Genomic DNA, 56204 nt, shown 5'->3' on the forward strand with positions numbered 1-56204 from the left:
ATCACCGGGATCTCCTCCAGCCGCTTGTCGGCCTTCACCGCCTGCAGCAGGGCGAAACCGTCCATCCGGGGCATCTCGACGTCGCTGATGATCAGGCCAACCTCCATCCCTTCGGAAAGGCGCTCCAGGGCCTCGCGCCCGTCCACGCACAGCGTCACCCGATAACCATGGGCTTCGAGGATGCTCTTTTCCAGCGTGCGGGTGGTGATGCTGTCATCGACGACCAGGATATGCGCCCGGGCAGGGGTAACCTCTTCCGCCGGGCGTGCCGGGGGCGGCAGGACGCTGCCGGGCAGCGGCATCAGGCCGGAGATGTTCAGCACCAGCGCCGGCCCGCCATCGTCCATCAGCACGGTGCCGAGATAGCGGCCGCTGTCGAGCCCGGTCTCCTCCGCCGCCGTCACCACCGTCTCGCGCGTCGCGACGAAGCGGTCGACCGCCAGCGCCAGCCGCCGGTCGGCCGCGCGGACGACCACCAGGGCCAGCGAGCGTTCGGCGGTGGGCACCACCGGCGCCTCCATCCCCAGCAGGGCGGCCAGCGAGGTGACGGGCGTCTCCTCCTCGCCGATGCGGATCATCGGCGTGCCGACGCCGGAGAACAGCGATTCGGCCGTGGCATTGCGCAGCCGGACCACGTCGGCGGATGGAATCGCCAGGATCTGGTCCTGCACGGCGACGAAGACCAGACGCTGGCTGAGCAGGCTCAGCGGCACCTCGATGGTGACGACAGTGCCGCCCTCCGGCCGGTCGGCGATGGTCAGGTTGCCCTGCAGCCGCTCCACCTCCCGCCGGGCGATGGCCAGCCCCATGCCGCGCCCCGCCAGTTCGGTGGTGCGCGACGCGGTGGAGAATCCTGGGTGGAACAGGAACTCGGTCAACCGCTCCAGCGGCATCTCCTCACCGGACGACAGCTCGTCGGCGTCGATCAGGCCGCGTTCGGCCGCCTTGCGCAGGATCGCCGCGCGGTCCAGCCCGCGGCCGTCGTCCTCGATGCGCAGGTGCAGGCGGGCCCCCTCCACCGACGCGGCGATGGTGACGCGCGCCGCCGGCCGCTTGCCCAGCGCCAGCCGTTCCGCCGGCGTTTCGATGCCGTGGCTGATGGCGTTGCGGGCGATGTGGAGGATGGGGTCCTTCAGCCGCTGCAGGACGTTGCGGTCGGCCTCCACCTCCAGGCCGCGGACGTCGACCTCGACCTCCTTGCCCTCGGCCCGGCTGATGTCGCGGACCATGCGGCCGAGGCCGCTCAGCTGGTTTTCCGCCGGCAGCATGCGCAGGCGCCGCATGTCCTGCTGGAAGCCGCCGCCCCAGCGCCGCATCGACCACAAGAGCCGGTCATGGCTGCGGTGCGCGCTGTCGAGCGCGCCGCCGAGCGCGCGGAAGCGCCGTTCGAAAGCCATCAGGGCGGGCAGCGCGCCGCGGCCGTCCAGCGTTTCGGCTCCATCCTCCGGCCGGGCCTCCGGCCGGGCGCCGCGACCGAGCTGCACGCGCAGATGCCGCCATGCGCGGTCGAGCGCCCGCCATTCCTGCCGCATCGCGCGGAGCTGCTCGCCGAGCCCGGCCTGCGCCTCCACCTCCGGCAACAGGGCCGAGGCGGTTTCCGACAAACGCTCCAGCCCCTGGGCGGCGATGCGGACCAGGGCGGCGGAATCGGCGTCGACGGTGCGCTCGCGCTGGCGTGGAGGCCGGCTCCCGGCTGTGCGGACGGGAGATGCCGGAGCGGGAGCCGGGGCCGGAGAGCGGCCATGGCCGCCGGCGGCCAGCGCGTCGAGGTCGGCGAGCACGCCGGCCGTCTCCACCTCCCCGCCGCCCTGGAGCGACCAGGCGACCAGATCCTCGATGGCGTCGAGCGCGCGGCGGAACACGCCGACATTGGCGGCGTCGAGCGGGATCTCACCCTTCTGCACGGCGATGAAGGCGGCTTCCAGCCGGTGGGAAATCGCCTCCACCTCCGGCAGGTCGACGGCGCGGGCGGCGCCCTTCAGGCTGTGGGCGCGCCGGTGGATGTCGACGAGATCGGGCGCGTCGCCCGTCGCCTCCGCATCGCGGAGCGCGTTACGGATCGCGGCGAGGTGGTCCTTGTGCTCCAGGTCGAAGGCGGCGAGCAGGCGCTGGCGGATGTCCATCAGGGGCTCCGGGCGGGAGCGGAATCCCCTCTCCCCCCCGCGTCAGCGCAAACTTCGTTTGCGCTGACGCGGCAGGCGGACCATAGGTCCGCCGAAAGCGGGGAGAGGGTTAGGGTGAGGGGGACACACGGCGAGGATTGGCAAGGATCGCGCAGCATCGGCTCCCCAACGACACCACGCAATGCATCCCCCTCACCCCGACCCTCTCCCCGGGGGGGAGAGGGGGAATAGTGGCTTCGGCGGCGCATCGTCACACCCGATAATTCCGCACCGCCTCGACCAGGCCCTGGCCGAGGTTGTTCAGGTTGGCGGCGGCGCCTTCCAGCTGGCGGGTGCCGGCGGCGGTCTGGCTGCTGGCCTCGCGGATGTTCTGCAGCGCCTGGATCACCTGCTCCAGGCCGATCTGCTGCTGGTTGGTGCCGGCGACGATCTGCTGGAAGGCGAGAACGCTCTCCTGGATGTTCTCCGCCATGGTGCGGATGGTCGACTGGGTGGCGTCGGTCTGGCGCTTGCCGGCGGCGACGCGCTTCACCGCCTCCTCCGTCAGCATGACCGAGGCGTTGATGCCGTGCTGGATCTCCGACAGGTTGGAGCGGACCTGGGCGGTCGCCTCCTTCGACTGGTCGGCGAGGCTCTTGATCTCGCCCGCCACGATGGAGAAGGTGCGGCCATGCTCGCCGGCCGCCGCCGCCTCGATGGCGGCGTTCAGCGCCAGCAGGTGGCAGCGCTCGGCGATGTCGTTGACCGTCACGATGATCTCGCCGATCGCCTGGGTGCGCTCGGACAGCATGACGATGTTCTCGGCCACCGCCTCCGCCTGTTCGCGGATGGCGTCCATCGCCTGGATGGTGTCGTCCACCGCCTTCATGCCGGAATGGCTGGAGGCCGCCACCGTCTGGGCGCCGTGCGAGACGTCCTGGGCGCGGCGGTTGATCTGGGCGCCGGATTCGGTGATCTCCGACAGGGTCGCCGTGGTCTGCTCCACCGCCGCCAGCTGTTCGGCGACGCTGGCCGACTGCTGCTGGGTCGAAGCGCGGATCTGGGCGGTGGCGGCGTGGACGCTCTCCGCCGTCTCGCGGGTGGTGCGGGCCATCGACTTCAGCCGGCCGGCCATCTCGTTCAGATGCTGGCCGAGGATGGCCAGCTCGTCCTTGCCGGCAATGGCGATCTCCTGCGTCAGGTCGCCGTGGCCCACCCTGGTGACGAAGTCGATGGCGCGGCCGAGCCGCCGGGTGATCGAGCTGCCGATCAGGTAGGCGACCGCCACCGCGATCAGGAAGACGACGACCAGCGCGATGATCGAGGACTGGATGGCGGTGTTGTAGATCGACCGGATGTCGGCGCGGCCGGCCTTGGTCAGGTGGTCGATGGCGGTCTGGGCCTGGTCGATCCGCGCCTCCATGTTCTTGCGCAGTTCGTCCACCCGCTGGCGGCGCAGCAGCGCCTCGGCGATCTGGTTGCGTTCAAGCATGGTGTAGATCGTCCGCGCCTCGTCGCCGACCATGGCGATGGCGCGGGCCATCTCGTTCACCGCGGTGTCCAGCTCGACCCAGCCTCGGCGGCGGCTGTCGGTCACGCCGGTGGAGGCACGCTCCGCCACCATCGCCCGCAGCTGGCCCAGCCGGTCGCGCAACTGGGCGCCGACCTCGTCGTAATGGCGGCGCAGCGGCGCCAGCAGGGCCGGGATCTCGGCGACCCGCCCTTCGGCATTGGCGATGGACACGGCGTTCAGCGCCGTCTCGCGCGTGCTGCGCAGCTCCGCCTGCATGTTGCCGACATCCGTCACCATGTCGGCGGCCTCGTTGTCATAGGTCGACACCGCCATGATGACGTCAAGCGCGTCGGAAAAGCGCGACATCTGATAGAGCGCCAGCAGCGCCGTCAGAACACAGACGACGCCGAATCCCAGGACCAGCTTGTGCGCGACTTTCATGTTCATTCTTGGACTCCAGCCCCGGACGGCTCTTCAGGTGGATCGGTCGATTTCAGGTCTTCACGAGGTCGAGCAACGCCGCCATGTCCAGGATCGCCATGCGGTCGGCGGCGATGGCCCTGACCAGCGGGCCGGCCTCCGTCGGGGCGGCGGTGCGGGGCGGCACGATGTCGGACACCCGCTCCACCTCCCGCACCCGCAGTGCCGCCGGGCGGCCCGCCCCGGTGCGCAGCACGACGGCGTAGCCGGACGGATCGGTCTCGGCCCCGGTCCTGGAAAGAGCGGCGGACAGGCCGGCGGACGGGCCATTGCACAGCCGGTCGAGGTCGAACAGCCGCATCACCCGGCCGGCGACGGCGATCACCCCCAGCACGGCGGGCGGCGCCCCCGGCACGCGGGCCAGCCGCGGCATCGGCACGATATGGCCGAGATGGCGCAGTTCCAGCCCATAGAGCGTTTCGGCCCCGCGGGCGACCAGCATCGGGACGCCGGCGCTCTCCTCCCCATGGAGTTGCGGGATTTCGGCCAGCTCCTCGGCCCGGCGGGCCAGCACCGCGTCGGCCCATGGGCCGTGGCCGGCGAAGGTCGCCTCCATGTCGGCGGTGCGGCGGGCCAGCTTCCCGTGCACCTCGTCCCAGTCGATGGCGGCCTGGGCGGCCGCACGGGCGGCGGCGCGGTCGGGAGAGGCGCTTTCCAGAGCGGCGATGAGCGGTGCGGCACCCGCCGCCCCGGTCACCATCCCCGCCGCCAATCCTGCGCCGGCCCCGGCAAGCGTGTCGTCCATCACCCCTCCTCACCGGTCAGCCAGAGGTCCAGCATGCCGCGCAATTCCTGTACGGTCAGGCCGCCGCCCTCCGTCACCGCTTCGTCGTCGGGACGGTTCTCCAGCGCCTCACGCGCATTGCGGAAATGGCGCTGCGCCGGGACCAGCCGGCCGCGCCGCCAATAGGCCAGCGCCAGATGATAGTCGGCCAGAACGAAGCGCGGGTCGAGATACAGCGCGCGCTTGAAGGCCGCCACCGGGTCGCCGACGCCCAGTTCCTCCTCCACCAGACCCAGCTGGTAATGGGCGCCGGGGTCCAGCCGGTTCGCCTCCACCCGGGCCAGACAGCCTTCCAGAACGGTCGAACGCTCGTTGGTCTCGGCGGCGTCCGGCGGGGTGGGTGCGGCGGGAGGCGTCGCCGCCGGCGCGGCCCTGCGCGAGCGCGGGCCGCGGCGAAGGGCGGGATCGGGCGCGGCTTCCGGCGCCGGTCCGGTCGCGCGGCGTGACTTGAGCACGGGGGCCGGCGCCGCCGCTGCCGGACCGTGGGACGGGCGGCGATCCGCCGCGGCCGGGGCCGCCGGTTCGGCCTGCTTGCGGTAGAGGGTGGCGCCGGGAACCGAGACCGGTATGAACAGCTCGTTCATCTGCGGACCGGCCTCGGCATGGCCGACCACCAGCCAGCCGCCGTCGGCCAGCGCCTTGTGCAGGTTGCCCAGCAGCCGGTGCCGCGTCGCTTCGTCGAAATAGATCATGACGTTGCGACACAGGATGATGTCGAAATGCCCGATCCCGTGCGGATAGGAGGGGATCGCCCCATCCACGAGGTTGAAGGGCATGAAGCTGGTCCATTGCCGGTATTTCGGCTTGACCGACCACAGCTTGTCCTGGCGGTCGAAACAGGCCTCCAGCGTATCCGGCGACAGGCCGCGCACCGCCCAGTCGCCATAGGCGCCGCGCCGCGCCTGTTCCAGGAAGGCGCCGTTGATGTCGGTGCCGACGATGTGGACCTGCCAGCCTTCCAGCTGGGCGGCGAAATGCTGCTTCAGCAGGATTTCGAGCGTGTAGGCCTCCGGCCCGATGGAGCAGCCGGCACTCCAGATCCGCAGCAGGCGGCTCGACTGGTTGCGGCGCAGGCATTCGGGGATGGCGACGGCGCGCAGCGCATCGAACTGCTCGATGTAGCGGAAGAAGAAGGTCTCCCCCACCGCCAGCTCGTTGATGAGGCCCTGATATTCGGCGCCGGTCGGACCTTCCGCCTCCAACGCGGCGAGATAACCGCCGACCGTGGTGACGCGGCCGAAGGGCAGCCGGCGGTTGATCCGCTCGGCGAAGGCTGCATCCTTGTCGGCGTAATAGGCGAGCCCGGTGGCGTCGATCACCATCGACTTCAGGCGCAGGAAATTCGGATCGCGGCGGATCGCCTCGATCCCGGCGGCGACGGCGTTCGGCATCATGCTGCACCGTCCGCGGAAGAGGCCGCGTCCTGAGAGTGCCGCCACTGGGCCAACCGTCGTTCCGCCACGGCACGGAAGGCGTCGAGCAGCCGGCCTTCCGCCTCGCTGAGCAGCCGGTCGGGGTCGAGCAGGGTCACGGTGCCGCCGCGGCCGGTCACCCGGTCCGGAAAGGCGCCGACGGCACAGCCGTTGAAGGTCAGCGCCGGATCGGAGGGCGTGCGCTCGGCGGGATCGACCACGGTGTCGCCATGGACCCGGTCGGCCAGCAGCGCCGCCGGCCGCCCCTGCCAGGTGACGAGAAACAGCGGCGAATAGAGGTTCGGCTCGGCGCCCTCACCGGCCAGATCCAGCAGCACGTCCAGGCGCAGGACCGGCACCACCTCCCCCTGATAGCGGAAAACGCCCTCCACCGGCAGCGGCGCCGTCGGCAGCCGGTCGAGACGCGGCAACGGCAAAAAACGCCGCACGGACCCGACCGGCAGCGCCAGCGCCCGGCCGGCAACCGAAAACACGACGCAACGGAATGGCGACGGGGTGGAGGAAGTTTGCGCTGGGTTTGGTGACATCCGTCCGTCGATGGTCTGGAATCCGACCGGGAACATGCCCCATCACGACCGGAATGCGAATTACGCCAATGGTTTACGCCGTAGGGCCTATGCCCCGGCCGCGGCCGTCCCTGCCCTTTGCCGGATGGATCGGGCGGGCTACTCTCTTGCGGCAAGGATAATCCGGGACCAGGGAGAATCGATACGATGGCCGGCCGCTATTTCGAGGATTTCCGCATCGGTGACGTGATCGAATCGGAAGGGGCGACCCTGACCGACAGCCAGATCATGGATTTCGCCCTGCGCTTCGACCCGCAGCCCTTCCACATGGACGCGGCGGCGGCGGCCGACGGGCCGTTCCAGGGGCTGATCGCCAGCGGTTTCCACACCCTGTCGCTGACCTTCCGGCTGATCCGCGACACCGGCATCATCACCGGCACCAGCCTGGGCGGGTCCGGCATGGACGAGCTGCGCTGGCTGCGGCCGGTGCGGCCCGGCGACACCATCCGCGCCCGGGTGGAGGTGGTGGAGACCATCCCGTCGCGCCGCGGCGGGCGCGGCACGGTGCGGCTGGCCTATACCACGGTGAACCAGCGCGGCGAGCCGGTGATGACCTGCATCATGAACCACATCATCGCCGGACGGGGCGGCCCGCAGACCGTCGAGGTCTGAATGACGCGCCTCCCCCACCACGCCTTCGCCGCCTTCAGGCCCGCGCGGCCAGGGTGCGGATCGCCAGCGCGGCGGCAGAGGCACGGTTTTCCACCCCCAGCTTGGCGAAGACCTGTTCCAGATGCTTGTTCACCGTGCGCGGACTGATGCCCAGGATCTCGCCGATGTCGCGGTTGGGCTTGCCGTTGGCGATCCACAGCAGCACCTCCGCCTCGCGGGCGGTCAGGCCGAGGGCGTCGCGCAGGATCGCCTCCTGCCGTCCGGCGGTCGGCTCGCTGAGGCGGAACAGGTACTCGTCGGGGTTGGCCGGGCTGAGATAGGTGAATTCCAGCCGCCGCACCCCCTCGCCGTCCGGCAGGTCCAGCGTGAAGGTCTCCGCCGAGGCGCCGGGGGATGAGGTCCGGCGCAGCCGGACCAGACCGGCGGCCAGGGAGGATGCCGCTTCGGGGCGCACGCCGTCGGGGCCGGGCAGCAGGCCGCCGAGCAGCCGCTCCGCCTGCGGGGTGCACCACAGCAGCCTGCCCTCCCCGTCGGTCGCCAGCAGGAAGCGGCCGGTGGCGTCGAGCGCGGCGCGGGCGCCGTAGGCGACGCGGGCGTTGGTCAGATGGACGCGGATGCGGGCGATCAGCTCGTCCACCACGATCGGCTTGGTGACGTAGTCGACGCCGCCGGCCTCCAGCCCCTTCACCACATGTTCGGTGTCGCTGAGGCCGGTCATGAAGATGACGGGGATGTGCGACAGGTGGGGGATCTGCTTCAGCCGCCGACAGGTCTCGAAGCCGTCGAGGCCGGGCATCACCGCATCCATCAGGATCAGGTCCGGGGTGATCTGGCCGACCAGATCGAGAGCGCTTTCGCCGTCGACGGCGACCAGCACGGTCAGGTCGGCCTGTTCGATGGCCTCCGTCAGGAATCCCAGCGTGTCGGGGGTGTCGTCCACCACCAGGATCATGTCGCGGCGCTTCATCCCGTCACGGCCCCGTCTTCTTCCAGATCATCTTCCGCCCGATCGTCTTGGTCCTGTGCGGCGTCGCGCTGCGCCGCCGCCTCTTCCACCGCACGCATATAGCCTTTCAGGTCGAAGGCGCGCACCAGCGTTCGCAGCCGCTCGACGAAAGGCAGGGCGGCGGCATCCTCCGCCTCGATCTCGCGCAGCTTGGCCTCGATCCCGCGAATATAGCCGATCCGGCCGAGCTGGCGCAGGTCGTCGAGATGACGCAGCGCCGACTCCGGCGGGTGATTGGACGGCGTTTGATTGGATGGCGTTTGATTGGATGGCTCGGGGGTTTGATCGGCCGGCGCGGGCGGCGGGGCAAGCGGTTCCGCCGGCTTTTCCACCGCATGAATCCACTCCAGCCCGGTCAGCGCCTGCAAGCGGTCGAGCACTGCGTGGATCTCGATGGGCTTGGCGACGAAGGCGTCATGCGGCGCCCGGCCGTCGCCCGGTCCCTGTGCCTCGTAGGCGTTGGCCGACACCATGATGATGCGGATACGGTCGGCAAACTGGCGGCGCAGCTCCTCCGCCACGTCCCAGCCGCTCTCGCCGGGCATCGAGATGTCGAGCATGGCGACGTCGGGCTTGCACTGCGCCGCCAGCTCCAGGCAGGAGGCGGCGTCCGACGCGGTGAACAGCACGAATCCCAGCGGACGCAGGATGTCGGTCATCAGCGCCAGATGGTCGCGGTCGTCGTCGGCCAGCAGGATGGTGATCTGCGGCCCGGCATAGCCGGTGATGGCGCGGCGCTCCACCTGCTCGCCCGGCCGCAGCATGGCTTCCGACAGCAGCAGGCGGACGGTGAAGACGCTGCCCCGCCCGGCTTCGCTGCGCACCGCGATGTCGCCGCCCATGATCCGGGTCAGCACCCGCGTGATGGTCAGGCCGAGCCCGGTACCGGCCACCGCCCGCACCGCCGCGCCCCGCCCGCGCTCGAAAGGTTCGAAGACGCGGTCGAGATCCTCCGCGCGGATGCCGATGCCGCTGTCGGCGATCTCGAACTCGGCGATCTGGCTTCGGTAGCGGACGGTCAGGGCGACATGGCCGCTCTCGGTGTATTTCACCGCGTTCGACAGCAGGTTGATGAGGATCTGGCGCAGGATCTTGCTGTCGGTGTGGACCCAGACCGGCAGGTGCGGCACGCGGGCATAGCGGAACTCCAGCCCCTTGGCCGATGCCTGGATGCGGAACATGTCTGCCAGCTGGTCGAGGAAGTCGATCAGCTGCACCTTGTCGCGGCTGAGCCGGCGCAGGCCCGATTCGATCTTGGAGATGTCGAGCAGCCCGTCGATCAGGTTGGACAGATGCTCGGCGCTGCGGCGGATGACGCGGACGGCGTCCTGCGGGCGCTGGGTGCTGTTGCTCTCCAGAAGCTGGGCATAGCCGGAGATGGCGTTCAGCGGCGCGCGGATTTCGTGGCTGACGCCGATGATGTAGCGGCTCTTGGCGGCGTTGGCGGCCTCCGCCACCTCCTTGGCCTTCTGGAGCGCGGCGTCGGTGCGTTCGTGGGCGGCGATCTCGTCCATCAGCATGGCGGTCTGGCGGCCGGTCTCCTCCTCCGCCTTGCGGCGGCTTTCATGGGCCAGCACCAGCAGCCAGGCGGCGACGCCGGACAGGATGAACAGGCAGACGAAGACGGTAACCAGCGCGGTGTGGATCGCCGCCCGCTCCGCCGCGTCGGCATTGGCGTACTGGAAGTCGATGACCAGCAGCACCCCGCCCAGCACCAGCGAGAACAGCGTCATCACCCCGATGAAGTGGCCGGTGCGGGTGTGGACCCCGGCGGCCATGCGCTTGGGCAGGATCCGCTGCAGGCTGCGGGCGATCTGGTCGGCGAAGCGGCTGTCGGTCTTGCAAAGATCGTGGCAGCGCGCCTCCAGCGTGCAGCAGAGCGAGCAGATCGGCGCGTCGTATGCCGGGCAGAAGGCCATGTCCGGCCGCTCGAACTGGTTCTCGCAGATCGAGCAGCGGACGGTGGCTCCCTCGCCGGGCAGGGGATCGGCCTTGCGGGCGATGTAATAGCGGCCTCCCGTCCTCCAGGCGATCAGCGGGGCGGCGGCGAAGGCGACGACCAGCCCGATGAAGGGGGCCAGCGCCTGGGCCACCGGACCCAGCAGCCCGAAGAAGGCGGTGGTGGAGCACAGCACCGACAGGCCCATGGCGCCGGTGCCGACCGGGTTGATGTCGTAGAGGTGGGCGCGCTTGAACTCGATCCCCGGCGGGCTGAAGCCGAGAGGCTTGTTGACGGCCAGATCGGCGGCGACCGCCCCCAGCCACCCCACCGCGACGTTGGCATAGAGGCCGAGGATGCTCTCGATCACGCCGAGGATGCCGATTTCCATCAGCAGCAGGGCCAGCAGCACGTTGAACACCAGCCAGACGACGCGGCCGGGGTGGCTGCGGGTCAGGCGGGAGAAGAAGTTCGACCAGGCGATGGAGCCGGCATAGGCGTTGGTGACGTTGATCTTCATCTGGCAGACCACGACGAAGATGCCGGTCAGCGCCAGCGCCGCGACGGGGGAGCCGAACACGTCGAGGAAGGCCATGTGGTACATGCTGTTTGGCTGCACCGCGTCCTCCACCGCCAGTCCGTGCTTGATGGCGAGGAAGGCCAGCAGCGACCCCGCCGCCAGCTTCAGGCTGCCGATCACCACCCAGCCCGGCCCGCCGGCCAGCAGCGCCGTCCACCAGCGCAATTTGCCGATGCGGGACTGCGCGGGCAGGAAGCGCAGATAGTCCACCTGCTCGCCGATCTGCGGCAGCAGCGACAGCAGGACCGAGGCGGCCATGCCGAAGGGCAACAGAGACAGCCCGCCGTCGGGGGCGTAGACGCCGGGCAGCGAGGTCCATTGCGCCAGCGTTTCGCGGTCGAGCAGGAAGAAATAGGCCAGCGGCACGCATTGCAGCAGGATCCACACCGGCTGCGTCGCCCATTGCATGCGGCTGATGAAGCGGATGCCGTAGACGGCGATGGGGATCACCGCCAGCGAACTGATGACATGGGCGAGCGAGGCGGGAATGCCCAGCACCATGGTCAGCCCGGCCGACATGATGCTGGCCTCGATCGAGAACAGGATGAAGGTGAAGGAGGCGTAGACCAGCGAGGTGATGGTGGATCCGAGATAGCCGAAGCCGGCGCCGCGGGCCAGCAGGTCGATGTCCACCCCGGCCTTCGCCGCATGGTAGGTGATCGGCAGCCCGACCAGGATGCTGAGCAGCGCCACCGCCAGGATGGCGGCCATGGCATTCTCGAAGCCGTAGGTCAGGGTGACGGCGGCGCCCAGCGCCTCGCAGGCCAGGAAGGAGATGGCGCCGAGCGCGGTGTTGGCGACCCGCCACGCGCTCCACCGCCGCGCCCGTTCCGCCGTGTAGCGGAGCGCGTAGTCCTCCAGCGTCTGGTCGGCGGCGAGCTGGTTGTATTGCCGGCGTTCACGGACGATCCGTTGCCTCGCGCTCATGCCCGTCCGCCGTTCCCGCCCGTCGTCTGTGGTGGTCCGCATCGTCGGGAGTTTCCCGGTGCTTGGCAAGGTGCAAGCGCGTTGACAGCGCCCGACCCGGCCTCTAGCTGTCGAACCCCACGACCCGGACAATCTCTGAAAGCCCAAGCATGACCGTCGAGCTTGTCGTTTGCGAAACCTGCCGCCGGCCGGAGGATCCGCCCGAAGCCGTCCGGCCGGGGGCCGAACTGGTGGCGCTGATGGTGCGGGCGCTGGCCGACAGTCCCGATCTGGCGGCACAGGTGCGGCTGCGGCCGATGCGCTGCCTGATGAGCTGCCGGCGCCCCTGCGCCGTCGCCGTGCGCTCCGCCTCCCGTATGAGCTATGTGCTGGGCGATTTCGCCCCGGACGAGATGACGGTGGAGACGCTGACCGCCTATCTGCGCGCCTATGCCGCCACCGAAGACGGGATCGTTCCGTTCAAGCAATGGCCCCAGGGCGTCAAGGGTCGTTTCGTTTCCCGACTCCCGCCGCTGGAGGAGCCGGACGGACAGGTTTGACACGCCGGGGCCGCGGCCCAATTATTGTTGGCAAGACCAACGATATTCGCCCTTACGGGCGTGGAGGAGCGCCCGATGAAGGTCGACCCCGAGGTCCTGAACTGCGCCACCGGCCTGCTGCACATGGCGCGCGAGGCCGAACGCTCCAATGGTTGGGAAGCCGGCGACCTGCTGCGCACCACGCTGCGCCTGCTGGTGGTCGCCGGCGCCGACGGCCATGGCTGGGACGCCGACGACCTGTCGGAGGAAGTCCGCGATCTGGTCGAGGCGGTGCGGACGACGAACGGGGATGAGGGGGCGTTCGGGGGCGCGTTCAGGGACGGGGAGATGGTGGTGCATTGAGGGGGTTTTCACGCTGAATGCCCCTCAGACCTCTTGCCCCCTCCCTAACCCTCCCCCGCTCACGCGGGAGAGGGGACTGCCGCCGCTTCGCGATTATGTCACGCCGACAAGCGTTCTACCCCCTCTCCCACCAAAGGTGGGGGAGGGATGGGGAGGGGGCACTCGGCCGGAACACCACCCTACCCCTCCGAAACCTCCGGGTTCAGCTGGATCAGCACCTTGTCGATGCGGCGGCCGTCCATGTCGACGACCTCGAAACGGATGCCGTTCCAATGGAAATGCTCCGCCGCGGTCGGAACGTGACCGAAATGATCGAGAAGGAAGCCGGCGATGGTGTGGAAATCGCCCTCCCCCTTCATGTTCTTGACGCCGACCAGCGCCTCGACCTCCTCGACCGGGGTCATGCCGTCGACCAGCCAGCTGCCGTCCTCGCGCTGGACGGCGCCGGCGTCGCCTTCGTGGCTGCTGTCGGGCAGTTCGCCGGCGATCGCCTCCAGGATGTCGGTCATGGTGACCAGACCCTCGACGCTGCCGTACTCGTCCACCACCACCGCCATGTGGACGCTGGCCTGCTTGAACAGGTCGAGCAGGCGGAAGACCGGCGTGCCGTCATGGACGACCAGCGGCTGGACCATCGCCGCCCGCACGTCGAAGGCGACCCCCTTCAGCGACTGGTCGAGCAGCGCCTTGGCCGCGACGACGCCCTGAAGCTCGTCCACGTCGCCACGGCAGACCGGGAAGCGGGAATAGCCGCTTTCGCAGATCTCGCGGCCGATGGCATCGGGGCTGTCGTCGATGTCGAGCCAGATCAGGTCGGGACGCGGCGTCATGATCGACCGCACCGTGCGGTCGGACAGATGCATCACCCCCTCGATCATCTGGCGTTCGGCCGGCTCGAAGACGCCGCTCTGGGTGCCTTCGGCGATCAGGGTCTTGACCTCCTCCTCCGTCACCGTCTGCTCGCGCGAGGTCGGCAGGCGCAGAAGCTTCAGCACCGCGTCGCTCGACACGCCGAGCAGCCAGACCACCGGGGCCGACAGCCGCGACACCATCCGCATCGGGCCGGCGACCAGGGCGGCGATCCGCTCCGACGAGATCAAGGCGACGCGCTTGGGCACCAGTTCGCCGATGATGAGGGAGAAATAGGTGATGGCGGCGACCACCAGGACAAACGCGACGGTGTGGCCATAGGGGGCGATCCAGGCGACCTGTTCGTCCAGCACGCCGCCGAGCCGTTCGGCCAGGGTGGAGCCGCCATAGGCGCCGGCGATGATGCCGGTCAGGCTGATGCCGACCTGCACGGTGGACAGGAAGCGGCTCGGATCCTCCGACAGCTCCAGCGCGACGCGGGCACCCGCGCCGCCTTTCTCCTCGGCCATCTGCTGAAGCCGGGCGCGGCGCGCCGACACCAGCGCCATCTCCGACATCGCGAAGAAGGCGTTGAGCAGGATCAGCAGGACGATGACCAACAGTTCCCAGATCATGGCTTTGTGCCCGAAGGGCGCTCCCTCAACCGATCAATTGTTGCGCCACGGCGACCGCCGCCTGCCCGAGACCGAGCAGGACGGCGGCGATGATGGCGATGGATAGAAGGCCGGCGATCAGGCCGGCCGAGACGAAGGCACCGTCGGCTTCCATCAGCCCCAGCGCGATCAGCGCGATGGCGAAGGCGGGGGGCTGGTTTCCGAAGATGATGGGAAGGGACAGGATGCCGGCCAGCACCATCACCGCCAGCCCCAGCATCCGTTCGGCGGTGGGACCGGCCAGCGCCGGCATGCGTGGCCGCAGGTGCCGCTCCGCCCGCTCTGCCCACGGCCTGGCCCGACGGATCACGCCCAGGAAGGCCTTGCGGTCGAAGGTGACCGCCAGCATACGGCGCGGCAGCCATGGGCCATGCCGGCCCAGCGCCATCTGGGCGCCGAGCAGGATCATCGGCACGCCGGTGGCGGTCGACAGGCCGGGAACCGGCAGCACGTTGGGAATGGAGAGGATCAGCAGCAGCGCGCCGAAGGCACGGTCGCCCAGCGCATCCACGACCTCGCCGAGCGAGATGCGGGAGGGGACGGCCGGATCGTTTGCAAGGGGATCGCCGGTGGCGGTTTCGGCACCGCGCGTCAGGAAGTCGTCCAGCAGGTCCGAAACGCGCGCACAGCTCCCTTCCGCACTGGGATTGGGTGCGTCGTACGACCTGGGGGACGACCCGGGAGGTCGATCTTTGCTCACGGCTCTCCCCGATGCCGGAAACGGGATCGGAGCGGGCCGGGCGAAGGATGGCAGGAACCCATGGACCTTTCGCGTCGCGGCGGTAGTGATTTCCCTTCTACAGGAAGGGCGGCGAAAGCGCCAGCGCCGGTTGAGGCCCGGCGGGAAACGGTAGGAAGAGCGCCCCCTGCCCGTCCTCAATCCCCCGTCCCCAATTTCCCGTCCCCAATTTCCCGTCCGGGCTATTGCCGCTTCTGCATGACGAAGGTCAGGCGCTTCGACAGGTCGGCCTTTGACACCGGCTTCACCAGATAGCCGGAGATGCCGTAGGCGATGGCGCGCTTCACCACATCCGCCTCGCGGTGGCCGGTCAGCACCAGCACCGGCAGGTCGGCCAGCGGGTTGCCGGTGGCGGTGCGCAGGGCGTGCAGCAGGTCCAGCCCGGTCATCCGCGGCATTTCCAGGTCGCAGATCGCCACGTCGACGTCCTCGCCGTTCTTGCGCAGGATGTCGAGCGCCTGAACGCCGTCCGCCGCCTCGAACACCGTCCGCAGCCCGATGTCGTGCAGCAGCCGGTAGATCAGCTTGCGGGTGAAGTCGTCGTCCTCGACAAGAAGCACACCGAGATCGTGTATCGTCCGGACCTGGCGGGTCCGTCCACCTGCCTCCACCACCATGACGCTCTCCGCTCCGCCTGTGTTCATCCGGACGCTGGCCGCGCGGCCGGACGACACAGTTTTCTGGAAGTATTGTTGCGCAGTCGTTAACGGAATCGCCATTGCCGGACCGCGGACACAGGGATCCCGCCGACGGGGAATGGCAATCGGGCACGCAACGTCCTATCCTTGCCACCCGCCGCAAGGCCAGCCCTTCCGAACCGATCAGGACCGCTCCTCCCTTGACCCCGCCGCCCGCCGCCCCCCTGTCCCCCTTCGGCAGTTCGCCCGACGCGGCCATGCTCGCCGCCGTGGTGGAGGCCAGCGGCGGCGGCATCGCCGTGTCCGACGCCACCCTCCCCAACCACCCCATCGTCTATTGCAACCGCGCCTTCCAGGAGATGGTCGGCTATGCGGCCGACGAGGTGATCGGCCAGGATGGCAGCTTCCTGCAGGGGCCGGCCACCGATCCGGAAACGGCGGCGGCGATCCGCGCCGCCCTGGCCCAGGCGCGGCCCTTGTCGGTGGAGGTGCTGAATTACCGCAAGGACGGCACCGCCTTCTGGAACGCGCTGAGCCTGCGGCCGGTGCCGGGGCCGGATGGGATGGCGCGCTGGATCGCCGCCTCCTGCGCCGACGTCACCCACAGCCGCCGGTCGCAGGAGGAGTTGCGAGCCGCCGAGGAGCAGCTGACCAAGCTGGCGGCGGAGACCTTCGCCCTGGCCGAAAAGCTGGACGGCGCGCGGGAGGAGGCGGAGGCCGCCCGCATCGCGGCGGAGAACGCCAGCCGCGCCAAATCGCGGTTCCTGGCGATGATGAGCCACGAGCTGCGCACGCCGATGACCGCGGTGATCGGCATGGGCGACCTGCTGATGGGCAGCGGGCTGAACGACCAGCAGAAGGCCTTCGTCAAGACGCTGCGCTCGTCGGCCGACACGCTGATGACGATCCTGAACGACGTCCTCGACTTCTCCAAGATCGAGGCGGGACAGCTGACCCTGGAAGAGATCGACTTCTCGCTGCCCCGGCTGGTGGAGGACGTGGTCCAGCTGTTCCTGGTGCGGGCGGCGGCCAAGGGGCTGAGCCTGTCGGCCTCCATCGCCGAGGACACGCCGCGCCACATCCGCGGCGACCCGACCCGGCTGCGGCAGGTGCTGTACAACCTGGTGTCCAACGCCATCAAGTTCACCGACCGCGGCGCCATCGAGATCGCGGTGTGGTCGCCCGACCCGCCGGCCGGCCAGCGGGCCGACTCGGCAGGCGCCTCGGGCTTGCCGGACGGCCCCGTCACCCTGCGGTTCGAAGTGCAGGACAACGGCATCGGCATGACGGCGGAACAGCGCGCCCGCCTGTTCGACGCCTTCGTCCAGGCCGATGTGTCGACCAGCCGCAAATATGGCGGCACCGGGCTGGGGCTGGCGATCTGCAAGCGGCTGGTGGAGGCGATGGGCGGCGAGATCACCGTGACCAGCGCGCCCGGCCGCGGGTCCACCTTCCGCTTCTCGATCCGCAGCCGGCTGGCGGAGGCGCAGCCGGTCACAGACTTCGGTTCCCGGCCGGCCCTGTCGGCGGCCGATCTGCCGGAGCCGACGCGGGTGCCGCTGCGGCTTCTGCTGGCCGAGGACAACGACATCAACCGCATGCTGATCGTCGCCATGATGACCCGCATCGGCCATCAGATCGACGCGGTGGCCGACGGGCGGGCGGCGCTGGCCGCGGTCACGGCGGCCGATTACGACGCGCTGATCCTGGATATGGAAATGCCGGTGCTGGACGGCCGGTCGACGGCGCGGGCGATCCGCCGGATGGACGGGCCGGTGGCGCGCATCCCCATCGTCGGGCTGTCGGCCGACGCCCTGCCGGAGCATCGCGACGGCCATATGGCCGCCGGGCTGGACGCCTATCTGACCAAGCCGATCGACTGGGACCAGCTGAACGCCGTGCTAATCGATCTGGCGACCCGGCCGCAGGACGGGCGGGTGGTGCCAATGCCCAGCCGCCCGCCGGCGGAAGGCGGCCAGTTCTCGTCCCTGCCGCTGGTCGACCGGGTGAAGCTGGCGGAGTTGCGGCTGGCGCTGGGCGGCGAGGCGCTGGACGGCATGCTGCTGCTGCTGCCGGAGACGGCGTTGCGCGAACTGACGGCGATCCGCTCCGCCCTGCAGGCCGGCCGGCCGAAGGAGCTGAGGCAGGCGGCCCACACGCTGGCCGGGCTGGCCGCCAACTTCGGCGCCCCGCGCATGGCCGCCATCGCACGCGCCATCAACGACAGCCCGGCCGACACCGAGAAGGTCGCAGCATTGCTGCCCCTGCTGGAAACCACCGTCGCCGCCACCAGCAGCCTGGTGCGCGAACCGGCGGGAGGGGATTGAGGGCCCTATAAGGGTTTCCGCCGGACGCGCGGTTGAGCGGCGCGGGACCGATCTGCTAGAGACTCAGGCCATGAAGAAAGCAACGCCGAAGCGGCGCGGCGGGTCGCCGCGCGTCACCCATCCCGACCAGTTCGATCTGCTCGACGTGCCCGAGCCGACAGCGGTGATGATCACCTATTCGGGCCGGACGGTGGATCTGGAGCGGCCGGATTTCAGCCCCTTCGACATCGAGGACATTGCCCGCCCGCTGGCCTACCAGTGCCGCTTCGTCGGCAACACGCAAGCCTTCTTCAGCGTGGCCCAGCACTGCGTCCTGGCCAGCCGGCTGGCGCCGCAGGGCTATGCCTACGACGCGCTTATGCATGACTGCGAGGAGGCCTTCACCGGCGACTGGCCGACGCCGTGGAAGGTGCGGATCGGTCGCGAGGCCATCCGGCAGGCGGTGGAGCCGATCAAGAGCGCGCTCGCCCTGCGCTTCGGCTTCCGCCATCCGGAGCCGAAGGCGGTCAAGCTGGCCGACCAGCGGGCGCTGGCGACCGAGCTGCGCGACCTCTGCGCGCCGCACCGCGTCAACTGGCGCGACTTGCCCGACCCGGACGAGGCCGCCATCGTGCCGCTCGGCCCGGAGGAAGCGATGGCCGATTTCCTGGAGCATTACCGGCGGCTGAAGCCGGCCTGAGACCAGCGGCCTGAGACTGCCGGCCTGAGACTGCCGGCCTGGGGGTCAGGCGTGCCCGCCCTGCTCCGCCCGGCGGCCACGGCCGCGCTTGGGTGCCGGCGCCGCGCCGGAGGAGGCACCGTCGGCCTGCTGCTCGGCGCACCGCTCGGCAAGCTCGCGGATGGCCGCGCGGATCTGCGGATCGCGGATGCTCTGGAAATAGCGCGCCAGCATCAGCGCCTCGCGCGATTGCAGCGTGTTCTCCTGCTCCTCGCCGCCGCCGGTCGCCGGCATCTCGCCGCCCTCGCCCGCCTGCTGGCGATTCTCCAGCCCTTCGAAGAAGACGGAGACGGGCACGCGGAAGAACTGGCCCAGCTTGAACAGACGGCTGGAAGACACGCGGTTGAAGCCGCGCTCGTACTTCTGCAATTGCTGGAAGGTCAGCCCAAGCGCCGCGGCGACATCGCTCTGGCTGAGGCCGGCGAGCATGCGCAGCTCCCGCAGGCGCTGGCCGACGAACACATCGACCTCATTGAGGCCTTCCTTCTTTTCGCGCCCACGCCGTTTCATGGCTTTCCCCCTTCGATCCTGTACTGGCCCGTACCGGTCCCGGCAGCCGAATCCTCGCGACGCCATCCGGAACGCCTCCACTGGCGCCGAAGCTTAGGAACACGTCGCCGGGAAGACGAATCGGCCGATCGCGGGGACGGAATGCAACTCAGCTATGACCGCGACATGCCGATGTCAACCGCGGCTGGACCAGTTACCTCTTTTGGGCAGGTGGGTTTTCGCGGGAACCGGCCGGCAGGTCATAGGGCCGCACTCATTTCGCGCATTGAGCGGTATCGTCCTACCCACAGTCGCGTCTGCCGGGCGGCTCCGCCCACGCCCGGAAGCGGCTGCGGCATTGTGACCCGAGGTTGCGGCCGAAGCCGTTGCACAGCCGCCGCAGGGCTGCAACATTTGCGGGGCACTAGGCATATTTTGCCGGGCGCCCGGCAAAAACTGCCGCCGATTAACCCTCTCTTCATCAAGACGCCGCAGCATGCCCCGACATAGGCATGCCCGGCGCGGAACTTGCACAAACCGTCTCGCAATCGCGAAACGGAGACGTGTGGAGAGTATGCCGGGAAGATTTCCGATCGGGGACCGCGCGTGAACAACCTGCTGCAGACCTTGCGCAATCTCGGACCCGCACGCCTTGCGGCGATCGGCGGCGTCGGGCTGTTGCTGATCGGATTCTTCGTCTATCTGACCACCCGGCTGTCCACGCCGGAAATGGAGCTGCTCTATTCCGACCTCCAGCAGTCGGAGGCGGCGGCCATCGCCAAGAAGCTGGAGGAGGCCAAGGTCCCCTACAGCGTCGACAAGTCGGGCACCAAGATCACCGTCCCCGCCGATCAGGTCGGGCCGATGCGCATGCGCATGGCGGCCCAGGGCCTGCCGTCGGGCGGATCGGTGGGCTACGAGCTGTTCGACAAGGGCGAGGGGTTCGGCGCCACCAGCTTCATGCAGAACATCAACCACCTGCGCGCGCTGGAAGGCGAGATGGCGCGCACGGTGCAGACGCTGAACGGCGTCATGCAGGCCCGCGTGCATCTGGTGCTGCCCAAGCGCGAGCTGTTCGCCCGCCAGCAGAACCCGGCGACCGCCAGCGTCTTTCTGAAGCTGCGCCCCGGCGCCAAGCTGAGCCGCGAGAACATCCAGGCGATCCAGCAGCTGATCGCCGCCTCCGTCCCCAACCTGGACCCCAACCGCATCTCCATCGTCGACGACAAGGGCAACCTGCTGGCGCGCGGCACCGGCAGCGACACCGCCGAAGCGATGATGGCGAGCGCGGAGGAGAAGAAGCAGGCCTTCGAGGGGCGGATGGCCCGCACCATCGAGGATCTGCTGGGCCGGACGCTGGGCTACGGCAAGGTCCGGGCCGAGGTGTCGGCCGACCTCGATTTCGACCGCATCACCACCCAGTCGGAAATCTTCGATCCGGAAAGCCAGGTCGTCCGCTCGACCCAGACCGTCAACGAATCGAACGAGAGCAGCGACCGCGACCCGCTGGCCCCGGTGACGGTGGACCAGAACCTGCCCACGGCGCAGGCCAGCAGCAGCGCCAGCCCGCTGTCCTCCAACAAGTCGTCCCGCGCCGAAGAGACGATCAACTACGAGATCACCAAGACCACCAAGTCGCATGTCCGCGAGGCGGGTCAGGTGCGCCGCATGTCGGTCGCCGTTCTGGTCGACGGTACCTATCAGACCAGCAAGGACAACGGGCCGACCTACCAGCCGCGCAGCGAGCAGGAGATCGAGAGCATCAAGGCGCTGGTGCGGTCCGCCGTCGGGCTGGACGCCGTGCGCGGCGACTCGCTGGAAGTGGTGAACATGCGCTTCTGGTCGCCAGACGACGACGTCCAGAAGCCGGAAGAGCTGTTCATGGGCATGACCAAGGACGACCTGTTCCGCATCGCGGAGATGGTCGTGCTGGGCATCGTCGCCGTCCTCATCATCCTGCTGGTCATCCGCCCGCTGATCTCCCGCGCCTTCGAGAAGGCGGAGATGCAGGAGGAGGACGAGATGGACCGCCTGCTGACCGATCAGGCCGGCATGCCGGCCGCGCTCGCCGCCCCCACCGGCGCGCTGGCCCAGGATCTGGCGCTGGAAGCGGCGCAGGCCGACGAGGAGCTGGAGCAGATGATCGACATCAACCGGGTGGAAGGCCGCGTCCGCGCGTCCTCCCTGCGCAAGGTCGGCGAGATCGTCGACAAGCATCCGGAAGAGGCGGTCTCCATCCTGCGCAACTGGCTGTATCAGGAGAGCTGAGCGATGCCGGCCTCCGTTTCCACTGACTTCGGGGAAGGACCGCGGCGATGAGCGTGCGCAAATTCCTCTTCGACGAGTCCTTCGACGTGGACGCCGTCCCCCGCATGACCCATGTGGAGGACGACGACCTGCTGCCCGAGGACGAGCTGTCGGCCCATCCGGAACCCGAACCGGAGCCGGAACTGCCGCCCGCCCCCACCTTCGGCGAGGAGGAGCTGGCCGCCGCCCGCGCCCAGGCCTATGAGGAGGGCATGGCCGCCGGCAAGTCCGAAGGGACCGCCGCCGGCTACGGCAAGGGCTTCACCGACGGCATGGCCGCCGGCCAGAACACCGGATACGAGCGTGGCAAGGCGGAGATCGAGGCGACGGTGAACAACCGCATCGCCAACGCCCTGTCGCAGATCGCCGACGGGGTGCAGCGGCTGCTGGCGGAGCGCGAGGCGGGCAACGCCGCGCGCGGCGAGCAGCCGGTCCATCTGGCGCTGGCCATCGTCCGCAAGCTGCTGCCGGAATGGGCGCGGCGCGGCGGCATGGTCGAGGTGGAGGGAATGGTCCGCACCTGCCTGACCGACCTGATCGACGAGCCGCGGCTGGTCATCCGGGTGGCGGAGGACACGATGGGTCTGGTGCGCGACCATCTGGACGAAACGGTGGGCGCGCGCGGTTTCGGCGCCAAGCTGATGGTGATCGGCGACCCGTCGATCGCCCCCGGCGGCTGCCGCATCGAATGGGCCGAGGGCGGCATGGAGCGGGACACCGCCCAATTGCTGGCCGAGATCGAACGCCGTGCCGCGCACATGCTGGAGGCTCCGGCCCCCGTCTAAGGGGTGTCCGGAATGAAGGAGGTCCGAGACCGACATGCCGAGCGACAATTTCTCGCTGAACGATCTGCAGGGTGGCGACGGCGACGACTATGCCAGCCCCGGAATCACCAAGGATCTGGAGGCGGTGTACGACATCCCCGTCCAGATCTCCGCGGTGCTGGGCAAATCGACCATGCAGGTGGCGCAGCTGCTGAAGCTGGGCCGCGGCGCCGTGGTGGAGCTGGACCGCAAGGTCGGCGAGGCCATCGACATCTACGTCAACAACCGCCTGGTCGCCCGCGGCGAGGTGGTGGTGGTGGAAGACCGGCTGGGCGTGACCATGACGGAAATCATCAAGTCGGACCGGGGCTGATGGCGGTTTCGTCCGACAGCACCGCGTCCCGTGCGAAGGCGACCCCGGCCGGCGGCCCCCGTGCCGCGGCCCAGGGCGAGCCGGCCGCCAACACCGGCGCCCATACCGGAGCGGCCGCGCCGGGGCGGAGCGTGCGGCTGCGCGGCGGGCTGGACGTGGCGACGCTGGTCGGGCTGGCCGCCGCCGCCGCGGTGATCCTGATCGCCATCACCACCGGCGGCTCGGCCCGCGCCTTCCTCGATCCGCCGTCGCTGCTGATCGTGCTCGGCGGGACGCTGGCGGTCACCACCGCCTCCTTCTCGCTGGGCGACGTGGCGGTGGCGTGGAGGAACGCGGCGGCGGTGCTGGTCCACCAGACGCTCGACCCCAAGGGCGTGGCGCGGCAGGTGATCCTGCTGGCCGAGGCCGCCCGCCGGGCCGGGCCGGAGACCCTGCGCAACGTCCTGCCGGAACTGCGCGGCGAACCTTTCCTGCATCGCAGCGTCACCCTGATCACCGAGGGGCTGCCGCCCGACGCCATCGAGCGGATGCTGACCGGCGAGGTCGAGGCGACCGCCGGCGGCCACGGCAAGAGCGCCGGCGTGCTGCGCCGCGCCTCGGAAGTGGCGCCGGCGATGGGGCTGATCGGCACGCTGGTCGGTCTGGTGCAGATGCTGGGCAGCCTGAGCGACCCGTCGGCCATCGGGCCGGCGATGGCGCTGGCGCTGCTGACGACCTTCTACGGGGCCGTGCTCGGCAACGTCGTCCTCGCCCCGCTCGCCGCCAAGGTGGAGCGGGCGGCGGAGGAGGACGCGCTGGTCAAGACCCTCTATACCATCGGCGCCGTGTCCATCGCGCGCCAGGAGAATCCGCGGCGTCTGGAGATGCTCCTGAACGCCGTCCTGCCGCCTGGAAAGCGGATCCAGTATTTCGACCGGGAAGCCCCGAGAGTGGGAGCGTAAGGCTATGCGTCTGCTGATCGTTGGAACGTTGGAAGGCTACATCACCGCCGCCGGCAAGATCGCCATGAAGCGGGGGGCCAAGGTGTCGCACACCGACAGCATCGAAGGGGCGCTGAACGCCTTGCGTACCGCCGCCGGCGCCGATCTGGTGATGATCGACGTCAAGCTGGACATCGCCACCTTCATCGACAGCCTGAAGGCGGAGCGGATCACCATCCCGGTGGTCGCCTGCGGCATCGGCACCGATGCGGCCGCCGCCGTACGCGCCATCCGCGCCGGCGCCAAGGAGTATCTGCCGCTGCCGCCCAATGCCGAGCTGATCGCCGCGGTGCTGGAGGCGGTGGCCGAGGAGAGCCACTCCATCGTCTGCAGCGACCCCGCCATGCTGGCGACGCTGCGGCTGGCCGAGCAGGTGGCGCCCAGCGACGCATCGGTGATGATCACCGGCGAGAGCGGCACCGGCAAGGAGCTGATGGCCCGCTTCATCCACCGCAAGAGCCGGCGGTCCAACGAGCCGTTCGTCGCGGTGAACTGCGCCGCCATCCCGGAAAACCTGCTGGAATCGGAGCTGTTCGGGCATGAGAAGGGCGCCTTCACCGGCGCCGTCGCCCGGCGTCTCGGCAAGTTCGAGGAGGCCAACAACGGCACCCTGCTGCTGGACGAGCTGTCGGAGATGCATCCGCGCCTGCAGGCCAAGCTGCTGCGCGCCATCCAGGAGAAGGAGATCGACCGCATCGGCTCCAGCCAGCCGGTGAAGGTCAATGTCCGCCTGATCGCCACCTCCAACCGCAATCTGGAGGCGGAGGTCCGCTCCGGCAATTTCCGCGAGGATCTGTACTTCCGCCTGAACGTGTTCAGCGTGGCGATCCCATCCTTGCGCGAACGCCCGGCCGACATCCCGATGATCGCCGAGCATTTCCTGAAGAAATACGCGGAGGCCAACGGGCTGGGCGACAAGCGCCTGACCGAGGACGCGATGCTGATGCTGAAGTCGCATCACTGGCGCGGCAACGTGCGCGAGCTGGAAAACACCATGCACCGCGCCGTCCTGCTGTCGCGCGGCGAGGAGGTCGGGCCGGAAGCGATCATGCTGACCAGCAAGCTGCTGGCCCCGGAAGGCAGCGCCCAGGCCTCCATCCCCAGCGATTCGCCGGTCGCCAACCCGTTCGCCGGACCCGGCGGCACGGTGCCGGCTGCGCCGTCACAGCCGCAGCAGCCGTCCGCCCCGCTGGTGGTTCCGCCGCCGGGCGCCCTGCCGAACAGCTACGGCCCGCCGAAGGGCGGCAAGCCTGGTCCCTATGGCATGGCGGCCAACAGCAGCGCGGCGGCAGCAGCCAGCGCCGGGACCAGCGGTGCCGGTCTGGCGGCGCTGATCGGCCGCACGGTGGCGGATGTCGAGCGCGACCTGATCCTGGAGACGCTGACGCACTGCCTGGGCAACCGCACCCATGCCGCCAACATCCTGGGCATCTCGATCCGCACGCTGCGCAACAAGCTGAAGCAGTACGGCGACGAGGGCCGCAGCGTGCCCACCCCGGGCAACGACGAACGGGCGACGGCCTGACTCCCGTCCGGGACCGGGGACCTGAGCGGCGGGAGCATCCATGGCGCTGACGGAGCATAATGGTGGCGGCGGGGGCGGCGGTCCCGGCAACATGGCCGCCTTCGGCGAGATGTGGGCGGTCACCAAGGCGTCGCTGAAGCGCGGCGACGTGGCGATGGCCATCGGCATCCTGATCGTCGTGGTCGGCCTGATCATGCCGCTGCCCAGCGTCATGCTCGACATGATGCTGGGGCTGAACATCACCGTCTCCATCCTGATCCTGATGGTGGTGCTGTTCATCGAGAAGCCGCTCCAGCTGTCGTCCTACCCGACGATCCTGCTGATCACCACGCTGCTGCGCCTGTCGCTGAACATGGCCTCGACGCGCCTGATCCTGACGCAGGGGCATGAGGGCACGTCGGCCGCCGGCCATGTGATCGAGGCCTTCGCCAGCCTGGTCATGGGCGGCGATTTCGTCATCGGCGTGATCATCTACGCCATCCTGACCATCGTGAACTTCAAGGTCATCACCGCCGGTTCGGGCCGCATCGCCGAAGTGGCGGCGCGTTTCACCCTCGACGCCATGCCCGGCAAGCAGATGGCCATCGACGCCGACCTGTCGGCCGGCATGATCGACGAGGGCACTGCCCGCGCGCGGCGCAAGGAGCTGGAGGACGAAAGCGCCTTCTTCGGCTCGATGGACGGTGCGTCGAAGTTCGTGAAGGGTGACGCCGTCGCCGGCCTGATGATCATGTTCATCAACATCATCGGCGGCGTGACCATCGCGGTGCTGCGCCACGACATGCCGGTGATGACGGCGCTGGACACCTTCACCAAGCTGACCATCGGCGACGGTCTGGTGTCGCAGATCCCGGCGCTGGTGATCTCGATCTCCGCCGGCTTCCTGGTGTCGAAGGCCGGCATGGGCGGCTCCACCGACAAGGCGGTGGTCGGCCAGCTGACCGGCCACAGCCAGGCGCTGGCCCTGTCGGCCGGCGCCATCGGCGTGCTGGCCCTGCTGCCGGGCATGCCGATCCTGACGCTGGCCCCGGTCATCGGCGCCGTGGGCTTCGCCGCCTGGTACATGCCGCGCCTGCGCGCGAAGAAGGAGGCGGAAGAGGCCGCGGCGGCAGAGGAAGCAGCGGCGGGCGGCGGCGCGGCGGGCGGCATGCCCGGTGCCGGGCCGGCGCCGGACGAACCGATCGCCACCGCGCTCGCCATCGACCTGATCCGGCTGGAGCTGGGCTATGGCCTGCTGTCGCTTATCAACCAGCCGCAGGCGGGAAGCCACCGGCTGACCGACCAGATCAAGGGCCTGCGCCGGCAGATCGCCGGCGAGGTCGGCTTCGTCATGCCGGCGGTGCGCATCCAGGACAACCTGCAGCTTCCGCCCAACACCTACATCATCCGCGTGAAGGAGATCGAGGCCGGGCGCGGCGACATCCGGCCCAACATGCTGCTGGTGATGGACCCGCGCGGCGACGCCATGAGCCTGCCCGGCGAACAGACGGTGGAGCCGACCTTCGGCCTGCCCGCCATCTGGATCGAGCCCGGCTATCGCGAGGAGGCGCTGTTCAAGGGCTACACCGTGGTCGACCCGTCGACCGTGGTGACCACCCACCTGACCGAGCTGATCAAGGACAACATGCCGGAGCTGCTGTCCTTCACCGAAACGCAGAAGCTGCTGGACGAGACCGACAAGGAACACCAGAAGCTGATCGCCGATGTGGTGCCCAGCCAGATCACTGTGGGCGGATTGCAACGGGTGTTGCAGAATCTCCTTGCCGAACGGGTTTCGATCCGGGATCTTCCCACCATATTGGAAGGGGTATCCGAAGCGACCAGCCAGACCCGCAGCATCACCCAGATCACCGAGCATGTGCGGTCCCGCCTTGCCCGGCAGATTTGCGACGCGAACACGAACGAGATGGGCTTCATCCCGCTCGTCACCCTGTCGCCCGAATGGGAGCAGGGGTTCGCCGAATCGCTGGTGGGCGACGGCGACGACCGGCAGCTGACGATGGCCCCGTCCCGCCTGCAGCAGTTCATCACCTCCGTCCGTCAAACCTTCGAGCGACATGCCATGATGGGCGAGAGCCCCGTACTGCTGACCAGCCCGCTGATCCGGCCCTTCGTCCGCTCCATCGTCGAGCGGTTCCGGCCGGCGACCGTGGTCATGTCGCAGAACGAGATCCACCCGAAGGCCCGCATCAAGACCCTGGGGCAGATCTGATGGCGCGTGCCCGTCCCCACCCCTTATCTGACGGAAGGCGCTGCCGATGCGGCTGAAGTCCTTCCACGCCAAGACCATGTCCGACGCCATGCGGATGGTGCGCCAGTCGCTGGGCGACGACGCCATCATCGTCGCCACGCGCGAGGAGGAAGGCGGCGGTGTGCGCGTCACGGCGGCGGTGGAAGAGGACGACCTGCCGCCGGCTCAATCCTCCGGCAACGCACGCGGCGGCCGGGGCAAGGCGCCACCCAAGCCGGTCGAACCCGAGATCGACGTGGGCGAGGTGGTGGCCGACGCCCTGCAGCGCCATGGCGTGCCGGCCGCGCTGGCCGAACAGCTGATCGACGCGGCATCGGGGCTGGACACCGAGGACCCGCGGCTGGCGCTCGGCTCGGCGCTCGATTCCTTCTTCACCTTCAACCCGCTGCCCGACGGCCGGTCGCCGGTGAAGCCGCTGGCCCTCGTCGGGCCGCCGGGCTCCGGCAAGACCCTGGTCGCGGCCAAGCTGGCGGCGCGGGCGGTCTTCCGCAAATGCTCGGTCGGCGTCATCACCACCGACACGGTGCGGGCCGGCGGCGTCGACCAGCTGGCCGCCTTCACCCGGCTGATGAAGCTGAAGCTGGCGACGGTGGAGGACCCCGACGCGCTGGCCGGCGCCTTCGAGGTGCATCGCCGCACCGACCTCGTGCTGGTCGACACCGCCGGGCGCAACCCGTTCGACGCCGACGACATGCAGGACCTGCGCGCCCTGCTGTCCGCCGGCGACGTCGAGCCGGTTCTGGTGCTGCCGGCCGGGCTGGACGCGATGGAGGCCGCCGACATGGCCCTGGCCTTCAAGGCGGTCGGCGTGCGGCGCATGCTGGTCACCCGGCTGGACATCGCGCGTCGGCTGGGCAGCGTCCTGGCCATCGCCGCGCGCGCCCGGCTGTCCTTTTGCGACGCCAGCATCTCGTCCAAGGTGGCGGAGGGGCTGACGGCATTGAACCCGCTGGCACTTGCCCGCATGATGATCCCGGCCGAGGAGAAGGCCCCCGCCGTCAAGGAGCCGGCGCCGCGCCGCGCCGCCCGCACCGCGGAGTGGGACGAGGACGACGACGGGCAAGCGGATCATGAGCCGGACCATACGCCCGAGCGCAAGCCGAAGTTCGGGCGGGGCTATGAACCGGAAGAGGACGAGCCGGAGATGGAACCGGCACCACCACCGCCACCACCGCGCAGGGCCGCCGCCGCCAAGCCGACGAAACCCGCATCTGCAAAACCCGCAACCAAGGCTAAGGCCGCCAGTTCCCCCTCGTCGAGGACCCTGCCATGACCGATCCGGTGTTCCCGGCCGCCCTCAAGAACGTTCGCCCGCTGCGCGGCGCCAACGTCATCGCCGTGGCCAGCGGGAAGGGCGGCGTCGGCAAGACGTGGTTCTCCATCACGCTGAGCCACGCCCTGACCAAGGCGGGCATGAACACCCTGCTGTTCGACGGCGATCTGGGCCTTGCCAACGTCGACATCCAGCTGGGCTTCTCGCCCAAGAACGATCTGGGCGCCGTCATCAACGGCGAGGTGACGCTGGCCAAGGCGGCGCAGCGCTTCCCCGACACCGGATTCGACATCATCGCCGGCCGGTCGGGATCGGGCACGCTCGCACAGCTGCCGAGCCAGCGGCTGTCGTCCTTGCGCAACGATTTGCTGGAACTGGCGAAGAGCTATGACCGGGTGGTGATGGACATGGGCGCCGGCGTTGACCGCACGGTGCGCACCCTGTCCGGCCCGGCCGGCACCACGCTGGTGGTGACGACGGACGAACCGACCTCGCTGACCGACGCCTATGCCTTCATCAAGCTGACCCACGCCACCAACCCGTCCGCCGACCTGCGGATCGTGGTGAACATGGCGCAGAGCGTGAAGGACGGCGAACGCACCTACGGCACCATCCTGAAGGCCTGCCAGAACTTCCTGAAATACAAGCCGGCGCTGGCGGGCATCATCCGCCGCGACCTGAAGGTGCGCGACGCCATCCGCAACCAGACCCCGCTCCTGACCCGCTCGCCCTCCAGCGACGCGGCCCGCGACGTCGAGGCGATCGTGCAGCGGCTGCTCGCCAGCGCCAAGTAACGGCCGGGAGTAACGGCAAGAATGGGCGGGGCGATCCCATCGTCGGTCACGCCTGCCGCCGCCACCGCCGCGGCAGCCCCCGCCGCGCCCACCCCCGTTACGGCCGAGGCCACGGTCGTCCAGCTTCCCGAACGGCTGCCGGAGGTCACCCGCCCGGTGGTGCTGACCGGCACCGTCGCCGGCCAGACGCCGGAGGGGCTGACCCGCGTGCGCACGGCGGCGGGCGAACTGCTGCTCGACAGCACGGCGGAGCTGCCGCCGGACAAGCAGATCACGGTACAGATCACGCCGGGCAATACGGGTTCGCCCACCACCGCTTTGCCGGCCAAGCCGACGGCATTGATCCTGCTGCAATCCTTGGGGACTCCGGCCGCGCCGCAAACCGGCGGGACGGCGCCGACCCCGGCGGCCGGAAGCGGAGCGGCGCCCGCCGTCCTGCTGCCCACCCCGACAGCGGCGACGGTCCCGACCAACCTTCCGCCGCTTCTGCCGGGCACCGTCGTGCCGGCGCTGGTGCTGGCCGGCGGGTCGGGCGCCAAGCCATTGGCTCCCGCCGCGACGCCGTCGCAGGGCACGCCCGCCACGCCGGCTGCGGGCACTCCCGGCCCCGCGAAGCCCGAGGCTCCGGCTGGCGGAACGCCTGCCGCACCGATGACCGGTTCGCCGACGGCCGGTTCGCCGACACCCTCCCCGACGATGGGCGGCGGCAGCGCCACCTTCGGCACGCCGGTCCAGTTGGGCGGCGACGCTGCCCATCCCGGCGCCGAAACCCCGACGATGCCGAACCAGCCCGGCGAGACCGCCGGCAATGCCGAGCCGCCCGACCTGCCACGCGGTGCCACGGTGGCACTGAAGATCCTGACCGTCACCCCACCGCCGCAACAGCCGCGCCCGCCCGGCGATCCGGAGGCCGGCGGACGCAACGGGCAGGCCGGCAACCGACCGGGCCAGCAATCCGGCGGGCAGTCAACCCCACTGCCCCTGCCTTCGCCGGACGAAGCGGCGCTGCCACCCGACACGCCCATCCTGCGCGGCACGGTGGCCGGCAGCACGCCGCAGGGGCAGCCGATCCTGGCGACAAAGCAGGGCATGCTGGCGCTGAACGTCCCGGCCAGCCTGCCGCCGGGGGCCAAGGTGACGGCGGCGCTGGCCGATCTCGCCCAGGCGACCCAGGCGGCGGCCCCCACCCTGCCCGGCCCGCCGGGACCGCTGGACGGGCGCGACTGGCCGGCGATGCGGCAGCTGATGGCGACGCTGGCGGCGGCCGATCCGGCGCTCGCCAAGTCGATGCTGGCGACGATGCCGCAGCCGAACCGCAAGCTGACCGCCGCCATCGGCTTCTTCCTGGCGGCGATGCGCGGCGGCGACGCGGCGGGCTGGCTGGGCGACGACGCGGCCTCCGCCCTGGACAAGGCGGGGCGCCGCGACCTGCTGGAGCGGCTGGAAAAGGATTTCGACGGTTTGCGCCGCGAGGCGGCGGAGCCGCTGCCGGGCGACTGGCGCAGCTACACCATTCCGCTGATGGACGCCAACGGGCCGAAGCCGATCAAGCTGCATGTCCATCCGCTGAAGGAGGACGAGGAGGGCGGCGGCAAGGAACGGTCCAAGTCGGGCAGCCGCTTCGTCATCGATCTGGACCTCAGCCGCTTCGGGCCGATGCAGCTGGACGGTCTGGTGCGGCCCAACCATTTCGACCTGATCCTGCGCAGCCACGCCGCCCTGCCGCCGGATTTGCGGGTGGAGCTGATCCAGGTCTTCGCCGACAGCGTGCGGGCCGTCGGCTACAGCGGCGGCCTGTCCTTCCAGTCGGGGGCGCGCAGCTGGGTGAAGCTGACCCGCGCCGGGCAGGCCGGCCTGGGCGTGTCGGCATGAGGCGCGAGCGTCTGTCCACCCGCCCCTCCCCCGACGCCCGCCACGACTTCCTGGTGGAATTGCGTGGCGAGCCGCTGCCGGGGGTGCGTCTGACCCTGCGGTTGGTGCCGGATCTGCTGGTGCCCGATCCGGCGTCGGTCGTGACCTATCTGGCGGAGTTCGCCGGATACGCCGATGGTCTGGAGGCGCTGGCCGTCGCCATCCTGGACGACATCAACAACGAGCTGGTTCCGCGCTGGGTCGAGGTGGCGGTGGAGAGCGACACGCCCCTGCCCCACCGCGTGGTGATCGAGGACCGGCAGCCGGCCTGGGACAATCCGCGGCTGGTCGGGCGCCTGCGTCCGCTATGAGCGGGGCTCAGTCGTCCTCGTAAAGCCCCTGCGCGGCGGTGCGGTGGCAGGCCTCGCAGTTGCTCTTGGCGGCGACCGACTTGCGCGTCCAGATCGACGGCGCGAAATCATGCTTGCGGAGCCACCAGCGCTGTTCGGTGATGCGGATCAGCCGGCCGTCGCCGCTGCCGGCATTCTGCGTCAGATAGCTGCGGATGGCCGCTGCGGTGTCGGCCGGCAGGCTGGCATTCTCGCCGAAATGGTCCTGCAGGCCGTCCATGATACGGGTCCAGGACGCCGCCGGCAGCAGGCCCGGCTGATAGGCCATGTGGCATTCGCCGCATTCCTTCTGGGTGGCGGCATGGGTGACGGGCCGTACCCGTTCGAACTCGCTGGCAAAAGCCGCACCGGCTGTCACGGCGAGCATGGCGAGCGCGGCGATTCCCGTGAGCGGGCGGAGGCTGCGGGTGGGGGACATCGGCGGCTCGCTATTGGTTCGACAGGAAGGTGATGAAGTCGCCCTTTTCCTGCGCCGTGCAGGCGCGGCCGAGGACGTTGACGCAGTCGCGCTCGAATCGCTTCTCGACCTCGGCGGGATCGGTGAAGCGCTTGGGATTGGCCGACACCGCCATCGGCAGGATGTCGCGCCCGGTCTTGTAGTGGCGGCCGGTTCCGGCCGGGTCGCGGGTGTGGCAACTGGCGCAGCCGGGGGTGTCGGCAACCTTGCCGCCGGTATGCGGCCCGAGATAGAGCGCGCGCCCACGCTCCGCCGAGAAGCCGGCGAAGCCGGGGGTCTGCGCTTTCGCCTGCGCGGCATAGCCGTCGAGGATGCGGGCACGCTCCGGATCGCCGGAGGCCGCCAGGGCGACGCCGGCACCCAAGGACACTGCGGCGGCGAGGAGGAGGATCGGTTTGGTCGGTCTCATGGGATCACCCGGTTGGAAAGGTTGGACAGCCACGCGGTGCAGCGGGACGCGACGCCGGACGGAATCCGCTTCAGGCCGTGCAGCGCGAAGACCAGGGCGATGTGCGCCAGGATGAGGAAGAGGGATGCCTCGCCGATCTCCTTGTGCAGATGTTCGACCTTGACGAAGAAGTCGGCGACGGCACCGGTCGCCGCCGCGATCCCGACGCCGATCAGGAGTGCGGCGGCCATCCAGGCGGTCAGCGGGCTGCGCTCCGCCCTCGCCTTCGCATCGCCGGTGACCAGGCGGCGGAGCCATGCGGCGACCGCCGCCACGGAGGGTCGGGGGAGGCGCAGCGGGCTTCCCGCCGGGGCCAGCGCGCCGGCCGCCACGCGCAGGCCGATGGCGATGAGGACGGCATAGCCGGAAAAGACATGCATGCCGTAGGTGTCTTCGTCGCCGGTGAGATAGGCGACGATGAAGGCGCCCGAGACGATGGCGTGGAAGGCCAGCAGGGCGGTCATCTCGGCGGCGGAAGGTTTGCGGGCGGACATGATGTCTCCCTCTCCTGGGGCGGGTCAGTCGTCGTGGCCGGCGTCGTGGGTGAGGCCGCCGGTCAGCAGGGCGGCGATGCCGGCGGCGCCCTGCTGACCGGCGGCCCTGGCCTGATAGGCGGTGGCGAGGGCGCCGACGACGACCGCCGTCAGCAGGGTGTGAAGGATCATCTTCTTCAGCATGGCGCGGCTCCGGTCAGTCGTCGTCGCGGTCGCTGTCATGGCCGTGACGACTGCCCTCATGCTTGCCCATGGCGTCGCGGCCGAAGGCGGTGCCGTCCTGGCGGATGATCTGGCCGGCCTGGATCGCGCCCTGGCGGACGCCGCCGACGACGGTGATCTGGTCGCCGGTCTGGATGCCGTCGGGCAGGAAGCCGCGGCTGGCGACGTCGATGCGGTCGCTGCCGTCGGTCATGACGAACCAGTTCGCCGCGACCTTCTCGACTGTGCCGGTCACGGTGCCGCCGCCGGCCTTCACCACGTCGGCGATCGGCTGCGGGCTGGTCGGCTGGATGGCCGCGGCGCGGTGGTGGTCGCCGGCCAAAGCGGCGGTGGCGAGGGTGGCGGTGAGGAGGGTTGCGAGGGTAGCGGCTTTCAGCATGGCATCACCTGTGGTGCGGGGTTGAGCGTCGAAGCGCCCGATGGACCGCACACTGCGCCACGCTGGCTGAGCCGAGCCTGAACGGGCCGTTCATCCGCCGTTCAGGATGAAAAAATGCGGTGCCCCGGCATTCGGCTGCCGTTCGGGCGCCATTCAGCGGCGGTTCAGGGATGCGACGATATGCTGGTTCGATCGCGCGGCCCCGGTGCGCGATGCTGTCCCAGGCAGAGAGGTCGATCATGAGGACCGGTCCCGCATTGCTCCTTCTCCCCATCCTGCTGTTCGCGGCGGGAACGGGCGCCCATGCCGACGACGACCACGAGCGTGCCCGCAGCGCGCTGCGCGAGGGGCGCATCCTGCCGCTGGAGCGGATCGTCGAGAGCGCCAAACAGCAATTCGGCGGCGACGTGCTCGACGTCGATCTGGAGGATGAGGAGGACGGCTTCCGCTACGAGCTGAAGCTGATCGCGCCGGACGGCCGGATCCTGAAGCTGGACTATGACGCCGCCACGGGGGAACTGCTGCGGACAAGGGGCCGCCACCGGTCCCACGGCGACGGGAGGTGAAGCCATGCGCGTGCTGGTGGTGGAGGACACGCCGGAACTGGCCCGGCAGCTGAAGCAGCGGCTGGAGGGTGAAGGCTATGCCGTCGATACCGCCGGGGACGGCGAGGAAGGCCGCTTCCTGGGCGAAACCGAGCCCTATGACGCGGTGATCCTGGATCTGGGGCTGCCGAAGGTCGATGGGCTGACGGTGCTGCGGTCGTGGCGGCGGGCCGGCATGGCCGTTCCGGTGCTGATCCTGACCGCGCGCGATGCCTGGAACGAGAAGGTGCAGGGCATCGACGCCGGCGCCGACGATTATCTGGCGAAGCCCTTCAGCATGGAGGAACTGCTGGCCCGCGTGCGCGCGCTGATCCGCCGCGCCAAGGGCCACGCCACCGCCGAGATCGCCTGCGGCGGGGTCGTGCTCGACACCCGCAGCGGACGGGTCACGGTGGATGGAGAGCCGGTCGAGCTGACCGCCTTCGAATACCGTGTGCTGTCCTACCTGATGCACCGCAAGGGGCAGGTGGTGTCGCGCACCGAACTGATCGAGCATGTCTATGCCCAGGATTTCGACCGGGATTCCAACACCATCGAGGTCTTCGTCGGCCGTCTGCGCCGCAAGCTGGGGACCGACGTCATCAAGACGGTGCGCGGGCAGGGATACCGGGCGGACGAGCCGTAAGGACAAGGCATAGGAACTGGCGATGAGATGGACGGACTCGCTGCGCTTCCGGCTGCTGGCCGGCGCGGCCGTGTGGGTGGCGCTGGCGCTGATGCTGGCGGGCTGGATCATCGCCGACCTGTTCCAGACCCATGTCCGCCAGCGCTTCGAGGCGGAACTGACCAATCATCTGGAACAGCTGGCGGCGGTGCTGGAGATCGGCCCGGACGGCAGGCCGGCGCTGCGCCAGCCCTTGAGCGATCCGCGCTTCCGCCGGCCGCTGTCGGGACTCTACTGGCAAGTGGGGGAGAGCGGGGATGCGCCGCTGCGCTCGCGCTCGCTGTGGGACAGCGTGCTGAACCTGCCCGACGACCGGGTGGAGGACGGGTCGCTGCACCGGCACAGCGCGGCGGGACCAGCGAACCAGTCGCTGTTCGTGCTGGAGCGCTTCGTCCTGCTGCCCGAGCGGGCGGAGCCGATCCGCATCGCCGTGGCCGCCGACCGGGCCGAGTTGGCGGGCGTCACCCGCGCCTTCAACGCCACGCTGGCGCTGTCTTTGGCCGTGCTGGCCGCAGCGCTGATCGCCGCGGCGCTGATCCAAGTGCAGATCGGGTTGAAGCCGCTTTCCCGCCTGCGCGGCGCGCTGGCCGAGGTGCGGGCCGGGCGGAAGAAGCGCTTCGACGTGGCGATGCCGACGGAGATCCGGCCGCTGGTGGAGGATCTGAACGCGCTGCTGGCCCATGCGGAGGAAACCGTCGGGCGCGGGCGGCTGCAGGCCGGCAATCTGGCCCACGCGCTGAAAACCAACCTCGCCGTGCTGGCGAACGAAGCCGCCACGCTGGACGAGCGCAACGCGCGCGAGGTGGGGGCGGCGATGGTCCGGCAGGTGGAGTTGATGCGCCGGCATGTCGACCATCACATGGCCCGCGCCCGCGCCGCCGCCGCCCGTGGCGTGCCGGGCATCAGCACGCCGGTGCCGGACTGCGTCGCAGCGCTGGCACGGGTGATGCGCAAGCTGCATTCGGACAAGGGGCTGGACATTCGCGTCGATGCCGCCGACGGACTGCTGTTCGCCGGCGAGCGCGAGGATCTGGACGAGATGCTGGGCAACCTGCTGGACAACGCCTGCAAATGGGCGCGCGGCCGGGTCGAGGTGACGGGCCGCGTGGAGATGGGCCAAGCGGAGGCCGGCGGCATGCTGTCCGTCACGCTGGACGACGACGGCCCCGGCCTGCCCGACGACTGCCGCGAAGCGGCGCTGGAGCCGGGGGTGCGGCTGGACGAGAGCACGCCGGGGACGGGGCTCGGCCTTGCGGTCGTGCGGGATGTGGCGCGGCTTTATGGCGGCGACATCCAGCTCGGCGCATCGCCGCTGGGCGGGCTGCGGGCGACGCTGCGGTTGCCGGCGGCGGGGGCGTGACGGGGTCGTACGGCTTGGCCGGCCGTCACGCCGTCAGCCAGCGTGCGATGTCCTCCACCTTCGGCAGGCCGCCGGCATGGACGAGCTTGCCGTCCACCACCACGCCCGGCGTCGACAGCACGCCATAGCCGGCAATCGCGGCATAGTCGGTGATCTTGTCGATCCGGACCGGCACGCCGAGGCGTTCGGCCTCGGCCCGGACCATGTCCTCCGTCGTCTGGCACCGCTTGCAGCCGGGGCCGAGCACCTTCACGTCCTTCATCGCGTCCTCCACCGGTCAGGCGAACAAGAAGTTGAACAGGAAGCCAACGGCGAGGATGCCGAGCCCGACCACCCCGGCGAACAGGGCGATCAGGCGGACGGTCAGCACCTTGCGCAGGATGATCATCTCCGGCAGCGACAGGGCGATGACCGACATCATGAAGGCCAGCACCGTGCCGATGGCCGCACCCTTGCCGATCAGCGCCTCCACCACCGGAATGATGCCGGCGGCGTTCGAATACATCGGGATCCCGAGCAGGACGGCGGCGGGCACCGACCACCAGGCATCCCGTCCCATGATCGCCGCCAGCAGGTCCGCCGGGGCATAGCCGTGGATCAGGGCGCCGACGGCGATGCCGGCGACGATCCACGCCCAAACCCGGCCGACGATGTCGCGCACGGCCTCGATGCCCGCGCGGATGCGGTCGACGGGGGACGGCGTCTCCTCCGGCGGGGCCGCGCCGCCGCTGCGCACGGCCAGCACCCAGGGCTCCAGCCAGCCTTCCAGATGCAGCCGGCCGATCACCCAGCCGGCGACAATGGCGACCGCCAGCCCGAAGCCGAGATAGGCCAGCGCCACCCGCCAGCCCACCAGCGCGAACAGCAGGCCGAGCGCCACCTCGTTGATCATCGGCGCCGCGATCAGGAAGGAGAAGGTCACGCCCAGCGGCACGCCGGCCGACACGAAGCCGATGAACAGCGGCACCGCGGAGCAGGAGCAGAAGGGCGTCACGATCCCCAGCCCGGCGGCGGCGACGTTGCCGATGCCCTCGCGCCGGCCGGCGAGCAGCGCACGCGTCCGTTCCGGCGAGAAGAAGCTGCGGACGACGCCCATGGCGAAGACCACCAGCGTCAGCAGCATCAGCACCTTCGGCGTGTCGTAGACGAAGAAGCGGACGGACTCCGCGGACGCGCTGCCGGGAACCAGCGGCAGGCGCGAGACCACCCAGCCGGACAGGGGAACGAGCTGGCTGTAAAGCGCCACCCAGGCCGCCAGTGCCGCCAGGGTGGCCGCGAACCACAGGCCCGTGTTCGGGCGTCGCGGGTCCGCCGGCGATGCAATGGTCATGGCCGTCACCCGCCATAGTGCATGAGTGTATTCTAATGCCGGCACCGTGCCGTCGGCAATCGCCAGACGGTAGGGCATGTCGCCACATTCGGGCGCAGTGCTGCGCGGAGGACATCACGGCCATGCGCCGGCCGACACCGATCCGCCCAGGGAAACGAGCCGCCGCAGGACGTTGCGTTGCGTATTGGGCGCATTCCACATCCCAGGCAACGCCCGCTCCGGATCTGCGACAAGCTGGCGCGGTCGCCGCTCTATCAGATAGGCCTAATATCGTCGTGGGGGTGCTGATTTCCGACGGGAGGTTCCGATGAAACGCTTCCTCATTGCTGCGCTTTGCACCGGGCTGCTGGTTGGCGGCTCCGCTCTTGCCCAGACCGGGCCGGGTCCCGGCATGGGTCAGGGAATGGGCGGTCAGGGGATGGGCCAGGGCATGGGTCCGGGCAAAGGCATGGGCGGCACCGGTGCGATGCACCAGCAGATGTTCGACCAGCTCGATGCGGATAAGGACGGCGTCATCAGCCGGAAGGAGTTCGTCGATGCGCCGCGCGGCGGTCCCGGTTCGATGACCGATGTCGCCAAGTCGCGCCGCGGCACCCGGTTCGACCGGTTCGACAAGAACAAGGACGGCAAGCTGACGCCCGAGGAATGGGGCGCCTGGACGCCGGCCAAGACCAAGTGACACCTTCGGGTGTCATCCAGCCGGCGCCTGCCCGGCCGCCATTTCCACCCTTCCGGGAATGACGGCCGAGGGGCGTTGGCGTCTCTGGACCATGCACGGCTTCCCCCGGCCTGCGGCAAACTGTCCGGCGGGAGTTCGGGCTGCGGATGCGGTTTGCCTTCCGCGCTAATATATTAGTATAATACAGCCACGATCCATCCGGTGAGGCCCCATCATGACCGCCGACCCATTGGAGACGGCGCTGCTCCTGCGCGTGGTGATGGTTCTGGGGCTGCTGCTTCTCGGTTTTTACTAACCTCTTCCACAGGGATGCCTGGACCATGGCGACCGACCTCAAGCGTGAGAATTTCTCCGCCACCATCGACGGCAAGCCGGTGGATCTGTTCACCCTGCGCAACCGCCACGGCATGGTGGTGCGCATCACCAATTACGGCGCCAAGATCGAGCAGGTCCTGGTCCCCGACCGCGACGGCATGCTGGGCGACGTCGTCCAGGGCTATGACGGGATCGAGGGCGTGATGGGCGGGCAGGCGTCGATGGGGTCCTTCATCGGGCGCTATTGCGGGCGCATCCCTGACGGGCGCTTCACGCTGGACGGCGTCGCCCATCAGGCCGCGGTGAACAGCCCGCCCAACACCCTGCATGGCGGCCAGCGCGGGTCGCGCTTCCGCGTCTTCGACGCCCGGCAGTTGGACGAGGCCAGCCTGGAACTGACCTATGTCTTCCAGGATGGCGAGGAGGGCTTTCCCGGCACCCTGCCGCTGCGGTTGGTCTATACGGTCGGCGACGACAACGCCCTGACCATCGCCTGGACCGCGGTGGCGGCCGACAGGACCACCATCGCCAACTTCACCGACCATACCTTCTTCAACCTGTCGGGCGATCCGGGATCGTCGATCCTCGACCATGTCGCCACCGTTCATGCCGGCCGCTATCTGGCGCTCGGCGAGACCGCGGTGCCGACGGGGGAGATCGTGGACGTCACCGGCACCCCGCACGACTTCCGCACCCCGGCGGCGCTGGGCGCCCGCATCGACGCCGACGACCGCATGCTGGCGCTCGGCAAGGGCTATGACCTGCATTACGTGATCGACAAGCCGGCAAATGGCCCGGCGCCTGTCCTCCATGCCCGCTTCCTGCACCCGGCCAGCGGCCGGACACTGGAGGTGCTGTCCACCGAACCCGGCCTGCAGCTCTACACCGGCAATTTCCTGGAGGGCAAAGCCCCGCGGGACGTCGGCAAGGGCGGCACGCTCTATATAAAGCACAGCGCCTTCTGCGCCGAGCCGTCGAAATTCCCCAACGCCGTCAACATCCCCTCCTTCCCGTCGACGGTGCTGCGTCCCGGCCAATGGTCCGCCGGGTCCATCGTCTACCGGTTCGGGGTCGCCTGAGGCGGCGACACGCCGCCCGCCCCCATTCCTTTTCGGAGTCCCTACCGCCATGAACACCGCCAAGCCGATCCGCCGTTACCGGCAGACCAAAGTCGTCGCCACGCTGGGTCCGTCCTCCTCTTCTCCCGAAATGATCCGCCGCCTGTTCGAGGCCGGCGTCGACGTCTTCCGCCTGAATTTCAGCCACGGCAGCCACCAGGACCATGGCGAGCGGGTCCGCGCCATCCGCGCGCTGGAGGAGGAGACCGGCCGCCCCATCGCCATCATGGCCGACCTGCAGGGGCCGAAGCTGCGGCTGGGCCGCTTCGCCGACGGGCCGGTGACGCTGACCGCCGGCCAGCCCTTCTGCCTCGACCTGCTGGCGGAACCGGGTGACGCCCGCCGCGTCGGCATGCCTCATCCGGAGATCTTCGCCGCCCTGGTGCCGGACGCCGAACTGCTGCTGGACGACGGCAAGGTGCGGCTGCGGGTGACCGCCTGCGGCGCCGATTACGCCGAGACCATTGTGGTGTCGGGGACGAAGCTGTCGGACCGCAAGGGCGTCAACGTCCCCGGCGTGGTGCTGCCGCTGTCGCCGCTCACGCCCAAGGACCGCGCCGATCTGGACTTCGCGCTCGACCAGGGGGTGGACTGGGTGGCGCTGAGCTTCGTCCAGCGGCCGGAGGACGTGGCGGAGGCGCGCAAGCTGATCGCCGGCCGCGCCGCCCTGCTGTCGAAGCTGGAGAAGCCGCAGGCGATCCAGCATCTTGACCGCATCGTCGAGATGTCGGACGGCGTCATGGTGGCGCGCGGCGACCTGGGTGTCGAAATGCCGCCGGAAGACGTGCCGTCGATCCAGAAGCGCATCATCCGCGCCGCCCGTCTGGCCGGCAAGCCGGTGATCGTCGCCACCCAGATGCTGGAATCGATGATCTCCGCCCCCGCCCCGACGCGGGCCGAGGCGTCCGACGTCGCCACCGCAGTGTTCGACGGCGCCGATGCCGTCATGCTGTCGGCGGAAACCGCGTCCGGTGAATATCCGGTGGAAGCGGTGTCGATCATGGACCGCATCGCGCGGCGGGTGGAAGGCGACCCGCTGTACCGCGGGCTGATGGATGCCCAGCATGCCGATCCCGAACAGACGGAATCGGACGCCATCACCGCCGCCGCCCGGCAGGTCGCCCATACGGTGAAGGCGGCGGCCATCGCCACCTACACCACCAGCGGCTCCACCACGCTGCGGGCGGCGCGCGAGCGGCCGGAGGTGCCGATCCTCTGCCTGACCGAAAACGCCGCCATCGCGCGGCGGATGGTGCTGGCCTATGGCGTCCATGCGGTGCTGACGGAGGATGTGCAGAGCTTCTCCGACATGGTGCACAAGGCGGCCCGGCTGGCCTATGTCCACGGGCTGGCGGAGGAAGGGCAGCGGCTGGTCATCACCGCCGGCGTGCCCTTCGGCATGCCGGGATCGACCAACATCCTGCGCATCGCCTGGGTCGAGGCGCCGAGCAGCCCGAACCGTGAGCGCGAGGCGCGCGCCCGTCAGCCGATGGCCTTCGCCGACGCCTGAGTCGGGAGCCAAATCCGACCGGGGCAGTGCGGTTTTACGGCCGCTCTGCCCCACAGTTCGAATCGCACCTTTCGCAGACCGCCAAGCTTCCGATCCGAACAAAGGGCGGCTTGGCAAAGTACCAAACGCAAGACCGGTCGGCCTTGCGGCCTATCGACTTCTATGCTCTTGACACCGGTCAAATAAAGATAGCTTTTTAGCTAACTACCGGACGTTGCCGGGTGCCGGCCGGTGCCCGACCACCGCAGTCGGGGTTTTCCCCTTCTTGAAGCCGCCCGGTGGAGCGGGCAATCAGGAAGACCGGCGGTCGGGTGTTGCAGGAGAGCTGTTGGATGTCGATCGAACTGGCCGGGCTTTGTTTCACGTCGGCGTCCGGCCTGCCGTTCTCCCACGACCATTGGCTGGTGGCGCTGTCCTATGCCGTCGCCGCCTTCGCCTCCTACTCCGCGCTCGACATGGCGGAGCGGATGCACCGGACCACCGGCATCACCCGCATCATGTGGCAGGGCTGTGCCGCGGCGGCGCTGGGCGGCGGCATCTGGGCGATGCATTTCATCGCCATGCTGGCGCTGACCATCGACACGCCCATCACCTATGACCCGGTGATTACCCTGCTGTCGCTGGTGACGTCGGTCGCCTTCGTCGCCATCGGCTTCCGCATCATCCAGAGCCGCCGGTCGCCGGCCGCGATCGCGGCGGCCGGCAGTATCGTCGGGCTGGGGGTGGCGGCGATGCATTATCTCGGCATGGCGGCGATGGTGCTGCCGGCCCGCATCGCCTACCAGCCCGGACTGTGGAGCCTGTCGGTCGCCATCGCCGTGGCGGCGGCGACCGCGGGGCTGTGGCTGTCCACCCGCGTCCACCACCGTCTGCGCGACCGCGTGCTGGCCGCCGTGGTGATGGCGGTCGCCGTCGGCGGCATGCATTACACCGGCATGGCCGCCCTGGTGGTGCAGGTCGACCCCATGCTGATGCCGGCGGACGGCGCACTGGGAGACGGGGCGCTGGGAGACGGGGTGTCCAGCGGGCCGCTGGCCGCCGCCGTGGCGATCGGCACGTTCGGCCTGCTGCTGCTGGCGCTGGTTTCCACCGCCGCCGACCGCCGGATCTCCGCCGCCGCCGCGCACGAGGCCGCCGCCCTGCGCATCGCCAACATGGAATTGCAGGCCGCCCGCCTGCAGCTGGAGGCGACCCAGCGCGAGATCATCCGCCGCCTGTGCAGCGCCGGGGAGTTCCGCGACAACGAGACCGGCCAGCACGTGGCGCGCATGGCGCAGATCGCCCATCTTCTGGCCCTGTCGGCCGGCTGCGCGCCCGGTTTCGCCGAACAGCTGCTGGAGGCGGCGCCGCTGCACGACATCGGCAAGATCGGCATCCCCGATCATGTGCTGTTGAAGCCCGGCCGGCTCGACGCCCCGGAATGGAAGACCATGCGCCAGCATGCGGTCATCGGGCAGCGGCTGCTCGGCGGCAGCGGATTGCCCCTGCTGGACCTGGCCGCCGAGATCGCCGGCACCCACCACGAGAAATGGGACGGCACCGGTTATCCCGCCGGCCTGCGTGGCACCGACATTCCGCTGTCCGGCCGCATCGTCGCCATCGCCGACGTGTTCGACGCCCTGCTGTCCGCCCGCCCCTACAAGGAGCCCTGGCCGCTGGAGGCCGTCGTCGCCCACATGCGCGAACAGGCCGGCCGCCATTTCGATCCGGAACTGGTAGAGGTCTTCCTTGCCCGGCTCGACGACATGCTGGAGATCCGCGGACGCTTCGTCGACGAGGGGGCCGCACCGCAGCTTTTGTCACAGTCGGACGCCGCCGAGTGAGTATCGGGGTTTTCCCCAATGCAGTCCCTTGGAAAAAGCGGATACTGGCTGCCGATGTTCTTGAAATGGTTCAAAATTTCCGCGACCGGATTGGCAGGAACCACCATCCGTCATTAACTTTTTCTTCGGCGATACAGGAATAAGCGTGTGATCCGGCCCTTTTCACGCCGATCATCGCCATCCTTATCGATCCGGGACAATGCACCAGACCCTGACCGCCGAGTTCGACTGGCTCCCGGACCGCAAGCCCGCGCGGATCGACGCTCTGTACGACGCGATCCCGGTGGGGATTGCGTTCCTCGACCGCCAACTCCGCTGCGTGCGGATGAACCGGCGCATGGGGGCGCTGGCGGGACTTCCCGCGACCGCCGCGACGGGACTTCCATTCACCGACGTCTGGCCGGAGGCGGAGGACGCGCTGCTCGCCGCCGCACCGCTCGCCCTGGCCGGCACGGTGGTGGAGGACATCGCGCTGACCGGACCCCTCACCGGTCCGGAGCGGGCGCTGGTCGCCAGCCTGCATCCTCACCGCGACGACGGGGACGGGGCTGGGGACCGGGCCGGGGACGGGGACGGCGCCGCCCTGCTCTGCATCGTGGAGGACCGGACCGCGTTGCGGCGATGCGAGGCCGAGCTGCGCCACTTCAAGGAATTGCGCCGCCAGACGTTGGAACTGAGCGACCTGTTTCCATGGTACAGCACCCCCGACGGCATTCCGCGCACCACCCGGCGCTGGCGCGAGCGCACCGGCCTCAGCGCGGCCGACGTCGCGACGCCGCAGCGCTGGGTCGCCGCGCTCCACCCCGACGACCGCGCGCCCTTCGAGGCCGCCTGGACCCGCAGCCTGACCAACGGTACCGCGCTGGAGATCGACCTGCGCCTGCGCGTCGCCGGGGACGGAGCGCCGGGCAGCCAACATCGTTGGTTCCGCCGCCGCGCCGCCGCCCAGCGCGACGCGGATGGACGCATCGTACAGTGGCACGGCACCGACGAGGACATCCACGAACGCCGGATTGCCGAAGACGCCCTGCGCGAAAGCGAGTCCTTCGCCCGCCAGATCCTGGACAACAGCCCGGAATGCGTGAAGGTGCTGGACATGGAGGGGCGGCTGACCTTCATGAACATCCCCGGCGTCCAGCTGATGGAGCTGGACAGCTTCGACTGCCTGAAAAACCAGCATTGGGAGGCCTTTTGGCCGGAGGAGCGCCGGCCGCAGCTGCGCGCGTCGATCGACATCGCGAAGCGGGGCGGGACCGGCCGTTTCCTCGGCTTCTGTCCCACGGCCAAGGGCACGCCGAAATGGTGGGACAATCTGGTCTGTCCCCTGCCCGGCCCGGACGGACGGCCGCAGCGGCTGCTCGCCATCTCCCGCGATGTCACCAACACCCAACTCGCCCGGCAGGCGCTGGAGGAGACCACCGCGCTCTTGTCCGGCGTGCTGGAAAGCACCACCGACAGCGTGGTGTTCGTCGACCGCGACTGGCGCATCACCTACCGCAACCCGGCCGCCGCCACCATCCATGAGGGCCGCGGCATCCGGTTGGGCGACTCCTTCTTCGACGTCTTCCCGCAGCAGACCGAGAGCCGCAGCCTGTTCCGCAAGGCGATGGCCGACCAGACCCCCGTCGTCTTCGAGGAATTCGTCGCGGCTCTCGGCCAATGGACGGAAATCCACGCCTTCCCGACCGCGGAGGGGCTGTCCGTCTTCTTCCGCAATGTCACCGAACGCCGACGGGTGGAGGAGGAGCGGCGCGCCGCCCAGGAGAGGATCGCCCACCTTGCCCGGCTGGATTCGCTGACCGGCCTGTCCAACCGGCTCTATTTCCAGGAGCGGCTGGAACAGGCGCTGCGCGAGGCGCCCGACGAGGGCGTGATGGCGGTCCATTACATCGACCTCGACCAGTTCAAGGCCGTCAACGACACACTGGGCCACCATGCCGGCGACGCGCTGCTGCGGCAGGTCGCCGACCGGCTGCGCGGCTGCATCGGTGCCGCCGATCTGGTTTCCCGCTTCGGTGGCGACGAGTTCGCCGTCCTGCAGCCCAACCTGTGGGGACCGGCGGAGGCGGAGGACCTCGCCCGCTGCATCATCTCGGCGCTGGCCGAGCCGATCGAGATCGACGGCGCCCAGGTGCGGACCGGCACCAGCATCGGCATCGCCCTGTCCCGCCGCGACGGCGTCGAGGCCGATGCGCTGCTGAAGGCGGCCGACATCGCGCTCTACCGCGCCAAGGCCGACGGCCGCAACACCCACCGCTTCTTCGCGCCCGAGATGGCGGAGCGGCTGAAATCCTTCCACGACCTGAAGCTGGGCCTGCACGAGGCGCTGCGGCAGGGTGAGTTCGAGCTGCATTACCAGCCGCTGGTCTGCACCGGCGAGTCCGGCATCCGCGGGTTCGAGGCGCTGATCCGCTGGCGCCGCCCCGGCCGCGGCCTGATCCGCCCGGCCGACTTCATCCCCGTCGCGGAGGAAACCGGGCTGATCGGCCCGATCGGCGAGTGGGCCCTGCGCGAGGCCTGCCGCGAGGCGGCACGCTGGCCCGACGGCATCGGGATCAGCGTCAACGTGTCCTCCGTCCAATTCCGCGACAAGGGGTTGGTGGAGTCGGTGCGCCGGGCGCTGGCCGACACCGAGCTGGCGCCGGGGCGGCTGGAGTTGGAAATCACCGAATCCGTTCTGCTGCAGGACGACGACGCCAATCTCGGCACCCTGCGCGAGCTGCGGGCGCTGGGCGCGCGGATCGTCATGGACGATTTCGGCACCGGCTATTCGGCGCTGGGCTATCTCTGCCGCTTCCGCTTCGACAAGGTGAAGATCGACCGCAGTTTCGTCGCCAACCTGCCGCGCTGCGACGGCTCCACCGCCGTGGTGCAGGCGGTGGCCGGGATGGGCCGCAACCTGGGCATCGTCATCACCGCCGAGGGCGTGGAGGAGCAATCCCAGCTCGACGCCGTCCGCCGGCTGGGCTGCCACGAGGCGCAGGGCTATCTGTTCTCGCGCCCGGTCCCGGCGGCGGAGGTGCCGGCGCTGATCGCGCGGCTGAGGGAGAGCGGCTGAAGCGTTGAGGAATCCGGCCGGAACGCAACGCCTTCCGGTGACGGCTGTTCTGGTACGGGAACGCATCCTGCCAGGACACCGACCCGGAGGACAAAATGGCCAAGACCACCACCGATCACGACGAGATCCGCCGCTGGGCCGAAAGCCACGGCGGCAAGTCGGCCGTCGTCCGCAGCACCCATGACGAGGCGCATGGCAACGGCAAGAAAAGCCGCAAGACCGGCGTCGGCCTGCTGCGCCTGATGTTCCCCAAGGCCCGCCAGTCCGACCATGGCGAGTTGGAGGAAATCGACTGGAACGAGTTCTTCCAGCAGTTCGAGGACTCCAAACTCGCGCTGCTCTACGAGGAGGATTCCAACTTCAACAAGCTGATCGGCCGCGACACCGCCGAGAAGCGGGAGCATGGCGACCACAAGGCGGCACGCCATTGACCGATACGCGATTGGCCGGCCGGCCCGTCGCCCGCCCTTATCGGAGACGCCGCCTTTGCATGATGATTCGCCGAATGTGCATCACCCAGCTGGATCGTTCATAGGCGTATTGGAACGACTGCCTGGACAGCCGGCAACAGAGAAAACCGTGATTTTCACGGAATACAAACGAAAAGGGCCTAGCCGCTGAAACGGCTAAGCCCTTGAATTCGTGGCGGACCCGACGAGATTCGAACTCATGACCTCTGCCTTCGGAGGGCAGCGCTCTATCCAGCTGAGCTACGGGTCCATCGCTGGTGGAGGCGCAACATAGCCCAAGGTTTGCGGGGACGCAAACACTAAAATCGCTGTTTTTTCGACGGCTTGCAGAGGCCGCTCCCACCCCCATGACCGTGCCTTCGGAGGGCAGCGGTCCCGCCGCAAGGCCGGATGGAAACGTTTCCATTCTTCACGAAACCGTTTTCACGGCGTCACGCGATTGAAACACGCCGCCGCCACTCTGCACCCGCACCGGATCGACGGATGCGGGAACAGGGATGATGGGCGGCAGATGGATGGCGGGATGACGGACAGGCGCGCCATGGACCGGGTGGCGGTGGACCGCGTGGCGACGATCCGCGACGTGGCGGCGCGGGCCGGGGTGTCCATCGCCACCGTGTCGCGCGTCCTCAACGGCAGCGGCAACGCCACGCCGGAAACCATGGCGAAGGTGCGCGCCGCCGCCTCCGACCTGTCCTTCCGTCCCAGCACCATCGGGCGCAGCCTGAAGGCGGCGCGCACGCGCACCGTCGGCGTGCTGGTGCCGTCGCTGACCAATCCCGTCTTCGCCGAAAGCGTCGCCGGCATCCAGGATGCGGCGGCGGAGGCCGGATACAGCGTGCTGATCGCCTCCACCGACTATGACCCGGCCCGCGAATCGCGCGCCATCGAAGGGCTGCTGTCCAACCGGGTCGAGGGGCTGGTGCTGACCGTCGCCGACGCCGACCGCAGCGGGTCGCTCGACACGCTGGACGAGGTACGGCTGCCCTATGTGCTGGCCTACAACCAGCCGGAACGGGCGCCACGCGCCCATGTGTCGGTCGACAATGTCGCCGCCTCCCGCGCGGTGGTGGAGCGGATGGCGGCACTCGGGCACCGGCGCATCGGCATGATCGTCGGGCGCTTCCGCCAGTCCGACCGCTCGCGCCGGCGCCATGCCGGCTGGCTGGCGGCGCTGGCCGACGCCGGATTGCAACCGGGGCCGGTGGTCGAGGTCGACTTCAACGAACTGCGCCTGGCCCACCGGCTGGCCCCCCTTCTGGAAGGGCCGGAGCGGCCGACCGCGCTGTTCGCCTCCAACGACATGCTGGCGCTCGCCACCATCCGGGCGCTGCGCGACCTCGGCCTGAGAGTGCCCGACGACGTGTCGGTCTGCGGATTCGACGGGATCGAGGTCGGCCGGCTGATGGCGCCCAGCCTCGCCACCCTGGTGCAGCCGGCCCGCGCCATGGGCGCCACCGCCTTTGAATGTCTGCGCACCGGCTTTTCCGGCGAACTGCAAGGCCGCGCCGTGATGCTGCCCTTCACCCTGCGTCCGGGCGAATCGCTCGGCGCCGCGCCATCCAAATCGACCTGAGCCCAAATCGACCTGAGCCCAAATCGAGATAAGCGCTTCCCGAACGGAGACACACGCAATCATGTTCAAGCCGTTCCTGCTCGGCGCCGCCGCTCTGGCCGCCGCCCTCACCGCCACGGTCGCTCCCGCCATGGCGGCGGAGCAGACCGCCATCTGCTACAACTGCCCGCCGGAATGGGCCGACTGGGCGTCGCAGCTGAAGGCGATCAAGGCCGATCTTGGCATCGCCGTGCCGTTCGACAACAAGAACTCCGGCCAGTCGCTCGCCGCCATGCTGGCGGAAAAGGACAAGCCGGTGGCCGACGTCGTCTATCTCGGCGGGCCGGTCGGCATCCAGGCCAAGGCGGCCGGCGTCGTCACCCCATTCAAGCCGGCGGCCTGGGCCGAGATCCCCGACGGGATGAAGGACGCCGACGGCAACTGGTTCGCCATCCACAGCGGCACGCTGGGCTTCTTCGTCAACACCGAGGCGCTGGGCGGCAAGCCGGTGCCGCAGAGCTGGGCCGACCTGCTGAAGCCCGATTATTCTGGCATGGTCGGCTATCTCGACCCGACCAGCGCCGCCGTCGGCTATGTCGGCGCGGTGGCGGTCAACCAGGCGCTGGGCGGCGATTACGGCAGCTTCGACAAGGCCATCGGCTGGTTCAAGGATCTGCAGAAGAACCAGCCGATCGTGCCGAAGCAGACCTCCTACGCCCGCGTGCTGTCCGGCGAGATTCCGATCCTGATCGATTACGACTTCAACGCCTACCGCGCCAAATACACCGACAAGGCGCCGGTCGCCTTCGTCATCCCGCAGGAAGGCACGGTGTCGGTCCCCTATGTGATGGCGCTGGTCAAGAACGGCCCGAACCCGGAGAACGGCAAGAAGGTTCTGGACTACGTCCTGTCGGACAAGGGCCAGACGCTGTGGGCCAACGCCTTCATGCGCCCGGTGCGGGCCGAGGCGATGTCGCCCGAGACCGCCGCCAAGTTCCTGCCGGCCGCCGACTATGCCCGCGCCAAGCCGGTGGACATGGTGCGCATGGCCGAGGCGCAGAAGGGCTTCATGGACCGCTATCAGGCGGAGGTGAAGTGAGCGCCTGCCTGCAGGAGGCCCCCCTCCCCCACCGGCCGGCGGCGCGTCCGCCGGCCGGGCCGGGGTGGGTGGGTGAGCCGCTGCGGCTGGCGGCCCTGCTGGCGCCGGCGGCGGCGGTGTTCGCGGCCTTCTTCCTGCTGCCGCTGGTCCGCCTGATCCTGATCGGCGCCGGCGGGGCGGAGGGATGGTCCGCCTATCTGACCACGCTGGTCGATCCCGGCCATCTCGACAGCCTGATCTCCACGCTGGCTCTGTCGGCGGGGGTGACGTTGGTGACGCTGGCGGTGTCCACCATCGCCGGGCTGTTCCTGGTGCGGCACCACTTTCCCGGCCATGCCGTGCTGGTGGCGCTGCTGACCTTTCCGCTGGCCTTTCCCGGCGTGGTGATCGGTTTCATGGTCATCATGCTGGCCGGACGGCAAGGGCTGATCGGCACCATCACCCAGGCGCTGACCGGGGGGAAGCTGGTGTTCGCCTATTCCATGGCCGGGCTGTTCCTCGGCTACGTCTATTTCTCGATCCCGCGCGTGATTTTGACGGTGATGGCGGCGGCGGAGAAGCTGGATCCCCGGTTGGAGGAAGCGGCGCGCTCGCTGGGGGCGGCCCCCTGGCGCGTGGTGGCCGATGTGATCCTGCCGGCGCTGAAACCGGCGCTGATCTCGGCCGGCGCGCTGTGCTTCGCGACCTCGATGGGCGCGTTCGGCACCGCCTTCACGCTTGCCACCCGGATCAATGTCCTGCCGATGACGATCTATACCGAATTCACGCTCCAGGCGAACATCGCAGCGGCGGCGGCGCTCAGCGTCCTGCTCGGCCTCATCACCTGGGCGGCGCTGGCGGTGGCGCGCAGCGTCGCCGGCACGTCGGTTGCGGCGGCGGGGTGACGGCGATGCACAGTCTTTCGAACCGCCGGGGCTTGGGCTTCTGGCTGCAACTGGGCTTCACCCTGCTGGTCTGCGCCCTGCTGACCGTGCCGATGGTGATGTCGATGCTGGCCGGGCTGACCGCCAACTATTTCGTGGGATTGAAAAGCGGCCTGACCCTGCGCTGGGTCGATGAGGTGCTGCGGGTCTATTCCGGCACCATCCTCTTGTCCCTGCAGATCGCCTTCGCCTGTCTGGCCTGCACGCTGGTCCTGGGCGTTCCGGCGGCCTATGCGCTGGCGCGCCGCCCCGGCCGCTTCGCCCGGCTGGTGGAGGAGATGCTGATGATGCCGGTCGCCATCCCCGGCCTCGCCACCGCGCTGGCGCTGATCGTCACCTATGGCGGCGTCGGGGATCTGCGCAGCAGTTGGCTGTTCATCCTGATCGGCCATGTGCTGTTCACCCTGCCCTTCATGGTCCGCGCCGTGCTGGCGGTGATGGGCGCCATCGACCTGACGACGCTGGAGGAAGGGGCGGCCAGCCTGGGAGCGAGTTTCCTCCGCCGCTTCTTCACCGTGGTGCTGCCCAACTGCCGCTCCGGCATCCTGGCAGGGTCGCTGATGGTGTTGACCCTGTCGGTCGGCGAGTTCAACCTGACCTGGCTGCTGCACACGCCGCTGACCAAGACGCTGCCGGTCGGGCTGGCCGACAGCTATGCCTCGCTGCGGATCGAGATCGGCAGCGCCTACACCCTCGTCTTCTTCCTGATGATCGTGCCGAGCCTGATCCTGCTGCAGGGTCTGGCGAAGCGCGGCCGTCCGTCCGTTTGAAAGCGCGATCCATGCCCGACAGCTTCCACCTCGACGCCGTGCCGATCCGCCTGGAACGCTGCGGCAAGACCTTCGCCGGCAGCGCCCGCGCGCTGGAGCCGCTGGACCTGACCATCCGCGGCGGCGAGACCATCGTCTTCCTGGGCCCAAGCGGCTGCGGCAAGACCACCACCCTGCGCATCATCGCCGGGCTGGAAAGCCCCGATCCCGGCGGCCGCGTGCTGTTCGGCGAGGAGGACGTCACCGCGCTTCCCATCGAGCGGCGCAACGTCGGCATGGTGTTCCAGAGCTACGCCCTGTTCCCCAACATGACGGTGGCGGAGAATGTCGCCTACGGCCTGAAGGTGCGCAAGCTGCCCCGGCCCGAGCGTACCCGCCGGGTCGAGGAGATGCTGGACCTGATGCATCTCGGCGAGTTCGCCGGGCGGCGGATCGACCAGCTGTCGGGCGGCCAGCGGCAGCGGGTGGCGCTGGCCCGCGCGCTGGTGGTGAAGCCGCGCGTGCTGCTGCTGGACGAGCCGCTGACGGCGCTCGACGCCAAGCTGCGCGACAGTCTGCGGCTGGAGATCGACCGGCTGCTGCGCGGGCTGGGCATCACCGCCGTCTATGTCACCCACGACCAGGGCGAGGCGATGGCGCTGGGCGACCGCATCGTCGTGATGGCCAAGGGGCGGGTGGCGCAGGTGGGGACGCCGCGCGAGATCTATTATCAGCCGGCCGACGGCTTCGTCGCCGATTTCATCGGCACGATGAACCGGCTGGGCGGTTCGGCGCGCGGCGGAACGCTGTCCATCGGGACGGCGTCACTGCCCTGGAGCGGGCCGGAGGGAGCGGTGGAGCTGCTGATCCGGCCGGAGGATCTGGCGCTGGCCGGCGAGGCCGACGGGCATCTCGGCGGCACCGTCGCCGCTGCCGTGTTCCTGGGCGACCGCACCCGGCTGGTGGTTGAGCCGGCGGACGGGCCGGCGCTGACGGTGGATGCCGCCGGGCGGAGCGAACTGGGGCGCGGCGACCGGGTGTGGCTGCGCGTCGATCCGGCGAGGGTGCTTGCGGTGCCGTGAGTTCCTTATGAGGCGGAGTTAGACCCCCACCTAGCCTCCCCCGCTGGGCGGGGGAGGAGCTGCCGCCACCCTTCCGCATAAGCACATACCCCCTCCCCCGCCCAGCGGGGGAGGGTTGGGGTGGGGGTCTAACGCCCCCAAGAATCAATCACTCAAGGCCCACCCATGATCATCGCCCAGATCACCGACACCCACATCAAGCCGCATGGCCGCCTCGCCTACCGCCGCGTCGACACCGCGCCCTTCCTGGAGCGCGCGATCGCCGCCCTTCTGGCGCTCGCCCCCCGCCCCGACGTGATCCTCGCCACCGGCGACCTCGTCGATGCCGGCCATGCGGAGGAGTATGAGCGCCTGCTCGACCTGCTGCGCCCGCTCGACATCCCGCTGTTCGCCGTGCCCGGCAATCATGACGAACGCACCGGACTTGCCGAAGCCTTCCCGGACCTCAAGGCCCGCGTCGGCGACAGCCGCTTCTTCCAGTACACGGTGGAGGACTGGCCGGTCCGCCTGATCGCCATGGACACGGTGCTGCCCGGCTCCGGCGCGGGAGAGGTCTGCGCGGAACGGCTTGGCTGGCTCGACGCGCGGCTGGCGGAGCAGCCGGAGCGGCCGACCATCGTCTTCCAGCACCATCCGCCCTTCGCCACCGGCATCGGCCATATGGACCGGCTCGGCCTGCACGGCGCCGACGCGATGGCCGCGGTGATCCGCCGCCATCGCCAAGTGGAGCGGGTGCTGTGCGGCCATCTGCACCGGCCGATCCAGGTGCGCTGGGCCGGCACCATAGCCTCCACCGCGCCGTCGACCGCGCATCAGGTGGCGCTCGACCTGCGCGACGATGCGCCGTCGGCCTTCGTGATGGAGCCGCCGGGCTATCAGATCCACATGTGGCGCGCCGACACCGGCGTGGTCAGCCACACCGCGGTGATCGGCGACTACGACGGGCCCTATCCCTTCTTCAAGGACGGAAAGCTGATCGACTGACAGGGCTCATCCGACCGGCCGTCACATGCCTGTCACGGGCTTGGCGTAAGACACACCTCACCGCCGATCCAACGGAGACGACAGAGATGAAGGCGTTTCTCGCCACCCTCGCCACGGTGCTGACGCTTGCCATCGGCCATACTGCCCAGGCCGACGGCGCCACCGGCAAGCTGGTGCTCTACACCTCGCAGCTGGAGCCGGACGCCCGCCAGACGGTGGAGGCCTTCAAGGCGAAGAACCCCGGCGTCGAGGTGGAGTGGATCCGCAACGGCACCACCGAGCTGATGAACAAGCTGCGCGCCGAGTTCACCGCCGGGGCGCCGCAGCCCGACCTGCTGCTGATCGCCGACGCGGTGACGATGGAATCGCTGAAGGCGGAGAAGCGGCTGCAGCCCTACCAGGGTGCGCCGGTAGCCGGCTACCGCCCCGGCACGCATGACCCGCAAGGCTATTGGTTCGGCACCAAGCTGATCACCACCGGCATCGTCTACAACACCGCCGCGCCGATGAAGCCGACCTCCTGGCAGGACCTGCTGAAGCCGGAGGCCAAAGGCACGACGGTGATGCCCAGCCCGCTCTATTCCGGCGCCGCGGCCATCCACATGGCGTCGATCAAGGCGCAGCCGTCGCTCGGCATGGCCTATTACGAGGCGTTGCAGCGCAACGGCGTCACGGCGGCCAAGGGCAACGGCGGCATCCTGAAGGACGTGGCCGGCGGGGCGAAGCTCTACGGCATGGTCGTCGATTACCTGCCGATCCGCGAGCAACTGAAGGGAGCGCCCGTCGCCTTCGTCTTCCCCAAGGAGGGCGTCAGCGCGGTCAGCGAGCCGGTGGCGATCCTCAGCACGGCGAAGAACCCGGCGGCCGCGAAGGCCTTCATCGACTTCCTGCTGAGCCGCGAGGGGCAGGAGCTTGCCTCCGCACAGGGGTTCCTGCCGGCGCTGCCGGGGGTGAAGCCGCCGGCGGGCTTCCCCGACCCGGCCGGCATCTCCCTGCTGCCCTATGACCCCGCCAAGGCGCTGGCCGAGGACGACGCCAACAAGCGCGCCTTCGCCGACCTGTTCGGCGGGTGAGTGGGTTGGTGCGGACCGCGAAGGATCCCCTCTCCCCCCCGGGGAGAGGGTTAGGGTGAGGGGGGCGCGTTGCAGGGATCTTCAAGAATTGCGCACCCCAGTCCCTCGGTGAACATCCACGCCATGCATCCCCCTCACCCCGACCCTCTCCCCGGGGGGGAGAGGGAGATCGCCCCGGGTGGTTGGAGGGTGGGGAAAGGCGTTTTCTCCGTCCTCCCCGGCTGGCCGCTCCTCGTCGGCCTGCTCGTGCTTCTGCCCGTCCTGCGCCTGTTGTGGGAGGCCGGGGACGCCGCCGTGCTGGCCCGCGTGCTCGACTCTCCCGCGACATGGCGGGCCACGACCAACAGCATCGCCGTCGCCGCCGGCGCCACGCTGGCCGCGGCGCTGATCGGCGGGCCGTTCGCGCTGCTGATCGGGCTGACGAACCTGCGCGCCCGCACGGCGATGACCTTCGCCCTGATCCTGCCGCTGATGATCCCGCCGCAGATCGTGGCGATGGCCTGGACCTATCTCGCCGGCTCCGGCAGTCCGATCCTGAAGCCGCTGGGCCTCGCCCCGCCGGTCGGCACGGCCAACCCGGTGCAGTCGGCGGCGGGCATGGTGCTGGTGATGGGGATCGAACATGCGCCGCTGGTCTTCCTCCCCCTGCGCGCGGCGTTGCGGGCCATCCCCGGCGACGTGCTGGAGGCGGCGCGGGCGTCGGGGGCCGGGCCTTGGCGGGCGGTGCGCGGCGTGGTGCTGCCGCTCTGCCTGCCGGGGCTGGTCGCGGGATTGGCGATGGCCTTCGTCGCGGCGCTGGGGAATTTCGGGGTTCCGGCGTTGCTCGGCGTGCCGGCCGGCATTCCGATGCTGCCGACGCTGATCTACCGGCGGCTGGCAGGCTTCGGGCCGTCGGCCCTGCCGGAGGTGGCGGTGCTGGCGGCGCTGATCGGCATCGTCGCCTGCCTGGGCATCGCCACCCAGACCATCCTGCAGGCGCGCATCGCCAGCCGTCTGCCCGGCGGCGCCCGGCCGCTGGCGCCGCTGCCGCTCGGCTCCGCCCGCTTGGCGGTGGAGGGGCTTGCCTGGGGCGTGCTGGCGCTGATGGTCGCGGCGCCGCTGACGGCGCTGCTGGCGACCAGCCTGGTCAGCGTCTATGGCCTGCCGATCAGCTTGAGCACGCTGACGCTGGCCCATTACCGCGAGGTGCTGGCACTCGATCAGGTGGGCCGCGCCTTCGCCAATTCGCTGATTTTGTCGGGATCGGCGGCGGCGCTGCTCGCCCTGCTGGCGGTGCCGTTGGCCCATGCGATGGCGCTGAGCGGAGGGACCGGACGGATCGCGCGGGCGGTCGGCGTGCTGGTGGAGTTGCCGCATGCCGTGCCGGGGGTGGTGCTGGGCATCGGCTGCATCCTGCTGTTCCTGAAGCCGCTGCCGGGGCTGGGCGTCAGCCTCTACGGCACGCTGTGGATCATCCTGGCGGCCTATCTGGTCCGCTTCCTGCCGCTGGCGTTGCGGCCGGTGCAGGCGGCCTGTGCCGCGCTGGACCCGACCGTGGAGGAGGCCGCCCGCGCGCTGGGCGCCGGGCCGCTGCGGCGGCTGGTGACGGTGGTGGCGCCACTGGTCGCGCCGGCGGCGGCGGCCGGCGGGCTGCTGGTCTTCCTGACCGCCTTCAACGAACTGACCGTCTCCATCCTGCTGTGGTCGCAGGGGCGGGAAACGCTGGGCGTCGTGGTCTATGCGCTGGAGGAGGGCGGCAGCCCGACGCTGGGTGCCGCCCTTGGCGTCATCGCCATCCTGGTGGTGCTGGCCGCGATGCTCGCCGCCGGCAGGTTCGGCCGCCGCCTGCCGCCCGGCGTGGTGCCCTGGCGGAGTTAGGTTCGGTCAGGCCGACAGCCCCGCCGCCTTGCGCACCGCCTCCAGCACGCTCAGCACGTCGCGCGCCTGTTCGGCGGTCACCGGCGGCGGAGCGCCGTCGAGGATGGACGCCGCCACGCCGCGATAGAAGGCGGGGTAGTCGCCGGGGATGGTCTCCAACCGCCG

Annotated in this window: 51 protein-coding genes and 1 tRNA gene (2 of these 52 cut by a window edge); 32 read left to right on the forward strand and 20 right to left on the reverse strand. The window is 69.7% G+C overall.

Annotation, left to right across the window (positions count from 1 at the left end; genetic code table 11):
• The 5 genes from FZ938_RS15705 to FZ938_RS15730 all read right to left on the reverse strand — a co-directional run.
• On the reverse strand, positions 1–2123 hold the 5' portion of the coding sequence (locus tag FZ938_RS15705; protein WP_149199436.1) for a hybrid sensor histidine kinase/response regulator. Its footprint begins 127 nt before the window's first position; 2123 of the gene's 2250 nt are visible here — the first part of the coding sequence; the start codon lies at positions 2121–2123; the stop codon falls past the left edge of the window.
• A 250-nt stretch (positions 2124–2373) separates the two neighbouring features.
• The gene (locus FZ938_RS15715; protein WP_149199437.1) at positions 2374–4062 is read right to left on the reverse strand and encodes a methyl-accepting chemotaxis protein; all 1689 of its coding nucleotides are present in this window, start codon (positions 4060–4062) and stop codon (positions 2374–2376) included.
• A 46-nt stretch (positions 4063–4108) separates the two neighbouring features.
• The gene (locus FZ938_RS15720; RefSeq protein WP_149199438.1) at positions 4109–4840 is read right to left on the reverse strand and encodes a chemotaxis protein CheW; all 732 of its coding nucleotides are present in this window, start codon (positions 4838–4840) and stop codon (positions 4109–4111) included.
• Positions 4840–6273: a CheR family methyltransferase gene (locus FZ938_RS15725; protein ID WP_149199439.1), complete on the reverse strand. Its 1434-nt coding sequence runs from the start codon at positions 6271–6273 to the stop codon at positions 4840–4842. The genes FZ938_RS15720 and FZ938_RS15725 overlap by 1 nt, the downstream gene beginning before the upstream one ends.
• Entirely contained in the window at positions 6270–6875 is a 606-nt protein-coding gene (locus FZ938_RS15730) for a CheW domain-containing protein (protein WP_149199440.1), read from the reverse strand. Before FZ938_RS15730 ends, FZ938_RS15725 begins: the two co-directional genes overlap by 4 nt.
• A gap of 150 nt (positions 6876–7025) precedes the next feature.
• On the opposite strand from FZ938_RS15730, the gene FZ938_RS15735 reads away from it, so the two are divergent.
• Entirely contained in the window at positions 7026–7490 is a 465-nt protein-coding gene (locus FZ938_RS15735; protein WP_109156784.1) for a MaoC family dehydratase, read from the forward strand.
• Positions 7491–7524: 34 nt separating this feature from the next.
• Here the strand turns inward: FZ938_RS15735 and FZ938_RS15740 are convergent, their stop codons facing one another.
• The gene (locus FZ938_RS15740; RefSeq protein ID WP_149199441.1) at positions 7525–8457 is read right to left on the reverse strand and encodes a response regulator; all 933 of its coding nucleotides are present in this window, start codon (positions 8455–8457) and stop codon (positions 7525–7527) included.
• Positions 8454–11984, reverse strand: coding sequence for a hybrid sensor histidine kinase/response regulator (locus tag FZ938_RS15745; RefSeq protein ID WP_246799038.1), 3531 nt, complete (start codon positions 11982–11984; stop codon positions 8454–8456). Before FZ938_RS15745 ends, FZ938_RS15740 begins: the two co-directional genes overlap by 4 nt.
• A gap of 107 nt (positions 11985–12091) precedes the next feature.
• Here FZ938_RS15745 and FZ938_RS15750 point away from each other — a divergent pair, with 107 nt between their 5' ends.
• Both FZ938_RS15750 and FZ938_RS15755 read left to right on the forward strand, forming a co-directional pair.
• Positions 12092–12481, forward strand: a complete 390-nt coding sequence (locus tag FZ938_RS15750; protein WP_149199442.1) for a DUF1636 domain-containing protein — start codon at positions 12092–12094, stop codon at positions 12479–12481.
• Between the two features lie 75 nt (positions 12482–12556).
• Positions 12557–12823: a hypothetical protein gene (locus FZ938_RS15755; protein ID WP_149199443.1), complete on the forward strand. Its 267-nt coding sequence runs from the start codon at positions 12557–12559 to the stop codon at positions 12821–12823.
• Between the two features lie 179 nt (positions 12824–13002).
• Here FZ938_RS15755 and FZ938_RS15760 read toward each other — a convergent pair whose 3' ends face one another.
• From FZ938_RS15760 to FZ938_RS15770, 3 genes are all read right to left on the reverse strand, one after another.
• Positions 13003–14307 (reverse strand): hemolysin family protein, encoded by a 1305-nt coding sequence (locus FZ938_RS15760; RefSeq protein ID WP_149199444.1) that lies wholly within the window; start codon positions 14305–14307, stop codon positions 13003–13005.
• A 25-nt stretch (positions 14308–14332) separates the two neighbouring features.
• Positions 14333–15046, reverse strand: a complete 714-nt coding sequence (locus tag FZ938_RS15765) for an exopolysaccharide biosynthesis protein (RefSeq protein WP_149199445.1) — start codon at positions 15044–15046, stop codon at positions 14333–14335.
• A gap of 221 nt (positions 15047–15267) precedes the next feature.
• Complete coding sequence (locus FZ938_RS15770; RefSeq protein ID WP_246458104.1) at positions 15268–15729, reverse strand: response regulator; 462 nt, start codon at positions 15727–15729, stop codon at positions 15268–15270.
• Positions 15730–15923: 194 nt separating this feature from the next.
• Between FZ938_RS15770 and FZ938_RS15775 the strand changes: the two genes are divergently transcribed.
• Both FZ938_RS15775 and FZ938_RS15780 read left to right on the forward strand, forming a co-directional pair.
• Positions 15924–18050, forward strand: coding sequence for an ATP-binding protein (locus FZ938_RS15775; protein WP_149199446.1), 2127 nt, complete (start codon positions 15924–15926; stop codon positions 18048–18050).
• A gap of 70 nt (positions 18051–18120) precedes the next feature.
• A complete protein-coding gene (locus FZ938_RS15780; protein ID WP_149199447.1) occupies positions 18121–18729 on the forward strand; it encodes a transcriptional regulator in 609 nt (202 codons plus the stop codon).
• 45 nt (positions 18730–18774) lie between these two features.
• Here FZ938_RS15780 and FZ938_RS15785 read toward each other — a convergent pair whose 3' ends face one another.
• A complete protein-coding gene (locus FZ938_RS15785) occupies positions 18775–19278 on the reverse strand; it encodes a helix-turn-helix domain-containing protein (protein ID WP_149199448.1) in 504 nt (167 codons plus the stop codon).
• Between the two features lie 585 nt (positions 19279–19863).
• Here FZ938_RS15785 and fliF point away from each other — a divergent pair.
• From fliF to FZ938_RS15835, 10 genes are read left to right on the forward strand one after another with little or no spacing between them, the layout of a single operon-like run.
• A complete protein-coding gene (gene fliF, locus FZ938_RS15790; protein ID WP_149199449.1) occupies positions 19864–21525 on the forward strand; it encodes a flagellar basal-body MS-ring/collar protein FliF in 1662 nt (553 codons plus the stop codon).
• Between the two features lie 47 nt (positions 21526–21572).
• Entirely contained in the window at positions 21573–22349 is a 777-nt protein-coding gene (locus tag FZ938_RS15795) for a FliH/SctL family protein (protein WP_149199450.1), read from the forward strand.
• Positions 22350–22383: 34 nt separating this feature from the next.
• Positions 22384–22701, forward strand: a complete 318-nt coding sequence (gene fliN / locus FZ938_RS15800; protein ID WP_085083374.1) for a flagellar motor switch protein FliN — start codon at positions 22384–22386, stop codon at positions 22699–22701.
• Positions 22701–23642, forward strand: coding sequence for a motility protein A (locus tag FZ938_RS15805; protein WP_149199451.1), 942 nt, complete (start codon positions 22701–22703; stop codon positions 23640–23642). The genes fliN and FZ938_RS15805 overlap by 1 nt, the downstream gene beginning before the upstream one ends.
• A gap of 4 nt (positions 23643–23646) precedes the next feature.
• On the forward strand, positions 23647–25206 hold the full coding sequence (locus FZ938_RS15810; RefSeq protein WP_149199452.1) for a sigma-54-dependent transcriptional regulator: 1560 nt from the start codon (positions 23647–23649) through the stop codon (positions 25204–25206).
• Between the two features lie 40 nt (positions 25207–25246).
• A complete protein-coding gene (gene flhA, locus FZ938_RS15815; RefSeq protein ID WP_149199453.1) occupies positions 25247–27418 on the forward strand; it encodes a flagellar biosynthesis protein FlhA in 2172 nt (723 codons plus the stop codon).
• Positions 27419–27464: 46 nt separating this feature from the next.
• The gene (locus FZ938_RS15820; RefSeq protein WP_149199454.1) at positions 27465–28730 is read left to right on the forward strand and encodes a flagellar biosynthesis protein FlhF; all 1266 of its coding nucleotides are present in this window, start codon (positions 27465–27467) and stop codon (positions 28728–28730) included.
• Entirely contained in the window at positions 28727–29524 is a 798-nt protein-coding gene (locus tag FZ938_RS15825; RefSeq protein WP_149199455.1) for a MinD/ParA family protein, read from the forward strand. The genes FZ938_RS15820 and FZ938_RS15825 overlap by 4 nt, the downstream gene beginning before the upstream one ends.
• Before the next feature lie 21 nt (positions 29525–29545).
• Positions 29546–31396 (forward strand): hypothetical protein, encoded by a 1851-nt coding sequence (locus FZ938_RS15830; protein WP_149199456.1) that lies wholly within the window; start codon positions 29546–29548, stop codon positions 31394–31396.
• Complete coding sequence (locus FZ938_RS15835) at positions 31393–31746, forward strand: hypothetical protein (RefSeq protein WP_149199457.1); 354 nt, start codon at positions 31393–31395, stop codon at positions 31744–31746. The genes FZ938_RS15830 and FZ938_RS15835 overlap by 4 nt, the downstream gene beginning before the upstream one ends.
• Positions 31747–31753: 7 nt before the next feature.
• Here FZ938_RS15835 and FZ938_RS15840 read toward each other — a convergent pair whose 3' ends face one another.
• Genes FZ938_RS15840 through FZ938_RS15855 form a run of 5 tightly spaced genes read right to left on the reverse strand, consistent with a single transcriptional unit; the run spans position 31754 to position 33785 of the window.
• Complete coding sequence (locus FZ938_RS15840) at positions 31754–32203, reverse strand: diheme cytochrome c (protein ID WP_149199458.1); 450 nt, start codon at positions 32201–32203, stop codon at positions 31754–31756.
• A 10-nt stretch (positions 32204–32213) separates the two neighbouring features.
• Positions 32214–32651 carry a DUF1924 domain-containing protein gene (locus FZ938_RS15845; RefSeq protein ID WP_149199459.1) on the reverse strand — a complete coding sequence of 146 codons (438 nt, stop codon included), beginning with the start codon at positions 32649–32651 and terminating at the stop codon, positions 32214–32216.
• Positions 32648–33184, reverse strand: coding sequence for a hypothetical protein (locus FZ938_RS15850; protein WP_149199460.1), 537 nt, complete (start codon positions 33182–33184; stop codon positions 32648–32650). Before FZ938_RS15850 ends, FZ938_RS15845 begins: the two co-directional genes overlap by 4 nt.
• Before the next feature lie 24 nt (positions 33185–33208).
• Complete coding sequence (locus FZ938_RS30570; protein WP_174757465.1) at positions 33209–33367, reverse strand: hypothetical protein; 159 nt, start codon at positions 33365–33367, stop codon at positions 33209–33211.
• Between the two features lie 13 nt (positions 33368–33380).
• Positions 33381–33785, reverse strand: a complete 405-nt coding sequence (locus FZ938_RS15855; RefSeq protein WP_149199461.1) for a cytochrome c maturation protein CcmE domain-containing protein — start codon at positions 33783–33785, stop codon at positions 33381–33383.
• 239 nt (positions 33786–34024) lie between these two features.
• Here FZ938_RS15855 and FZ938_RS15860 point away from each other — a divergent pair, with 239 nt between their 5' ends.
• From FZ938_RS15860 to FZ938_RS15870, 3 genes are read left to right on the forward strand one after another with little or no spacing between them, the layout of a single operon-like run.
• On the forward strand, positions 34025–34351 hold the full coding sequence (locus FZ938_RS15860) for a PepSY domain-containing protein (RefSeq protein WP_246458106.1): 327 nt from the start codon (positions 34025–34027) through the stop codon (positions 34349–34351).
• 4 nt (positions 34352–34355) lie between these two features.
• The gene (locus tag FZ938_RS15865; RefSeq protein WP_149199462.1) at positions 34356–35015 is read left to right on the forward strand and encodes a response regulator; all 660 of its coding nucleotides are present in this window, start codon (positions 34356–34358) and stop codon (positions 35013–35015) included.
• A 22-nt stretch (positions 35016–35037) separates the two neighbouring features.
• Complete coding sequence (locus FZ938_RS15870) at positions 35038–36414, forward strand: sensor histidine kinase (RefSeq protein WP_149199463.1); 1377 nt, start codon at positions 35038–35040, stop codon at positions 36412–36414.
• 25 nt (positions 36415–36439) lie between these two features.
• On the opposite strand, the gene FZ938_RS15875 is transcribed toward FZ938_RS15870, so the two are convergent.
• Complete coding sequence (locus tag FZ938_RS15875) at positions 36440–36676, reverse strand: thioredoxin family protein (protein WP_149199464.1); 237 nt, start codon at positions 36674–36676, stop codon at positions 36440–36442.
• A 15-nt stretch (positions 36677–36691) separates the two neighbouring features.
• Complete coding sequence (locus tag FZ938_RS15880) at positions 36692–37744, reverse strand: permease (RefSeq protein WP_149199465.1); 1053 nt, start codon at positions 37742–37744, stop codon at positions 36692–36694.
• A 307-nt stretch (positions 37745–38051) separates the two neighbouring features.
• Here FZ938_RS15880 and FZ938_RS15885 point away from each other — a divergent pair, with 307 nt between their 5' ends.
• The 6 genes from FZ938_RS15885 (at position 38052) to FZ938_RS15910 (ending at position 46678) form a co-directional block, all read left to right on the forward strand.
• Positions 38052–38423, forward strand: coding sequence for an EF-hand domain-containing protein (locus FZ938_RS15885; RefSeq protein WP_149199466.1), 372 nt, complete (start codon positions 38052–38054; stop codon positions 38421–38423).
• Between the two features lie 320 nt (positions 38424–38743).
• A complete protein-coding gene (locus FZ938_RS15890) occupies positions 38744–39817 on the forward strand; it encodes an aldose epimerase family protein (RefSeq protein ID WP_149199467.1) in 1074 nt (357 codons plus the stop codon).
• A gap of 49 nt (positions 39818–39866) precedes the next feature.
• Positions 39867–41366: a pyruvate kinase gene (pyk, locus tag FZ938_RS15895; protein WP_149199468.1), complete on the forward strand. Its 1500-nt coding sequence runs from the start codon at positions 39867–39869 to the stop codon at positions 41364–41366.
• 332 nt (positions 41367–41698) lie between these two features.
• Positions 41699–43189, forward strand: coding sequence for an MHYT domain-containing protein (locus FZ938_RS15900; RefSeq protein WP_149199469.1), 1491 nt, complete (start codon positions 41699–41701; stop codon positions 43187–43189).
• Between the two features lie 199 nt (positions 43190–43388).
• Positions 43389–46247 carry an EAL domain-containing protein gene (locus tag FZ938_RS15905; protein ID WP_149199470.1) on the forward strand — a complete coding sequence of 953 codons (2859 nt, stop codon included), beginning with the start codon at positions 43389–43391 and terminating at the stop codon, positions 46245–46247.
• A 95-nt stretch (positions 46248–46342) separates the two neighbouring features.
• Entirely contained in the window at positions 46343–46678 is a 336-nt protein-coding gene (locus FZ938_RS15910) for a hypothetical protein (protein ID WP_149199471.1), read from the forward strand.
• A gap of 212 nt (positions 46679–46890) precedes the next feature.
• Here the strand turns inward: FZ938_RS15910 and FZ938_RS15915 are convergent.
• Positions 46891–46967, reverse strand: a tRNA-Arg gene (locus tag FZ938_RS15915).
• 273 nt (positions 46968–47240) lie between these two features.
• Between FZ938_RS15915 and FZ938_RS15920 the strand changes: the two genes are divergently transcribed.
• The 8 genes from FZ938_RS15920 to FZ938_RS15960 all read left to right on the forward strand — a co-directional run bounded on the left by FZ938_RS15920 (position 47241) and on the right by FZ938_RS15960 (position 56039).
• Complete coding sequence (locus FZ938_RS15920; protein ID WP_246458108.1) at positions 47241–48293, forward strand: LacI family DNA-binding transcriptional regulator; 1053 nt, start codon at positions 47241–47243, stop codon at positions 48291–48293.
• 61 nt (positions 48294–48354) lie between these two features.
• On the forward strand, positions 48355–49371 hold the full coding sequence (locus FZ938_RS15925) for an ABC transporter substrate-binding protein (RefSeq protein WP_149199472.1): 1017 nt from the start codon (positions 48355–48357) through the stop codon (positions 49369–49371).
• Positions 49368–50255: an ABC transporter permease gene (locus tag FZ938_RS15930; protein ID WP_343287123.1), complete on the forward strand. Its 888-nt coding sequence runs from the start codon at positions 49368–49370 to the stop codon at positions 50253–50255. Before FZ938_RS15925 ends, FZ938_RS15930 begins: the two co-directional genes overlap by 4 nt.
• 5 nt (positions 50256–50260) lie before the next feature.
• Entirely contained in the window at positions 50261–51064 is an 804-nt protein-coding gene (locus tag FZ938_RS15935) for an ABC transporter permease (protein WP_149199473.1), read from the forward strand.
• Positions 51065–51075: 11 nt separating this feature from the next.
• Positions 51076–52125, forward strand: coding sequence for an ABC transporter ATP-binding protein (locus FZ938_RS15940; RefSeq protein ID WP_149199474.1), 1050 nt, complete (start codon positions 51076–51078; stop codon positions 52123–52125).
• Between the two features lie 165 nt (positions 52126–52290).
• Positions 52291–53109 (forward strand): phosphodiesterase, encoded by an 819-nt coding sequence (locus tag FZ938_RS15950; protein ID WP_149199475.1) that lies wholly within the window; start codon positions 52291–52293, stop codon positions 53107–53109.
• A gap of 86 nt (positions 53110–53195) precedes the next feature.
• The gene (locus tag FZ938_RS15955; RefSeq protein WP_149199476.1) at positions 53196–54182 is read left to right on the forward strand and encodes an ABC transporter substrate-binding protein; all 987 of its coding nucleotides are present in this window, start codon (positions 53196–53198) and stop codon (positions 54180–54182) included.
• A 189-nt stretch (positions 54183–54371) separates the two neighbouring features.
• Positions 54372–56039: an ABC transporter permease gene (locus FZ938_RS15960; protein ID WP_246458110.1), complete on the forward strand. Its 1668-nt coding sequence runs from the start codon at positions 54372–54374 to the stop codon at positions 56037–56039.
• Between the two features lie 6 nt (positions 56040–56045).
• Here FZ938_RS15960 and FZ938_RS15965 read toward each other — a convergent pair whose 3' ends face one another.
• Positions 56046–56204, reverse strand: partial view of an oxidoreductase gene (locus FZ938_RS15965; RefSeq protein ID WP_149199478.1) — the final stretch only. Its footprint extends 858 nt past the window's final position; 159 of the gene's 1017 nt are visible here — the last part of the coding sequence; its start codon lies off the right edge, out of view; the stop codon is at positions 56046–56048.

Source organism: Azospirillum oryzae (assembly GCF_008364795.1).
In the GTDB taxonomy this organism is placed as follows: Bacteria; Pseudomonadota; Alphaproteobacteria; order Azospirillales; family Azospirillaceae; genus Azospirillum; species Azospirillum oryzae.

What these genes read in the sequence shown, in the direction of transcription:
- FZ938_RS15910 (WP_149199471.1), top strand. Translation starts at nt 46,343, where the DNA reads ATGGCCAAGACCACCACCGATCACGACGAGATCCGCCGCTGGGCCGAA.
- FZ938_RS15760 (WP_149199444.1), bottom strand. Translation starts at nt 14,307, where the DNA reads ATGATCTGGGAACTGTTGGTCATCGTCCTGCTGATCCTGCTCAACGCC.
- FZ938_RS15830 (WP_149199456.1), top strand. Translation starts at nt 29,546, where the DNA reads ATGGGCGGGGCGATCCCATCGTCGGTCACGCCTGCCGCCGCCACCGCC.
- FZ938_RS15725 (WP_149199439.1), bottom strand. Translation starts at nt 6,273, where the DNA reads ATGATGCCGAACGCCGTCGCCGCCGGGATCGAGGCGATCCGCCGCGAT.
- flhA (WP_149199453.1), top strand. Translation starts at nt 25,247, where the DNA reads ATGGCGCTGACGGAGCATAATGGTGGCGGCGGGGGCGGCGGTCCCGGC.
- FZ938_RS15715 (WP_149199437.1), bottom strand. Translation starts at nt 4,062, where the DNA reads ATGAACATGAAAGTCGCGCACAAGCTGGTCCTGGGATTCGGCGTCGTC.
- FZ938_RS15935 (WP_149199473.1), top strand. Translation starts at nt 50,261, where the DNA reads ATGCACAGTCTTTCGAACCGCCGGGGCTTGGGCTTCTGGCTGCAACTG.
- FZ938_RS15805 (WP_149199451.1), top strand. Translation starts at nt 22,701, where the DNA reads ATGGCGGTTTCGTCCGACAGCACCGCGTCCCGTGCGAAGGCGACCCCG.
- FZ938_RS15750 (WP_149199442.1), top strand. Translation starts at nt 12,092, where the DNA reads ATGACCGTCGAGCTTGTCGTTTGCGAAACCTGCCGCCGGCCGGAGGAT.
- FZ938_RS15900 (WP_149199469.1), top strand. Translation starts at nt 41,699, where the DNA reads ATGTCGATCGAACTGGCCGGGCTTTGTTTCACGTCGGCGTCCGGCCTG.
- FZ938_RS15740 (WP_149199441.1), bottom strand. Translation starts at nt 8,457, where the DNA reads ATGAAGCGCCGCGACATGATCCTGGTGGTGGACGACACCCCCGACACG.
- FZ938_RS15955 (WP_149199476.1), top strand. Translation starts at nt 53,196, where the DNA reads ATGAAGGCGTTTCTCGCCACCCTCGCCACGGTGCTGACGCTTGCCATC.
- pyk (WP_149199468.1), top strand. Translation starts at nt 39,867, where the DNA reads ATGAACACCGCCAAGCCGATCCGCCGTTACCGGCAGACCAAAGTCGTC.
- FZ938_RS15880 (WP_149199465.1), bottom strand. Translation starts at nt 37,744, where the DNA reads ATGACCATTGCATCGCCGGCGGACCCGCGACGCCCGAACACGGGCCTG.
- FZ938_RS15860 (WP_246458106.1), top strand. Translation starts at nt 34,025, where the DNA reads ATGAGGACCGGTCCCGCATTGCTCCTTCTCCCCATCCTGCTGTTCGCG.
- FZ938_RS15920 (WP_246458108.1), top strand. Translation starts at nt 47,241, where the DNA reads ATGACGGACAGGCGCGCCATGGACCGGGTGGCGGTGGACCGCGTGGCG.
- FZ938_RS15825 (WP_149199455.1), top strand. Translation starts at nt 28,727, where the DNA reads ATGACCGATCCGGTGTTCCCGGCCGCCCTCAAGAACGTTCGCCCGCTG.
- FZ938_RS15835 (WP_149199457.1), top strand. Translation starts at nt 31,393, where the DNA reads ATGAGGCGCGAGCGTCTGTCCACCCGCCCCTCCCCCGACGCCCGCCAC.
- FZ938_RS15950 (WP_149199475.1), top strand. Translation starts at nt 52,291, where the DNA reads ATGATCATCGCCCAGATCACCGACACCCACATCAAGCCGCATGGCCGC.
- FZ938_RS15890 (WP_149199467.1), top strand. Translation starts at nt 38,744, where the DNA reads ATGGCGACCGACCTCAAGCGTGAGAATTTCTCCGCCACCATCGACGGC.
- FZ938_RS15840 (WP_149199458.1), bottom strand. Translation starts at nt 32,203, where the DNA reads ATGTCCCCCACCCGCAGCCTCCGCCCGCTCACGGGAATCGCCGCGCTC.
- FZ938_RS15780 (WP_149199447.1), top strand. Translation starts at nt 18,121, where the DNA reads ATGAAGAAAGCAACGCCGAAGCGGCGCGGCGGGTCGCCGCGCGTCACC.
- FZ938_RS15810 (WP_149199452.1), top strand. Translation starts at nt 23,647, where the DNA reads ATGCGTCTGCTGATCGTTGGAACGTTGGAAGGCTACATCACCGCCGCC.
- FZ938_RS15940 (WP_149199474.1), top strand. Translation starts at nt 51,076, where the DNA reads ATGCCCGACAGCTTCCACCTCGACGCCGTGCCGATCCGCCTGGAACGC.
- FZ938_RS15925 (WP_149199472.1), top strand. Translation starts at nt 48,355, where the DNA reads ATGTTCAAGCCGTTCCTGCTCGGCGCCGCCGCTCTGGCCGCCGCCCTC.
- FZ938_RS15755 (WP_149199443.1), top strand. Translation starts at nt 12,557, where the DNA reads ATGAAGGTCGACCCCGAGGTCCTGAACTGCGCCACCGGCCTGCTGCAC.
- FZ938_RS15865 (WP_149199462.1), top strand. Translation starts at nt 34,356, where the DNA reads ATGCGCGTGCTGGTGGTGGAGGACACGCCGGAACTGGCCCGGCAGCTG.
- FZ938_RS15855 (WP_149199461.1), bottom strand. Translation starts at nt 33,785, where the DNA reads ATGCTGAAAGCCGCTACCCTCGCAACCCTCCTCACCGCCACCCTCGCC.
- FZ938_RS15795 (WP_149199450.1), top strand. Translation starts at nt 21,573, where the DNA reads ATGAGCGTGCGCAAATTCCTCTTCGACGAGTCCTTCGACGTGGACGCC.
- FZ938_RS15785 (WP_149199448.1), bottom strand. Translation starts at nt 19,278, where the DNA reads ATGAAACGGCGTGGGCGCGAAAAGAAGGAAGGCCTCAATGAGGTCGAT.
- fliN (WP_085083374.1), top strand. Translation starts at nt 22,384, where the DNA reads ATGCCGAGCGACAATTTCTCGCTGAACGATCTGCAGGGTGGCGACGGC.
- FZ938_RS15820 (WP_149199454.1), top strand. Translation starts at nt 27,465, where the DNA reads ATGCGGCTGAAGTCCTTCCACGCCAAGACCATGTCCGACGCCATGCGG.
- FZ938_RS15770 (WP_246458104.1), bottom strand. Translation starts at nt 15,729, where the DNA reads ATGAACACAGGCGGAGCGGAGAGCGTCATGGTGGTGGAGGCAGGTGGA.
- FZ938_RS15720 (WP_149199438.1), bottom strand. Translation starts at nt 4,840, where the DNA reads ATGGACGACACGCTTGCCGGGGCCGGCGCAGGATTGGCGGCGGGGATG.
- FZ938_RS15885 (WP_149199466.1), top strand. Translation starts at nt 38,052, where the DNA reads ATGAAACGCTTCCTCATTGCTGCGCTTTGCACCGGGCTGCTGGTTGGC.
- FZ938_RS15870 (WP_149199463.1), top strand. Translation starts at nt 35,038, where the DNA reads ATGAGATGGACGGACTCGCTGCGCTTCCGGCTGCTGGCCGGCGCGGCC.
- FZ938_RS15850 (WP_149199460.1), bottom strand. Translation starts at nt 33,184, where the DNA reads ATGTCCGCCCGCAAACCTTCCGCCGCCGAGATGACCGCCCTGCTGGCC.
- FZ938_RS15875 (WP_149199464.1), bottom strand. Translation starts at nt 36,676, where the DNA reads ATGAAGGACGTGAAGGTGCTCGGCCCCGGCTGCAAGCGGTGCCAGACG.
- FZ938_RS15730 (WP_149199440.1), bottom strand. Translation starts at nt 6,875, where the DNA reads ATGTTCCCGGTCGGATTCCAGACCATCGACGGACGGATGTCACCAAAC.
- FZ938_RS15845 (WP_149199459.1), bottom strand. Translation starts at nt 32,651, where the DNA reads ATGAGACCGACCAAACCGATCCTCCTCCTCGCCGCCGCAGTGTCCTTG.
- FZ938_RS15735 (WP_109156784.1), top strand. Translation starts at nt 7,026, where the DNA reads ATGGCCGGCCGCTATTTCGAGGATTTCCGCATCGGTGACGTGATCGAA.
- FZ938_RS15745 (WP_246799038.1), bottom strand. Translation starts at nt 11,984, where the DNA reads ATGCGGACCACCACAGACGACGGGCGGGAACGGCGGACGGGCATGAGC.
- FZ938_RS30570 (WP_174757465.1), bottom strand. Translation starts at nt 33,367, where the DNA reads ATGCTGAAGAAGATGATCCTTCACACCCTGCTGACGGCGGTCGTCGTC.
- FZ938_RS15905 (WP_149199470.1), top strand. Translation starts at nt 43,389, where the DNA reads ATGCACCAGACCCTGACCGCCGAGTTCGACTGGCTCCCGGACCGCAAG.